55 protein-coding genes and 1 pseudogene are annotated in these 57,671 nt (G+C 36.1%); 16 read left to right on the forward strand and 40 right to left on the reverse strand.

The genetic code is table 11. From position 1 onward, the window contains the following. Positions 1–68: 68 nt before the first annotated feature. The 3 genes from O3598_RS05605 to O3598_RS05615 all read right to left on the reverse strand — a co-directional run bounded on the left by O3598_RS05605 (position 69) and on the right by O3598_RS05615 (position 2,644). On the reverse strand, positions 69–950 hold the full coding sequence (locus O3598_RS05605) for a sirohydrochlorin cobaltochelatase (RefSeq protein ID WP_119982755.1): 882 nt from the start codon (positions 948–950) through the stop codon (positions 69–71). A 122-nt stretch (positions 951–1,072) separates the two neighbouring features. After that, positions 1,073–2,020 (reverse strand): DUF805 domain-containing protein, encoded by a 948-nt coding sequence (locus O3598_RS05610; RefSeq protein WP_119982756.1) that lies wholly within the window; start codon positions 2,018–2,020, stop codon positions 1,073–1,075. A gap of 171 nt (positions 2,021–2,191) precedes the next feature. After that, positions 2,192–2,644 (reverse strand): hypothetical protein, encoded by a 453-nt coding sequence (locus tag O3598_RS05615; RefSeq protein ID WP_119982757.1) that lies wholly within the window; start codon positions 2,642–2,644, stop codon positions 2,192–2,194. 309 nt (positions 2,645–2,953) lie between these two features. On the opposite strand from O3598_RS05615, the gene O3598_RS05620 reads away from it, so the two are divergent. Together O3598_RS05620 and O3598_RS05625 are read left to right on the forward strand one after the other, a co-directional pair. Beyond that, positions 2,954–3,955, forward strand: a complete 1,002-nt coding sequence (locus tag O3598_RS05620) for a sirohydrochlorin cobaltochelatase (RefSeq protein WP_371452100.1) — start codon at positions 2,954–2,956, stop codon at positions 3,953–3,955. A 51-nt stretch (positions 3,956–4,006) separates the two neighbouring features. Beyond that, a complete protein-coding gene (locus tag O3598_RS05625; RefSeq protein ID WP_119982759.1) occupies positions 4,007–4,948 on the forward strand; it encodes an ABC transporter substrate-binding protein in 942 nt (313 codons plus the stop codon). 70 nt (positions 4,949–5,018) lie between these two features. On the opposite strand, the gene O3598_RS05630 is transcribed toward O3598_RS05625, so the two are convergent. The 12 genes from O3598_RS05630 to O3598_RS05685 form a co-directional block, all read right to left on the reverse strand. Continuing rightward, positions 5,019–5,801 carry an ABC transporter ATP-binding protein gene (locus O3598_RS05630; protein WP_016475724.1) on the reverse strand — a complete coding sequence of 261 codons (783 nt, stop codon included), beginning with the start codon at positions 5,799–5,801 and terminating at the stop codon, positions 5,019–5,021. Next, positions 5,801–6,796, reverse strand: a complete 996-nt coding sequence (locus O3598_RS05635) for a FecCD family ABC transporter permease (RefSeq protein ID WP_005379268.1) — start codon at positions 6,794–6,796, stop codon at positions 5,801–5,803. Before O3598_RS05635 ends, O3598_RS05630 begins: the two co-directional genes overlap by 1 nt. A 119-nt stretch (positions 6,797–6,915) precedes the next feature. Then, entirely contained in the window at positions 6,916–7,581 is a 666-nt protein-coding gene (locus O3598_RS05640) for a precorrin-8X methylmutase (protein ID WP_005376263.1), read from the reverse strand. Beyond that, positions 7,568–8,356: a precorrin-6A reductase gene (gene cobK, locus O3598_RS05645; RefSeq protein WP_005379186.1), complete on the reverse strand. Its 789-nt coding sequence runs from the start codon at positions 8,354–8,356 to the stop codon at positions 7,568–7,570. The genes O3598_RS05640 and cobK overlap by 14 nt, the downstream gene beginning before the upstream one ends. Then, the gene (cobJ, locus tag O3598_RS05650) at positions 8,353–9,042 is read right to left on the reverse strand and encodes a precorrin-3B C(17)-methyltransferase (protein ID WP_016475726.1); all 690 of its coding nucleotides are present in this window, start codon (positions 9,040–9,042) and stop codon (positions 8,353–8,355) included. Before cobJ ends, cobK begins: the two co-directional genes overlap by 4 nt. Positions 9,043–9,071: 29 nt before the next feature. Then, a complete protein-coding gene (locus O3598_RS05655) occupies positions 9,072–10,193 on the reverse strand; it encodes a cobalt-precorrin 5A hydrolase (RefSeq protein WP_371452102.1) in 1,122 nt (373 codons plus the stop codon). 4 nt (positions 10,194–10,197) lie between these two features. Then, a complete protein-coding gene (cobM, locus tag O3598_RS05660) occupies positions 10,198–10,959 on the reverse strand; it encodes a precorrin-4 C(11)-methyltransferase (RefSeq protein ID WP_005376252.1) in 762 nt (253 codons plus the stop codon). 1 nt (position 10,960) lies between these two features. Continuing rightward, entirely contained in the window at positions 10,961–11,548 is a 588-nt protein-coding gene (cbiT, locus tag O3598_RS05665) for a precorrin-6Y C5,15-methyltransferase (decarboxylating) subunit CbiT (protein WP_371452103.1), read from the reverse strand. After that, positions 11,545–12,171 (reverse strand): precorrin-6y C5,15-methyltransferase (decarboxylating) subunit CbiE, encoded by a 627-nt coding sequence (gene cbiE, locus O3598_RS05670; RefSeq protein ID WP_119982762.1) that lies wholly within the window; start codon positions 12,169–12,171, stop codon positions 11,545–11,547. Before cbiE ends, cbiT begins: the two co-directional genes overlap by 4 nt. Continuing rightward, positions 12,147–13,265, reverse strand: coding sequence for a cobalt-precorrin-5B (C(1))-methyltransferase CbiD (cbiD, locus tag O3598_RS05675; RefSeq protein WP_005379239.1), 1,119 nt, complete (start codon positions 13,263–13,265; stop codon positions 12,147–12,149). Before cbiD ends, cbiE begins: the two co-directional genes overlap by 25 nt. A gap of 71 nt (positions 13,266–13,336) precedes the next feature. Next, complete coding sequence (locus O3598_RS05680; protein WP_005376039.1) at positions 13,337–13,831, reverse strand: YajQ family cyclic di-GMP-binding protein; 495 nt, start codon at positions 13,829–13,831, stop codon at positions 13,337–13,339. Between the two features lie 295 nt (positions 13,832–14,126). After that, positions 14,127–15,722: a WG repeat-containing protein gene (locus O3598_RS05685; RefSeq protein ID WP_119982763.1), complete on the reverse strand. Its 1,596-nt coding sequence runs from the start codon at positions 15,720–15,722 to the stop codon at positions 14,127–14,129. A gap of 146 nt (positions 15,723–15,868) precedes the next feature. On the opposite strand from O3598_RS05685, the gene O3598_RS05690 reads away from it, so the two are divergent. From O3598_RS05690 to tnpA, 4 genes are all read left to right on the forward strand, one after another. Further along, the gene (locus O3598_RS05690) at positions 15,869–16,789 is read left to right on the forward strand and encodes an RluA family pseudouridine synthase (protein ID WP_119982764.1); all 921 of its coding nucleotides are present in this window, start codon (positions 15,869–15,871) and stop codon (positions 16,787–16,789) included. Positions 16,790–16,933: 144 nt separating this feature from the next. Next, entirely contained in the window at positions 16,934–17,863 is a 930-nt protein-coding gene (fba, locus tag O3598_RS05695; protein ID WP_005379166.1) for a class II fructose-1,6-bisphosphate aldolase, read from the forward strand. Between the two features lie 3 nt (positions 17,864–17,866). After that, positions 17,867–19,423 (forward strand): putative polysaccharide biosynthesis protein, encoded by a 1,557-nt coding sequence (locus tag O3598_RS05700; protein ID WP_119982765.1) that lies wholly within the window; start codon positions 17,867–17,869, stop codon positions 19,421–19,423. 188 nt (positions 19,424–19,611) lie between these two features. Then, positions 19,612–20,076, forward strand: a complete 465-nt coding sequence (tnpA, locus tag O3598_RS05705) for an IS200/IS605 family transposase (protein WP_005375295.1) — start codon at positions 19,612–19,614, stop codon at positions 20,074–20,076. 161 nt (positions 20,077–20,237) lie between these two features. Here the strand turns inward: tnpA and O3598_RS05710 are convergent, their stop codons facing one another. Together O3598_RS05710 and O3598_RS05715 are read right to left on the reverse strand one after the other, a co-directional pair. Then, positions 20,238–21,623, reverse strand: a complete 1,386-nt coding sequence (locus O3598_RS05710) for a hypothetical protein (RefSeq protein WP_119982122.1) — start codon at positions 21,621–21,623, stop codon at positions 20,238–20,240. A gap of 137 nt (positions 21,624–21,760) precedes the next feature. Next, positions 21,761–23,089, reverse strand: coding sequence for a hypothetical protein (locus O3598_RS05715; RefSeq protein ID WP_371452107.1), 1,329 nt, complete (start codon positions 23,087–23,089; stop codon positions 21,761–21,763). A gap of 221 nt (positions 23,090–23,310) precedes the next feature. Here O3598_RS05715 and O3598_RS05720 point away from each other — a divergent pair, with 221 nt between their 5' ends. Together O3598_RS05720 and O3598_RS05725 are read left to right on the forward strand one after the other, a co-directional pair. Further along, complete coding sequence (locus tag O3598_RS05720) at positions 23,311–24,045, forward strand: gamma-glutamyl-gamma-aminobutyrate hydrolase family protein (protein ID WP_316063361.1); 735 nt, start codon at positions 23,311–23,313, stop codon at positions 24,043–24,045. Further along, complete coding sequence (locus O3598_RS05725; protein ID WP_371452108.1) at positions 24,045–25,352, forward strand: APC family permease; 1,308 nt, start codon at positions 24,045–24,047, stop codon at positions 25,350–25,352. The genes O3598_RS05720 and O3598_RS05725 overlap by 1 nt, the downstream gene beginning before the upstream one ends. Positions 25,353–25,714: 362 nt before the next feature. Here the strand turns inward: O3598_RS05725 and O3598_RS05730 are convergent, their stop codons facing one another. After that, positions 25,715–26,557, reverse strand: a complete 843-nt coding sequence (locus tag O3598_RS05730) for a hypothetical protein (protein ID WP_371452110.1) — start codon at positions 26,555–26,557, stop codon at positions 25,715–25,717. Between the two features lie 112 nt (positions 26,558–26,669). Here O3598_RS05730 and O3598_RS05735 point away from each other — a divergent pair, with 112 nt between their 5' ends. Beyond that, on the forward strand, positions 26,670–27,329 hold the full coding sequence (locus O3598_RS05735) for an HAD family hydrolase (protein WP_371452112.1): 660 nt from the start codon (positions 26,670–26,672) through the stop codon (positions 27,327–27,329). Positions 27,330–27,422: 93 nt separating this feature from the next. On the opposite strand, the gene O3598_RS05740 is transcribed toward O3598_RS05735, so the two are convergent. Beyond that, positions 27,423–28,421, reverse strand: coding sequence for an AEC family transporter (locus O3598_RS05740; protein ID WP_005376233.1), 999 nt, complete (start codon positions 28,419–28,421; stop codon positions 27,423–27,425). A 335-nt stretch (positions 28,422–28,756) separates the two neighbouring features. Here O3598_RS05740 and O3598_RS05745 point away from each other — a divergent pair, with 335 nt between their 5' ends. Next, on the forward strand, positions 28,757–29,368 hold the full coding sequence (locus tag O3598_RS05745; RefSeq protein ID WP_287523693.1) for an acetate uptake transporter: 612 nt from the start codon (positions 28,757–28,759) through the stop codon (positions 29,366–29,368). Between the two features lie 90 nt (positions 29,369–29,458). Here O3598_RS05745 and O3598_RS05750 read toward each other — a convergent pair whose 3' ends face one another. Then, on the reverse strand, positions 29,459–30,058 hold the full coding sequence (locus O3598_RS05750) for a hypothetical protein (RefSeq protein WP_119982116.1): 600 nt from the start codon (positions 30,056–30,058) through the stop codon (positions 29,459–29,461). Between the two features lie 238 nt (positions 30,059–30,296). Between O3598_RS05750 and O3598_RS05755 the strand changes: the two genes are divergently transcribed. Then, entirely contained in the window at positions 30,297–30,347 is a 51-nt protein-coding gene (locus O3598_RS05755) for a hypothetical protein (RefSeq protein WP_353511575.1), read from the forward strand. 281 nt (positions 30,348–30,628) lie between these two features. Here O3598_RS05755 and O3598_RS05760 read toward each other — a convergent pair whose 3' ends face one another. Beyond that, positions 30,629–30,940, reverse strand: coding sequence for a hypothetical protein (locus tag O3598_RS05760; RefSeq protein ID WP_371452115.1), 312 nt, complete (start codon positions 30,938–30,940; stop codon positions 30,629–30,631). A 245-nt stretch (positions 30,941–31,185) separates the two neighbouring features. Between O3598_RS05760 and O3598_RS05765 the strand changes: the two genes are divergently transcribed. Beyond that, entirely contained in the window at positions 31,186–31,236 is a 51-nt protein-coding gene (locus tag O3598_RS05765) for a hypothetical protein (RefSeq protein WP_353511575.1), read from the forward strand. A gap of 227 nt (positions 31,237–31,463) precedes the next feature. Here O3598_RS05765 and O3598_RS05770 read toward each other — a convergent pair whose 3' ends face one another. The 3 genes and pseudogenes from O3598_RS05770 to O3598_RS05780 form a co-directional block, all read right to left on the reverse strand. After that, positions 31,464–32,393 (reverse strand): IS481 family transposase, encoded by a 930-nt coding sequence (locus O3598_RS05770; RefSeq protein ID WP_005379765.1) that lies wholly within the window; start codon positions 32,391–32,393, stop codon positions 31,464–31,466. 136 nt (positions 32,394–32,529) lie between these two features. Next, a pseudogene (locus O3598_RS05775) lies at positions 32,530–32,760 on the reverse strand (SF0329 family protein); the annotation flags it as partial. A gap of 210 nt (positions 32,761–32,970) precedes the next feature. Further along, a complete protein-coding gene (locus O3598_RS05780; protein WP_119982114.1) occupies positions 32,971–33,186 on the reverse strand; it encodes a hypothetical protein in 216 nt (71 codons plus the stop codon). A gap of 214 nt (positions 33,187–33,400) precedes the next feature. Between O3598_RS05780 and O3598_RS05785 the strand changes: the two genes are divergently transcribed. Both O3598_RS05785 and O3598_RS05790 read left to right on the forward strand, forming a co-directional pair. Beyond that, complete coding sequence (locus O3598_RS05785; protein WP_287504508.1) at positions 33,401–34,804, forward strand: YkvI family membrane protein; 1,404 nt, start codon at positions 33,401–33,403, stop codon at positions 34,802–34,804. A 14-nt stretch (positions 34,805–34,818) separates the two neighbouring features. After that, complete coding sequence (locus tag O3598_RS05790; protein WP_005379999.1) at positions 34,819–36,051, forward strand: threonine/serine exporter family protein; 1,233 nt, start codon at positions 34,819–34,821, stop codon at positions 36,049–36,051. Positions 36,052–36,558: 507 nt separating this feature from the next. Here the strand turns inward: O3598_RS05790 and O3598_RS05795 are convergent. Together O3598_RS05795 and O3598_RS05800 are read right to left on the reverse strand one after the other, a co-directional pair. Beyond that, positions 36,559–37,329 (reverse strand): hypothetical protein, encoded by a 771-nt coding sequence (locus O3598_RS05795; protein ID WP_270523598.1) that lies wholly within the window; start codon positions 37,327–37,329, stop codon positions 36,559–36,561. Between the two features lie 196 nt (positions 37,330–37,525). Continuing rightward, a complete protein-coding gene (locus O3598_RS05800) occupies positions 37,526–38,743 on the reverse strand; it encodes a hypothetical protein (protein ID WP_005376304.1) in 1,218 nt (405 codons plus the stop codon). Between the two features lie 249 nt (positions 38,744–38,992). On the opposite strand from O3598_RS05800, the gene O3598_RS05805 reads away from it, so the two are divergent. Continuing rightward, positions 38,993–39,043 (forward strand): hypothetical protein, encoded by a 51-nt coding sequence (locus tag O3598_RS05805; protein ID WP_353511575.1) that lies wholly within the window; start codon positions 38,993–38,995, stop codon positions 39,041–39,043. 192 nt (positions 39,044–39,235) lie between these two features. On the opposite strand, the gene O3598_RS05810 is transcribed toward O3598_RS05805, so the two are convergent. From O3598_RS05810 to O3598_RS05845, 8 genes are all read right to left on the reverse strand, one after another. Further along, positions 39,236–39,724, reverse strand: coding sequence for an SF0329 family protein (locus O3598_RS05810; protein ID WP_005376140.1), 489 nt, complete (start codon positions 39,722–39,724; stop codon positions 39,236–39,238). 129 nt (positions 39,725–39,853) lie between these two features. After that, positions 39,854–41,149 (reverse strand): hypothetical protein, encoded by a 1,296-nt coding sequence (locus tag O3598_RS05815; RefSeq protein WP_371452117.1) that lies wholly within the window; start codon positions 41,147–41,149, stop codon positions 39,854–39,856. A gap of 351 nt (positions 41,150–41,500) precedes the next feature. Further along, entirely contained in the window at positions 41,501–41,989 is a 489-nt protein-coding gene (locus O3598_RS05820; protein WP_371452119.1) for an SF0329 family protein, read from the reverse strand. 65 nt (positions 41,990–42,054) lie between these two features. Beyond that, complete coding sequence (locus O3598_RS05825; protein ID WP_156931399.1) at positions 42,055–42,303, reverse strand: hypothetical protein; 249 nt, start codon at positions 42,301–42,303, stop codon at positions 42,055–42,057. Between the two features lie 341 nt (positions 42,304–42,644). Further along, positions 42,645–43,928, reverse strand: a complete 1,284-nt coding sequence (locus O3598_RS05830) for a PD-(D/E)XK nuclease family protein (RefSeq protein ID WP_371452120.1) — start codon at positions 43,926–43,928, stop codon at positions 42,645–42,647. A 65-nt stretch (positions 43,929–43,993) separates the two neighbouring features. Beyond that, positions 43,994–44,839 (reverse strand): hypothetical protein, encoded by an 846-nt coding sequence (locus O3598_RS05835; RefSeq protein WP_371452122.1) that lies wholly within the window; start codon positions 44,837–44,839, stop codon positions 43,994–43,996. A 99-nt stretch (positions 44,840–44,938) separates the two neighbouring features. Then, a complete protein-coding gene (locus O3598_RS05840; RefSeq protein WP_371452124.1) occupies positions 44,939–47,881 on the reverse strand; it encodes an AAA family ATPase in 2,943 nt (980 codons plus the stop codon). A 291-nt stretch (positions 47,882–48,172) separates the two neighbouring features. Beyond that, entirely contained in the window at positions 48,173–48,883 is a 711-nt protein-coding gene (locus O3598_RS05845) for a hypothetical protein (RefSeq protein WP_371452126.1), read from the reverse strand. Between the two features lie 87 nt (positions 48,884–48,970). On the opposite strand from O3598_RS05845, the gene O3598_RS05850 reads away from it, so the two are divergent. After that, complete coding sequence (locus O3598_RS05850) at positions 48,971–49,456, forward strand: restriction endonuclease subunit S domain-containing protein (RefSeq protein ID WP_371452127.1); 486 nt, start codon at positions 48,971–48,973, stop codon at positions 49,454–49,456. 23 nt (positions 49,457–49,479) lie between these two features. On the opposite strand, the gene O3598_RS05855 is transcribed toward O3598_RS05850, so the two are convergent. The 6 genes from O3598_RS05855 to O3598_RS05880 are packed head-to-tail and all read right to left on the reverse strand — an operon-like array spanning position 49,480 to position 57,628. Then, positions 49,480–50,439, reverse strand: coding sequence for a site-specific integrase (locus tag O3598_RS05855; protein WP_442759097.1), 960 nt, complete (start codon positions 50,437–50,439; stop codon positions 49,480–49,482). Then, on the reverse strand, positions 50,400–50,966 hold the full coding sequence (locus tag O3598_RS05860; protein ID WP_371452249.1) for a restriction endonuclease subunit S: 567 nt from the start codon (positions 50,964–50,966) through the stop codon (positions 50,400–50,402). The genes O3598_RS05855 and O3598_RS05860 overlap by 40 nt, the downstream gene beginning before the upstream one ends. Continuing rightward, a complete protein-coding gene (locus O3598_RS05865) occupies positions 50,939–52,540 on the reverse strand; it encodes a type I restriction-modification system subunit M (RefSeq protein WP_371452129.1) in 1,602 nt (533 codons plus the stop codon). The genes O3598_RS05860 and O3598_RS05865 overlap by 28 nt, the downstream gene beginning before the upstream one ends. Positions 52,541–52,556: 16 nt before the next feature. Beyond that, positions 52,557–53,795, reverse strand: coding sequence for a restriction endonuclease subunit S (locus O3598_RS05870; protein ID WP_371452131.1), 1,239 nt, complete (start codon positions 53,793–53,795; stop codon positions 52,557–52,559). A 32-nt stretch (positions 53,796–53,827) separates the two neighbouring features. Further along, positions 53,828–57,052, reverse strand: coding sequence for a type I restriction endonuclease subunit R (locus O3598_RS05875; RefSeq protein WP_302065130.1), 3,225 nt, complete (start codon positions 57,050–57,052; stop codon positions 53,828–53,830). Then, complete coding sequence (locus O3598_RS05880) at positions 57,053–57,628, reverse strand: restriction endonuclease subunit S (RefSeq protein WP_302065131.1); 576 nt, start codon at positions 57,626–57,628, stop codon at positions 57,053–57,055. Positions 57,629–57,671: the final 43 nt, after the last annotated feature.

Below are 57,671 nucleotides of genomic sequence, written 5' to 3' on the forward strand. Positions count from 1 at the left end.
AAGGTGGATGCTTTTTGAAGATAGTGTGTATTTATGAGAGAGTTTATATACAACCTTACCAGAAGTAATTAAGAAATCATTCCTTGTGCTTCTATACGGGAAGGTCGAATAACAGTTTGATATGATTCGCGTTGAGAGCTACGTTTTCTATCAGACATACGAATCGCTTGACCTAAATGTTTCAAGAATAAATCTTGTACATATGGATTTTCACCTAGTCCTTCATTCCAAATATCTACGTTGTACCCTTGTTCTGTCAAAAGTGCATAAATAGAATCGGAACGATCACCGCCAAGATAATCCATTAAATGAGTAGAACCAATCAAAGCCAATGGTACAACGAGTACATCTTTATGACCCATTCTATCTACCAATGTTAAGGCCTGCTTAAATGTAGGGAAACCATTTGTGGTAAATACAGCTACATTAGGAGCAGAACCATACATAGCTTTCAATTGTAATGTGGAGAATTCCAATTGATTTTGACCATTTGCCATCAATAAAACGGATTTATTAAGAGACTTAGTATTTATATGACGCATGATGCCATCTAATGTAGCTTCATAATCATCAGCGTAATTTTTAACACCTAACGATGTTAATAAGGGTTTACCGATATTAACTTGAGAGAAATTATATTCACTGCTATGTAAGAACTTAAGTGCTTGCTTACGCATTTGTTGATAGCATTGATCCGCTACGAGAGTAATCGGTTGTATATATACCTCATCAATTCCCTTGCGACTAAATTCTTGCATGACGTCGGTGAAAGAAGCAATCGTATCATCATATTTTTCATTCCACTTTTCCACTAATGCATCAGACAAAAATACACGTCGTACCTCTACATCTCTGTATAAGGAACGAACTTTAGACTCTATAGTGCCAATGGATGATTCCACTGCTTCTTTATAAATTGATCCAAAGGATGCAATGATTATACCTTTCATATGTGACCTCCATATACCCATATATATGAAACAATTTTCATAAATGAAAATTGTTATCAACTACCATGTACTAATCATACAAGATTGATGCATGAAAGTCAATTAGAAATATTATCATATAATTATTTTGAAGATTCTATATATTGCCAGGATCCTTTTACTAGTAATAAATATATTACATAAACATTTACATAAGGTATAAATAAACCAAATACCCAAAATGCACTACTATAAGAATCATGTAATCGCTGAATTAATACTCTTAATACGTATATAAAGCACCAAATCAAAAAAATAGACACAATAAAAATCAAAAATATATGTTCTAATGATATTTTAGATAAAATAGTCCCTATTGAATAAATTAATATTACAAGTAACAGAACCATAATTTGATATACCATATAATAATATACCAATTCACCTCTTGATATACGCCCCCGCCAGTTAAATAAGTCCAACGACAAAACCTTTTTAAAAATCGGTACGATTTTATATAAGGAAAACTCATCTAAAAATTGTTCAAATCCGCCAAACTCAATTCTTATAAGATTAGAGCCAACCTTTTCAATACAATTTGATAAGCCATAGTCATTATCGCATTCATTACTAGGAAACAAAGATAATATTAATAACCCTACTACCCATATGTTTAAATTAACTGACATACTTGTAATCAATGAATCCTCAGTATATGATACCGCTAATATAGGTGGTGAATAATTTAAATAATTAGTATACAACGTATATATACCGGCTACTATAACAAATCCTGAAATCCATTTTTGATTAACATCTAGAATTCGTCTAATTGCTAATACAGAAAAAATTAGTAATGATATTCCTAAATTAGCATATCCAATCAAAGACACTACACTCTCTTCATATTCTGGTAAGGAGTTAAATGTTAGTCCTGGCATAGCAATATAAGAAAAATATACTAATATTATAGAAAGCAAGTAAGGAATACGAGTAATTCGCCATGATAAAATTAAAGATTTAATGTTAGTTTTTAACAAAAACAACTCATCATTTATTGTCTTTCTGCTTATAATATCTTTCAAGATCATATTTTGTAATATCCTTCCAGCCTTAATCAATAGTAACTTTAATAATCTTAGGATTGAAAGTATTTAGAGTAAATAGCCTCATTAGTAAAATTACTCTTTATCATTATTTACGACTCCTTATGATCAGAAAGGTGCAAATATCTCACTATGCTCCAACAGACTTCTTTCTCTTTACGAGTTTATAGCAACCACAAATCTATATGTCGCTATAAGTATAACTAGTAATTTTAAAACAAATGGCATCTCACTTTGTATCGACCACCCCACAAAAATAATATAAGCAAATATGATGACTGCCCATTTGAACTTATTTTTATGGGCTATATTGATTCCCAGTAATTTACCATGCAGTCCTAATAGAATATATAAAAATACTTTTCTTTTTGATCCACATATTCTTAATGCTCGATTATATATAAGCTTATACAGTTTTCTTCTTCTATATACAGGTATTAAGAAAATACAAGCATATAAAAATGCAGGAAACATACCTTCTAAAACTGCTATAGAGAACTCATAATTAACATCTTGCAAACTACCTATAAAGAATCCGAGCAGTAAAATTAACGATGAAACCCATCGAAAACGTTGGTCATTTAAAAATCTTAATAATTGTCTCTCCACAGAAAATAAAATCCTCTCTATTAATTTAAAATCTTATACAATTAATCATTTTAACAAAACAGAATGATAAATCCTATCATAAATATTGAATTACTTATAATTATACCGTCATAACCAATAAGAATATTTCTATAAAACATAAGATTATTCCTCATTTATTATGATTTTTTATAAAAAACAGTCGTATTATTTATACGTGTACAGGTATGGGGTTTATTGACATCCATCCCCTAGGTTGCTACGATTGATTTATAGATTATAGTTATGTCTGCATAGTCAGATGATGTTGTTTAATGAGGTGATTCACTTATGTTTAGTGTAAAAAAACAAGCATTAACGGTTTCTGCTGCATTAGCGGCTTTCGCATTAACATTTGGCGCTCCTGTGCTTGGTCACGCTGCATACCAATTAAATTCTGAAGTAAAAGACGCTACTCCAGCATTAAAAGAAGCTTCTGCAATCGGTGTTCGTACACACAATACTGAAGCTTTACAAAACTTGCCAAACAAAGATGCTATGGTTGTTATGAGCTTTGGTACAACTTATAAAGATACTCGTGCGAAAACAATCGATGCAACTGTAGATGCTATTAAAGCAGCTCATCCAAACACAAAAGTAATTACAGCTTTCACAAGCCATATTATTCGTGATCGTATCCAACAAAAAGAAGGTATTACTTACCCAACTCCTGAAGAAGCATTGGCTGAACTTAAAAAAGACGGTTACACTCGCGTTGCATTAGCATCCCTTGATGTAATTCCTGGTATGGAATACAACTACGATGCAGCAGTATATAATTTGTACAAAGATAATTTCAAAAAAATGACACTTGGTACATCTCTTATGTACTGGATGGGTCAAGAAAACCAAACTGACCAAGTTATTGAAACATTAAGAGCTGTTCAATCTCAATTCCCTAAATTAGGCAAAGAAGACGGTCTTCTTATCATGGCTCATGGTACTCCAGATCCTTCCAATGCTTACTATTCTGTAATTCAAGACCGTATCCATACTCTTGGTATGAAAAATGTATTTATTTACACTGTAGAAGGTACTCCAAATCTTGAACAAGTTATCCCTCAATTGAAATTACATGGTATTAAACACGTTACATTGATGCCATTCATGATGGTAGCTGGCGACCATGCAAATAATGACATGGCTGGTGCAGAACCAGAATCCCATAAATCCATTCTTGAAAAAGAAGGTTTCAAAGTTGACACTTACATCCATGGCTTAGGTGAAAATCCTAACATCCGTAACTTATTCGTTGAACGTGCTAACGAATCTTGGGACGCATTACAAAAATAATCAATCTACAATTTAACTAGTATCGTTATATAACGTACATAGGAGTACATCATGAAAAAACTACTACTCTGTAGTCTTGCTTTGGTCATGATCGTACTAGCAATAGCTGGGTGTGGTAAGTCCACATCCAGCTCTTCTGCTACTACGAAGGAACTTACCTTTAATGGTGAAACCTATACTGTACCAAAGGATCCACAACGCATCGCCGTTCTTTCAAATTCTGTATTGTCCATGCTATACGCAGTAGATGGAAAGGCAATTTCCCGAGCTAGCACGACAGATAAACTAGCGCCAGAATTAGAAGCATTACCTGCATTAGGTCAAACGGCTAACATCAATATGGAACAATTGTTAGGTTTAAAACCAGATGTGGTATTGGGTTTGGAAAACCAACATAAAAAATATGAATCCCAATTACAATCTAACAATATTCCAGCCGTACTTTTCAATTACGATGGTATCAAGGATAATGTGCCAATGCTAACATTCCTTGGAGAGTTAACAAACCATCAAGATAAGGCTAAATCCGTTATTGCCACCTATGAAAGTAATATTCAAAAGGTTAAGGATGCCATTAAAAACCAACAACCTGCACGTATTGCCGTATTGCGTGCTACCGGTAAAGGTGTGACAGCCGAAACCGACGAAGCGGTAACTGCATCTATGGTCAAAGAATTAGGTATGACAAATGTTGTAACATCTCACCTAGATGGTACAACCAAAGATAAAACGGTACCGTATTCTCTTGAAACATTAACCGCTGATAACCCTGACATTATCTTCGTCGTTACCATGGGTAAAGAAGAAGAAATTACAAAGGCCATGAAGAAAGCTATGACAGATAATCCTGCATGGGCTAATCTTAAGGCTGTACAAAACAACCGTGTCATCTACTTACCATCTAAACTATTCCTACTTAACCCAGGTCTACAAACACCTGAGGCTATGGCTCATTTAGTGAAAGAAGCATATGGCATTGATGTTACATTTTAACATATCCTAACATACTAAAGAGGGCATTCCCCATTTCGGGAATGCCCTCTTTCACTATTAGTCTAGCTATCTACTCAACTAAACCTTTTACGCGTACATATTGTTTATCATCAAAGGTATCGATTTGTACATCTACAGAGAATACATCTCTAAATAGTTCATCCGATACGATTTCTTTCGTGTCTCCAGCTGTCACTAAATGACCATCTTTTATAATAGCCATATAATGAGAATATTGTACGGCTTGCGTCAATTCATGGAGTACCATCAATACGGTTAACCCTTGTTCATCGTTTAATCGTTTTAACAATTCCATGATTTCTAGTTGATGGTTAATATCTAAGTATGTTGTTGGTTCGTCTAACACTAATAATTTGGGTTGTTGTGCTAAGGCCATAGCAATCCATACCCGTTGCCGTTCACCACCAGATAAAGATGGAATTAATTGATTCCGTAAATGATTCGTTTTTGTAATTCCTAATGCATAGTCAACGATTTCTCGGTCCTCTTTGGCCGTATTCTTCCACCACATTTGGTATGGATAGCGTCCACAATATACCAATTCTTCTACGGTCATATCCTTTGGCATATTAGGCACCTGTGGCAGAAACGCCATTTGACGTGCCAATTCATTTTGTGAATACGACTGTAATGGTTTACCTAAAATAGTCACACATTCACGAGGACTATGAATATATCCAATCATAGACCGTAAGAGTGTACTTTTACCACAACCATTAGGCCCGATTAAAGTCGTTATTTTACCAGTAGGGACAGATACATTAATATCATGTAAAATATGACGATTTCCGAGAGTGACGGATAACTGATTTACATCAATAGCCGTATTCATTAGTTATCCCTCCTCAATAGATATAAGAAGAATGGCGCCCCAAAGAATGCCATGATAATGCCAACCGGTACCTCAATTGGACTCCACATAACACGCCCTACCGTATCACTAACAACGAGGACGAGTGCCCCTAATAATGCAGAGCCGGGAAGTAAATACGCATAATCATTACCGATGATAAGTCGTAACATATGCGGTATAACGAGGCCTACGAAACCGATTAAGCCCGCAATACTAACGGCACCTGCTGCTAATAGAGCCGCAACAGCAGTCATAATAAACCGCGTTTGTTCTACCTTAAGGCCTAGCCCCTTTGCTGTTTCATCACCTAAACTTAAAATAGTAAGACGTTTGGCACCTAAACAGGCAAAAATAAGACCGACTAACGCGTATGGGAACAGAACCTCTACTTGAGGCCAACTGCGTGCAGCCAAGCCCCCTACCATCCAAAGTAAGGCTCCTTGCACACGATCTCCATAGAATACAAGTAGTGCAGAAATACCAGAGCCTAAAAAAGCAGCCACCGCAACACCAGCCAAGATGATACGGCTTGGGCGTACACCATTCTTCCAAGCAAGAGCATATACCATCAACGCCGCAGCCATAGCACCTATAAAGGCGACGAGAGGCACAATATGATCATAGCCAGGGAAAAGAATAAATATAATAACACCGGCAAGTCCAGCACCGGAGGAAACGCCAACGATTTGAGGATCTGCCAAAGGGTTCTTCATAACCGCCTGTAAAATGGCACCCGATACAGCTAAACAAGCACCAACTAATGCAGCAACAATATTACGAGGCAACCTAATATTCCAAATGATTTGCGATGCTGTATCTGTTAGCTCACTAGCCCACAATGTGTGCCAAATCTCCGATAGTGACACCGGTGTGGAGCCCCAAATCAGTGAGATAATCATGCTAGCTATGACAGCAATAACCAAGACAATAATAACTGATATACGAAATAGTTTTCGTTCATTCAGAGAGTCCACAGTAACCTCTCCTTTCACCAATACATGGTACTATCAGCACCCGTATTATACATATAAACCTCATAATAGATACAGTAAAACCCGAATCGCCAGCAGTATGCAACGATTCGGGTTACTTATTATTTAGATTCTTTGCCTTCTACGAAGAGCATATCGTTGCGTTTTACATCTGTGTAAAGCAATGCATTACATACGGATGCTGCAATTGGGCTACCGCCCTTGTTACCTTTTACAGTGATATAAGGAACTGGGGATACTTCCATCAAATAATCTTTAGATTCAGCAGCGCCAACAAAGCCTACAGGAATACCGATGATAAGAGCTGGTTTAATACCTTCTTCAAGAGCAAGGCGCAATACTTCGTACAATGCAGTTGGTGCATTACCGATAGCAACGATTTGGCCTTCTAATTGTTTGCCAAATGTGCGCATAGCAGCGATAGAACGTGTTACGCCCAATTCTTTAGCCATTTTAGCTACATTTTCATCTTTGATTAAGCAATGTACTTCATTACCACGAAGTTTAAGAGCCGGTTTAGAAATACCTGTGCGAACCATTTCTACGTCAGTGTAAATATCTGCACCATTGTCTAATGCTTCTATACCTTTTTGAACAGCATCAGGGCTCATTTTTACGAGTTGAGCATATTCAACGTCACCAGATGCGTGAACTGTACGAGATACAACGCGTACTTCATCATCGGTTAAACCTAAATCCTTTACATAATCGTAAATGATTTCCATACTTTTATCTTCAATGGCTTTAGGATTTTTAACGTAATCCATTAGTGTCCTCCCATAATTTGAAAAATTCATCATTCGATGATACCACAGGGCATTCTAGTTTCACCCGTGGACGATCGATAACAATAACGTGGATGCCAAGGTCGATGGCAGCCTGTAATTTCGTATCAGCACCACCTACGAGGCCAGAGTTTTTCATAACCACAACGCTCGCCTTTGTATCGTGGAACATAATACGATTCATATCGTAAGAAAATGGACCTTGTACGGCAACGATACGTTTAGGACTCACATTGAGGTCTTCCATCATTTGCAACACCTCAGCAGTTGGCAAAATACGTGTCCACACTTCACAGTCTTGTAACGCTTCAGATTTAGCAAAGATGTGCATCGTCTTACTACCAGTAGTCAAATATACATGATTGTTATTTTCCTTTGCCAATTTGCCGGCTAAATTAGCTGCTTCTGTTTCATCCACTACGATATGCAACTTATCATAGTCTGGCAATGGTACCTCTTTTCGTTCAAACCGAACAAAAGGGATACCCACCGCCTTAGCTGCATCTTGAGCCGTTGCGGTCACAATAGCCGCATACGGATGGCTTGCATCGATGAGTAGGCGCACATTATGCTCCTTAATCAACTGTTGCATAGCCTCTTGGTCAAGACGGCCTGTATGAACTGTAATGCCTTCATGAGCTGCCAATTCCGCCCCATATTGGCTCACTACCGTCACGAGAACCTCTTCACCGGTTCGTTCTTGGATATCTACCGCTAAGGTTCGACCATCCAAGGTACCAGCAATGACCCAAATCATAATTTATAGCCTCGAGGTGTAATCATGCGACCATTTTCAACATAAGTTTGGCTGTTACCAATGATAACAAGTGTTTGCATATCTACTTCTTCTTTTGTGAAGTTTTCAAGATCAGAAATTACCATATGTTGACCTGGACGACCTGCTTTTTGCACGATGCCAACAGGTGTTTTAGGGTCGCGGTATTTAAGAACGATTTCTCGCACTTCATCTAAATGAGTTACGCGTTTTTTACTGCGTGGATTATACAAGGAAATAACCATATCCCCTTGTGCGCAGAGGTCAGCACGTTTTTTAATTAGATCCCAAGGTGTCATCAAATCGCTAAGGGAAATAACGGCAAAGTCATGCATCAAAGGTGCACCCAATACAGATGCTGCTACGTTGACAGCACTAAGACCTGGAACGATATCCACGGAAGGGCGTTTGTCTGCTGATACTTTATTAGCCAATTCCAATACAAGGCCAGCCATGCCGTACACGCCGGAGTCACCAGAGGATACAACTACTACTTGGTGACCTTCTACAGCCAAATCAACGGCTTGTTGGCAACGATCCACTTCTTGCATCATCGCTGTACCTACCGTTTGTTTACCTGCGATAAGGTCTTTAATCAAATCAAGATATGTTAAATAACCGACTACACGATCTGCCGCTAAAATCGCTTCCCGTGCTTGCGGTGTCATAAATTCAGCGTCCCCAGGTCCAATGCCGATTACTTTGATGTTACCTGTGCAATGGCTACCGTTGTTTTGGGATACACCGTTTTGTGCTGTATTAATGTTTGGCTCTTGGCCGCTAGTAATGCTGTTGTCTCGCATACGTTTCCTACTCCTATTGTTCCTTTTACAAATGTGGATTCTTTTAAATCCTGTTCTTCTATAACAGGTGCTATCTCTTCTTGTGTGTAGAAATGGATAGACCACCCTAATTCGTTTACGGCCTCTAATAGGCCCACTTCATCTTGTTTCACGATAACCGATGCAGCTGTGACTATGCTTTTTGGTGAAAGCTTATGCGTCTGTAGAGATTGTGTAATGGCATCCAGTATGAGCTCCTTTGGCGTATCTCGGCGACAACCAATCCCCATCGTATACGTACGAGGGCGTAAGATGAGTTGCTCTGGATACTCACAAATCATCTTATCTGTTATCACTACGCGACGAACACCATCAGTCTCAGGCAATGTAAATACATCTACCACCTGAACAGTGCCATGCGTACCGATATGTAATGCAGCAGCATCGCGTAACCGATTAGCATCGACTAAGGTTTCATCGATGTAGTAGTTGACGCTTTCACCAGCCACAACAGCAGAATTAACATCCACTAATGTGTGAAAATCGTCGACCAACAGATGCTCGTGGCGCGCCAACACGTCAGGCGCTGGCAATCCATTAACATCCGTCGCCGTTGTAATAACTGGGTCCGCATCGATGGCCAGCGAAATGGACTGCGTCCATTCGTTGGCGCCCCCAAGGTGACCGGATAATAAACTGATGACATGATGACCGGCCTCATCCATTACAACGATGGCAGGATCCTTGGATTTATGTTCAATATACGGTGCAATCATGCGTACTACAATACCGAGTGCCATAATGCATAACACTTGATCGTAATCTTTGAAAATCTGTCCTATGTGATGTTTGAGAGAATCAAAATAGATAGCCTCACCACCAGAGGGACGGTTTTCCTTTTCATAACAATCCGCATGAGGGGCCACCAAAGATTTGATGCGTTGCCCCAGCCTAGCACCACGCTCAGACACAGAAAGAATAGCGGTTCTATTCTTCTTTGCTCCTGTCATAGGTGAATCAGATTCTAGTTCTTTCATCACACTAGTCCTTAGCACTACGATACATATGGGCAAAGCCCTTATCGTAAAGCTTAGATAATTCGTATTCGCTGTCTAGTACATGACTAACAACGATCATAGCTTGGCGTAATACGCCTTCTTCAGCTACGATATCCGCAATGGTTTCCAATGTACCGCGGATAATGCGTTGGTCTGGCCAAGAAGCTTTCACTACGATAGCTACAGGTGTTGTTTTATCATAACCGCCTTCGATGAGTTCAGCTACTACCTTATCTAGCATTTGAACGCTAAGGAAGATACACATGGTCGCTTCATGAGCCGCCAACATGCGCAATTTTTCCTTTGGAGGCATTGGTGTACGGCCTTCCATGCGCGTAATAATGACGGTTTGAGATACATTTGGCAATGTATACTCTTGTTTTAATGCTGCTGCAGTAGCAAGGAACGAACTTACGCCAGGCACCACTTCATAGGTAATACCCATGCCAGCCAAGGCATCCATTTGTTCTTGAATAGCACCATAAATAGCGGGGTCACCGGTATGTAAACGGACAACCTTTTTGCCATCTGCCACGGCAGCTTTCATAACAGCCAATACCTCATCAAGGTTCATAGTGGCACTGTTATGAATTTCACAACCTGGTTTACAAGCCTCTAAAATAGCAGGGTTTACCAAGGAACCGGCATAGATGACAACGTCGGCCTCTTGCACTAAACGATACCCTTTTCGCGTAATAAGCTCTGGATCCCCAGGGCCTGCGCCTACAATATGTACGTCAACCATATTACTCTCCTTCTGCGATACGCGTTGCAGATACAATAAAAATTGGACTCAATGGGTCCAACAAATGATATGGACCAGCCTTACGATAGCGGCTAATGGACATTTGGTACCCTTCGTATGTGAAAGGACGACCTTTCAACTCTTTTAAAATGGTATAACCCGTTTCCATCGTTACCGCCGTTACAACAAGGCGACCGCCTACCTTTAACAACCGTTGTACTTCATCCATAATGCCCGTCATACCACCAGCACTACCGCCGATAATAACCACATCAAGCTCAGGTAAATCTTCCATACCCTCCGGAGCTTTGGATTTTATAACAGTCATATTATTTACATTGAATTTCTTCATATTTTCATGAATCAACTCAATGCCTTTATCAAAACGTTCGATAGCATATACATGACCTTTAGGTGCCGCTAAGGCAGCTTCAATAGAAATCGAACCCGTACCAGCCCCCACATCAAGAACGATGCTATCTTCTTCGATACGTGCCTCATTCATAACGGCTTTACGAATCTCGCATTTCGTCATCGGCACGTCACCGCGTATAAATTCCTCATCAGGAATTCCAAAAAAATGTCTCATCCTAGTACCACCATTACAGAATGACCAAATCCTTTGAGTTCTGTAAGAACCTCTAGCGTGGAGTCTACGATTTTCTCATCGTCATAACTCAATCGCTCAAGGGCTGCAGCTCTCGTTTCTTTTGGCCAACCTGCATCTATTAAAATACGCGCAATATGCGCTGGATTATATTCAGGATCCGTTAAGAACCCCATCTTTTTTCCCGCTTCATATACGAGTCTTTCAGACGCTGGTTGGCGTCCGTGAAAGCTCATTAAATCCGCATCATGCCACACTTCGTTAAGGCGTGCAAAGGCAAATGTCATGGAACTAATGCCTGGCACCACTTCAATGCGTGTGGTAGGAAATTTCTTTTTCAAATACGGTAACAAGCTATAGTAGCCCGTATCACCGCTGACCATAACCACAACATCATGGTCGTGAAGTTCACGCTCGATTTGTTCGGATAACCAACTTAGTTTCCCCGTTACAGGATACGTAATCTGTCCGGGTTCCTTAAAATCCTCCAAGGAGCGTTCACTACCTACCAAAACGGTAGCATGTTTAATTAAATTAAGGCCTTTAGGCACCACATACTCAGGATTGCCCGGGCCAATGCCTACGATATACAAGGTATGTGCCAATGTTCTAGCTCTCCTATTTCTTTTGCATGCTTATCCATAGCCAAAATCTCACCCTTTAATGTGGTAATAATAATACCTACCTCAGCCTCATTGGCAATATATCGTTCACTGCGCATAGATGCGCGGTCTACTACACGTTGATATACACCAGTTAGGCCTTCTCGCTCTAAGATAGGGAAGGTAGATTCTGTAGTTTGGCAATTAAATAACTCTTCACACACCGCTTGGGATGCTCCTTCAAGAGCTGCATAGGCCACAATACTTTCCATGCGACCATCGCTCATGCGATTATGGGTATGGAAACTTCCGCTAGCAAGCTTAATGAGCTTACCGATATGACCGATGATCAAGATTCGTTTAAAGCCAATATGAACAGCTTGTTCAAGCATAAATCCGATAAAGTTACTCGTTTCAGCCATTTGGTTCTTATGGATACCGAGCACTTGTTCCGCTAAATCTTGACCGATACGCCCCGGTACGAGAACCGCTGTTTCGCAGCCATTGGCTTTCATTACCTTTAACTGAGGCACAAGAGAATTCTTAAACCCTTCTTCACTCATCGGCTTAACGATACCCGTTGTACCGATAATGGAAATACCACCTTCGATACCCAGCGTATGGTTCAACGTCTTCTTAGCCAACACCTTACCATTAGGAACGCTTACTGTTACCGTCACACCTTGACCTTGCGTACAAAACTCTTCAAATACGAGTTTCATCATCGCTCTAGGGCCCGGATTAATGGCCGGTTGTCCAGGGGGCATGGCAAGACCGGGTTTTGTAACCGTACCGACACCAAAGCCAGCTCGAAAACGTAGCTTGCCTGTGTCATCAAGGGTTACCGTCGTTTCCACATCATTGCCATGGGTCACATCTGGATCGTCACCGCCATCCTTCATCACAGTCGCCTTTGCCTCTGTTTCGGATATGATTTCCACAGATTTAATAGGTACCTCAATGAATTGACCTTGCGGATTCTCAATGACAACCTTGTCCACAATATCGTGTTCTAAGAGGGCCAATAAACCTGCTTTCATGCCTGCCGTAGCACATGAACCGGTCGTATAACCACCCTTCATGTCCTCTACTCTCATAGCGCCTCCTACACCGATAGGGTTAGCGATTCTCTGGAATCAATCTAACCCTATCTCTTATGCTTATATAATTAGGAACGGAAGTTAACGAATTGCAATTCAACCGGTACATCCAATTGTTTTAACATCTGAATAACCGCTTGCAAATCATCTTTATCCTTGCCAGATACGCGCACTTGATCCTCTTGGATAGACGCTTGTACCTTAAGCTTCATATTTTTGATTGCCTTTACTACTTCTTTAGCATTTTCTTTTGTAATGCCTTTTTTAATAGTAATCACTTGGCGTACAGTGGCACCAGCAGCAGGCTCAATCTTACCAAAATCAAGGTTCTTAACCGCTACATTACGTTTAACCATTTTGCCTTTTAATACATCGATAATAGCGTTCAATTTATATTCGTCATCACCGATGATTTTAATGGTATCACCGTCAAGGCTAATTTCAGCTTTAGAACCGCGGAAATCATAACGCGTACCAATCTCTTTCTTCGCTTGGTTTACCGCATTATCTACCTCTTGCATATCCACTTCGGATACAACGTCAAAGGAACAATCTTTAGCCATTTTATACCTCCTACACCTGAACCCGTTGGGCATGGGGTTCACGCATTATTTTCATCATCATCCACGTATTCATTGAATGGAATACATCTATATAATTATATCGTAAATTATCAATATTTACTAGGAATTTCAGAATTTAGATTATAACTATTCATTATATAAAAATAGCAATGTACGATACATTCATACATTGCTATTTACTCCTTGATTTATTTTTTATATGTAATCAATATAAACGGTCCTCTGTCCTACAAGCTGTAGAATAAGTAATCCGCTTATTAAGCAAAAGTTCGGGTTATAGGATATTTACAGCCTCATAAGTAGGTTGTACAACCCATTCACCTTTAGCATTCATAACGCCCCATTTTCCTTTGGACTTAACAGAGCTAAAGCCATGATTAAAAGACTTCACATCTTCTATACTATTATTAGTATCTCTAAATAATACATGACCATCATTATCGATAATAGTATATGCGTCTTTACCTGTATGAACCCATGTTACAGTATCACTGTTAAATGGCTCAATAGTCGCTTCTGTTTGAGCAGAATATAATGATTTCCCCGTAGACATATTGATAAGATTTTTAACATGATCTTTCACTACTACTAAACGATCTGTACCAGCAAAGGAGATGGAATCATATTTGAAGGATACCACTTGTTTACCAGTTGAAACATCAAAGACACCCCATTTATCACTGCTATTATCTTTTAATGCCAACAAACCGTTAAACTTATCCATTTCACCTGCATCGTAATCACCAGGTTGAATAACGATTTCGCCTTTACGATTAACAAAGCATAATTTACCAGAGTCTTTGATTACAGTTCCATAAGATGTCATAGGCCATACTTTATCTTTTTTACTGTCAATCACAATATTGCCATTACGGTCAATATAACCACGTTTTGCACCATCATATACAAAGCCGCCTACATGATAATGATGACCGCCCAAGAGAGCACCACCTACAATGCCACCAACGATAAAGCCACCTACTAGACCACCTAGGTTAAAACCACTTACGGAACGACGATATTCAGCAAGGCCATTACGATAGCCATATATCTCTTTAGAAGGTGCAACGAATAACTCTTTACCAGTACCATCAATAGCTACAATTTTACCTTTTGCATTTTTAACAAATGCACGATCTTCACTAAAACCAGTTAACACTTGACGGAATTGCGGTTCAATTACAACCTTATCATCTGCTGTTTTAAAACCGTATTTTCCTTTTTGTTTAAATTCTACAAAGCCATCACTTGCATACTCTTGTGTAACTTCTTGTTTAATACGGTCTTTTAAAGCTTCTTCTTCGGAAATTTCCACACCTTTAGGTGTTACCCAAGTTTCTGTTTTCTTATCTACTTGAGCTAATACATTACCAGTCTTATAGTCAACATCGCGAATTTCTTTATATTTAGGTTCGATTGCTACGGTTCCATCTGGACGAATAATCCCCCATTTACCGCCTTGTTTCATAGATGCTAGCAAACCATGTTCAAGAACTTCATCATTTTTGAAAGTCATCCCTTTACCAGACTTCAAAGATTTTGGTACATCGCGATATGGGTTTAATACATCAGATACATCGGCAGCAATGTATCCTGCCATGGCACTACGTTCTTCTAGTTTTTGAGGTGTCATTACACCTACGCTAGTACTTGTCGATGTAGTTCTATGAGTTTCCTCCGATTTCCACGTAGTAGAAGATGCGGATGTACTATGTTGCTCACGTGTTACACGCGTACTAGTAGATGTTGGTGTATCTGTATTTGTTACAGTTGTGGTACTAGTAGATGTTGTAGTGGATGCTGCAAAAGCACTCGTAGACATAGCCACCAACACACATGCGACTAATAAAGATTTCTTGTTGAGTTTCATAAATCTCTCCTCTTATTACTCAAAGGTCTATACATATAAAAAATATATAAATAATTATTAATATAAATTATACTATATAGCCCTTTATATATACAATAAATTATGAAAAATTCTTCATCCATTATTTTTTTGCTATAATAGGACCTATGAAAACAGCAACCATAATCGACTTGATTGTAGATGCTAATATACACACGCAATCAATGAATCATATCATAAAACAACAGCATATTTCACAACGCATGCGACGACGTCTAAAAAATAATGGAATCATCACCATTAACGGACAATCGGCTACATGGGATACCCTTGTTCATGGCGGAGATCATCTACTTATGAAATTAGCACCTGAACAAGAATTTTCACACACTCCAATGAATCTGGAAATCGTATACGAAGACGAACACATCCTCGCTGTAAATAAAGCCGCCGGTGTTCTTATGCACCCTACGTCAACGATGCGAGATGGAACATTGGCAAACGGCGTTCTCTATTATTATGACGAAACCGAACAAGCTCATGACTTTCACCCCGTCCATCGCCTCGATAAGGATACATCGGGCATCGTCATCATCGCAAAAACATCGATAGTACAACACGCCTTTGATAAGCAACGTACAAAATTTAAAAAGGTTTATGACGCCATCGTTGAAGGCACTCTGCCAAGCCAATCGCTAACAATTAAATGGCCCATCGGGCGTAAAGCAGGTAGCATCATTGAACGATGTTGCACATCAATTGGCAAACCGGCTCGTACTGATGTGACGGTATTGGCACGCCACATTGTTTCCCAACCGGTACAAATGGATAAAAATTTGAGCACGCAACAGGTTCTGACTCATGTGCAATGTGTATTGCATACGGGCCGAACCCATCAAATTCGTGTACACCTATCCCATTTAGGTTTTCCTTTAGCTGGTGATGATTTATATGGCGGTCATTTAGATCATATCCATCGTCAAGCATTGCACGCTGGCTACCTAGCTTTCACCCATCCTATGACACAGGAGTATATAGAACTACGGGCCCCTATGCCAACGGATATGAAAGATTTGCTATATCTCTAACAGATTCATCTAGAAAACCTTATAAAATTGTGGTGCTTTATATCGTTTCTTGATATACTAACAATGAATAGATATGTATCATCATAAGTTGATGACAATACTTTCAAAATACATACAATCGGCTATAAAGCCAAGGAGGACAACATGCCATTAGTAACGACTACGGAAATGTTCAAAAAAGCTTATGAAGGCGGCTACGCAGTAGGTGCTTTTAACGTTAACAATATGGAAATCGTACAAGGTATCGTCGATGCAGCAAAAGAGGAACAATCCCCTCTTATTTTGCAAGTATCTGCAGGTGCTCGCAAATATGCTAAACATATTTATCTTGTAAAACTAGTAGAAGCAGCATTGGAAGATAGCAATTTACCAATCGCTCTTCACCTTGACCACGGTGATTCTTTTGAAATCTGTAAAGATTGCGTAGACGGCGGCTTCACATCCGTTATGATCGACGCTTCTCATCACGATTTTGACGAAAACGTAAAAATTACAAAACAAGTTGTTGAATACGCTCATGCGCACGGTGTTGTAGTAGAAGCAGAACTTGGTCGTTTAGCTGGTGTCGAAGATGACGTTAACGTATCCGATGCAGACGCTCGCTTCACAGACCCTGAACAAGCTGCTGAATTCGTAGCATTAACAGGTGTTGATTCCTTGGCTATCGCTATCGGTACAAGCCATGGTGCTTACAAATTCAAAGGCACACCATACCTCGACTTTGAACGTTTGGAAAAGGTTGGTAAATTATTGCCTAACTTCCCTATCGTACTGCATGGTGCTTCCTCCGTATTGCCTGAATTCGTAGCAAAATGTAACGAATTTGGTGGCAATATCCCTGGCGCACAAGGCGTACCTGAAGAAATGCTTCGCAAAGCAGCGCAAATGGCGGTTTGCAAAATCAACATCGATACAGACCTTCGCCTTGCTATGACTGCATCTGTACGCGAATACTTGGCACAAAATCCATCCGAATTTGACCCTCGTAAATATTTAGGACCTGCTCGTGACGCTATTAAAGGCATGGTAGCTCACAAAATTAAAGATGTATTAGGTTCTTCTCACAAACTATAATCTATGGCTAGTGGATTTGTAAAAGGAACCTTAATCTTAACCATTGCCGGTTTCGTAGTGAAAGCCATCGGTAGTATCAACTGGATTCTTCTCTCCCGTATCTTGGGCGGGGAAGGCATCGGGATCTACCAGATGGCCTTTCCTATCTATTTGTTACTATTACAAATTTCGAGCGCAGGTGTGCCGATTGCCATCTCTATTTTGACGGCAGAACGATTAGCATTACACGACTTTGGTGGTGCTAAACGAGTATTTAATATTTCTTTCACAATGCTGACCATTACGGGCTTTATCGCCAGCTTGGCCATGTACTTTGGCGCAGATTGGCTTATCTCTAGCGGTCTCATTGCTGAAAGCCGTGCCTACTACTCAATCATCGCACTTGCTCCGGCAGTATTCTTTGTAACGTGGATTTCCTGTTTCCGCGGCTACATCCAAGGTTATGAAATGATGACCCCAACGGCGGTCAGCCAAATCGTAGAACAACTATTGCGCGTTATCGTCATGCTCGGTGCAGCGGCCATCTTATTGCCATATGGCTTACCTGCTGCAGCTGGCGGTGCCAGCCTAGGTGCTGGTGTCGGAGCCTTTGGTGCCTTCCTCGTGCTCTTGTACTATTACTACAAATTGCCTAAGACTAGTAGTACTGGTGAAAGCTACGATGGTCCACGCGAATCGGCCAAGGAAATTTTATCGCGACTGTTATCGTTGTCCATTCCGATTTCCTTAGCCAGCATCATGTTACCATTAACGGCCAATCTTGATTTGCTCATCGTACCACGTCGCCTATTAGACGCTAATTTCCCGATGAATGAAGTAACAGAACTGTTCGGTTATCTTACAGGTATGGCAGTGCCGCTCATCAACTTGGCTACCATTATTACAGCGGCCCTTGCTACGAGCATCGTACCAGCCATCTCTCATGCTTTTGCTAAGCGAGATCATGAAGGTATTTACGAACGCACTGCTGGTTCTATGCGCTTAACATTTATGGCAACCGTACCATTTACGGTACTATTATATGTACTTGCGGCACCAACTGTTACGTTAATTTACAATGCACCTAAGGCAGAACTGGCAACACAAATCACAGCGTTCTCTATCTTCTTCCTCGGTGTACACCAAGTTACAACAGGGATTTTACAAGGCCTTAATAAGCCACGCATTCCAGTTATCAACATGGGTATTTCCCTTATCATCAAGGTTATCCTTAACTGGACATTGACTGCCATCCCTTGGCTCGGCATCGGTGGTGCTGCCTGGGCAACCGTTGCTGATATTGGCTTTGCAGCGTTACTCAATTTGATTTACATCAAAAAATACACTGGCTACTTCCTCGATATTTCCCTTCTATGGAAAAACGTGGTCAGTGCCGGTGTCATGGGTATACTCATCTTTATGAGTTACCACTACTTAACAGATATCTTACCAATGTGGGTTAACTTCATACTCACAGGTATCGAAGGCTTATTACTCTACGTCATTATCATGGTTCTTTTAAAAGGACTTAATAAAAATGATGGGGCTAGCATGCCACTTATTGGTAGATTTTTTAGATAAGCATAACAAAAGAGGTTTAACGCATACGTGTTAAACCTCTTTTATTTGTACGCCGAATAGGCATGACTAAACCCCCAGTTAAACTGGGGGTCGGTAAAAAATTCTTAGAGAAAAGGAAAGAACCTCCTAGTGGTAAAATGAAGTTGGTCTGGCAACCACAACATTTCAACATAGGAGGTTCAATGTCAATGAATGACGTAAAAAGCTTATCACATAGTAAATGGAGATGTAAATATCATATTGTTTTTGCACCAAAGTATAGAAGACAAATAATTTATGGTCGGATAAAAGCTGATGTAGGTAAAATTTTAAGAGATTTATGTAATAGAAAAAATGTAGAGATTATAGAGGCAGAATGCTGTCCGGATCATATTCATATGTTAGTAACTATTCCACCACATTTAAGTGTATCAAGTTTTATGGGATATTTAAAAAGCAAAAGTAGCCTCATGATATTCGATAAACACGCAAATTTAAAATATAAGTATGGAAATAGACATTTCTGGTGTAGAGGATATTATGTGGATACAGTGGGAAGATACGAAGGAGCGATAAAAGAGTATATTCGCAATCAATTACAAGAAGATATAGCACAAGATACATTAAACTTTAAAGAATATACCGACCCGTTTACGGGTGAGCCGGTAAAATAGGCAAAATAAAAGCCCCCGAGTAGGGGGCCGCCAGTGGTAATAGAGTGGTTGTCAGATCATTCAAAGCCCTCTTTAGAGGGCCACCACTAGAGAAAGACCCTTATAGGGTCAGAGCAAACCACCCGTTCTACGGGTGGTTATGATTTACATCAACTATTACATTACTCTTTACTGGTACTTAATGTTTTATCATTACCAACATTTTTATTATTCTGACGTATTTCCATAAATTGTAATCTAGATGGCGAAAAACCAACCCCTGCAAAAGCCTTATCATTCCAAGATTTACTATATTTAGCAGCTACATATTGAATCACATCTCGCAACTTATAGTTACTTACATGAACATCATCAGGTTTGTATAAATAATATGTATAGACATATTGATTATCATACAATACCATTCCAAATAGTGTTGTATTTTCTTTATTAGCTTCAAAGTATAAAGCTGGAACACCATTGTTCCAAACTGTGGCATACTGTAATCGTTTATGACCTTGTAAACCATGATTATTAACAACCATACTTAAGTAACTATATAAAATATTTTGTTTTTCAACACTAACACCTTTGATCAATGGTTGCTTACCTAGTACGGCTTTGATACGTCCTGAAAGATACACATCATATTCAGCTTGACCTATGACCTCATGTTCCTTGAATTTACTATTTTTTAATACCCTAAAGGTATAAGGTCCCATTTTAACTGGATCAGTATATGTTAATACATCGCTAGCAGGCTTAATAGAAGGCAACACAAAATTGGCCAATGGCCCCATTGTATAAGAGATCGATTGTTGTGTATCATCTTTAATATGATTTTTTATAATATCTTTATTTAGAGATTGACCAATATGATAAGAAATAGTAGGTGTTTTTGGTAATGTAAAATTGATTGTCCCCACTACATAATGATCATCAAGGCCTATTACATCCCACGTTGCTTTTTCAATACCAGGATATGTGAATACACCGCCATCAATAAAGCGAGGTACAGTCTTTTCTTTTTCTAAACTCTTTTTTACAATATCCTGTATAATAGATTGATTTACATCTGCATACTCTATATTTGTATCTTCCCACTTAGATCCACTTGGTTGAGGTCTCGTTTCATAACCAAAATCAGCTACTCCCGATATAGTTATGCCACCATTCTTAATAGGATACTGAGAGAAATATTTAGGATCAATAGACCACCCAATTATACTTTCTTTAGGCCCTGTAAACTTAACATCTGCTCCATTATCTGTAATAATATATACACTTCTAGAATGATGAATCGCTCTAGTCAATTCTTGTGACAAATAAATATCATCAGCTAATTTTTCATTATTATAATTTGGTAGACGTTGCACCATTTTTTTTACTTGCATTTCCTGATAGGCATCAATTCGTTTAGCAACGTCCTCAGGAAGGCGGTATTCTTGATATGCTTCCTTCGCAATATCTGGGCGAGCTCCAGGGATGTTAACCTCAATGGCCTGAGATGCTCCTATAGTCCCAATAAATCCAATACAACTCAGTATTAACAAACGTCTTAACTTCATATCTCCCTCCTTAAATACATACGTTTATTTATCATTTTAACACTCATTTTATATTTCATCAATTTTACTTGTATAGGTAAACAAAGGGGCTGCAACTAGAATGCGGTAAAACCGCATTCTGTTACAGCCTCTTTTTATTAATGCACACGATTATTTGAAAATGCACGACTAGGCATGCCTAATCCAAGTTTCGTTTTTTTATATCCATCTTTTGTATTTTTATATGTTACATATTGTACAATATCTCTTAATTTATAATTGCTAACGTGTACATCATGTGGTTTTGACATATAGTACGTATATCGATGTGTATCATCATATACAGTCATGACAAATAAGCTATATTTATCTCCTTTAATTTCAAAATATGCCCCTGGTAGCGTATCATTCCACACAGTAGCATATTGCGCTGGTTTACCCTGAGATAATTTAGGTGAACCAATAAAAGCTAACAAATAATTATAAAGAATATTTTGTTTTTTTACATCATCATACTTTGATAGAGGGCTCACACTAATAATTTCTCTTATCTTTCCCGATTTATAAAAATCCATAGTTAAACCACCTTCGAGAGATTTTGACTTTACTAATTTGCTGTCCTTCAATACTCTAAACGCAAATGGACCTTTATGTACTTCGGATGTATATGGCATGATATCACTAGCAGCCTTAACAGAAGGCAATACTATATTAGCTAATGGTGACATTGTATCTCGAATAATTGTTTCTTGGTTAAGTTTCTGTATTTTGTTTTTTGGCATTGCATATATGAGATGATATGAAACAGTCGGCTGATTAGGCATTGTAAAATTAATAGTGCCTCTAATATTTTTTGAATCGTAGGAGGCTATATCCCATGTCCCTTTTTCTACTGTCGGGTAAGTAAATAGCCCTGCACCAAGAATACTATAATTATTTTTATGTAGAGTCATTTTTTTATTTTCTAACAATGACTTTAACTGATCTGCAGTTAGTTGCTTATAAGGAATACCGGAATTTTCCCATGTATCGCCATTGGGCTGAGGTCGTAATTCATAACTCATTTCACCATCAAAGCCCAATGCACCACCATGTCGCGTCACTTCCTTATGTGGACCAGCACTCTCATATGCAATTCCCATAATACTAGCATAAGGCATAGTAAACTTAATATCCGCCCCGTGATCTCGCAAAATAAATACCGTACTAGAATACTTGATAGCATGATTTAATTCTGTTGTATTATGAATATCCCTTGGTAAATTAGATATATCATAACCAGGTTTATTTTGATTATCTTCTGTAACTTTTTTAATAATTTTGGATTCCAATATTTTTGTATCTGCCGTATCTACACGATAATTTTGATATTTATCAGCAGATATAGATGCATCAGCGCCAGGAATATTTACGTCTATCGCATAGGACTGCCCCATGCCAAATGTTAATCCAAGTAAACCTAATGCTATTACACGTTTCCAGTTCATACATTCTCTCCTCAATTTATACTCTACAAGCTAAGACTCATTATACCTAATTATTAATTTTTTATCAATTTTCTATAAATTCATTTTAGAATCATCTGGTATTAGCTATATTTACATAAACGCAATTCCTACTTGCATAATATGTTATAGTATATTATAGGAAAATGAATTATAATTATACTGTACTTGATGTACAGTATTTTACACATTGAGGTGATAGTATGAAAAAACCATTAATCGGAATCTCCGGCAATACGCTACGCGATACCAGCGGCGCTTATGTCGATTTAATCCGTTCTTATGTGAATCAGGATTATGTCCGCTCCATCGAAGAAGCGGGCGGTATTCCTATTATTATTCCTTTTACAGAAAATTTAGAGCAAGCAAAGGAAACCATCGATATCGTTGATGGCCTACTCCTTACAGGTGGTCATGATGTGTATCCGCTCAATTATGGCGAAGAACCATTGCGAGGCATCGGTGATGTATTCCCTGAGCGCGATCAATTTGATTTCGCGTTGCTTGCAGCAGCAGAGGCACGAAATATTCCCGTATTCGCCATCTGTCGCGGTTGCCAAATCGTAAATGTATATCGTGGTGGTTCTTTGTACCAAGATTTGCCATATGATGAAAATTGCACGATTAAGCACAGCCAAAATCAAACGCCATCATTACCTACGCATACGGTAGACATTGAACCTGATTCTAAATTAGCTCAAATCATCGGCACAACCACATGGATTACAAATTCTCATCATCATCAAACGTGCCGGAATATTGGTGAAAGCCTAGTTGTTACAGGCCGTGCCAAGGACGGTACAGTAGAGGCATTAGAAGATACGAATCGTCCATGGTTCGTAGCAACTCAATTCCATCCAGAAATGATGCATGTGAAAGATGTACATGCAAAAACATTATTTAAAGCCTTCGTAGATGCGACTAAGGAGGTCAACTAATGGATAAGAAAAGTAAATTTGGATTTTGGAGTATTGTACTCCTTGGAATCAATGGTATCGTTGGTACTGGGATTTTCTTGTTACCTAATAAGGCCTATGCCATTATTGGGTCAGCCAGTTTAGGGGTCCTTTTATTTGATGCGGTCATTGCAGGATGTATTGCCTTGTGCTTTGCAGAGGCGGCTAGCCTTTTCACACGTAATGGTGGCCCTTATCTATATGCCAAACATGCATTAGGTGACTTTTGGGGATTTGAGGTAGGCGTCCTTAAATGGATTGTAACCGTTATTGCTTGGGCCGCCATGGCCGTTGGCTTTGCCACAGCATTAGGTGCAGCAGTGCCAGCCTTAAGTGGTGATTTTGCAAAGGATGTCATTTCCTTTATATTAATCGTAGGCTTAACAATCGTAAACATATTTGGTGTTAACGTGTCTAAGTTTGTTAATAACTTGATTACAATCTCTAAATTAGTCCCTCTCGCCCTATTTATCGCTATCGGTATATTCTTTATTAATGGTGCTAACTTTACACCTGTATTCCCACACGATACCTATGTAGAAGGATCCTTTGCACAAGCAGCCGTGCTTCTCTTCTTTGCCTATACAGGGTTTGAAGTTATTGCCATTGCCGCAGAGGATATGAAGAGTCCTAAAAAGAATTTACCGCGTGCCATTATCATGTGTATGCTACTCGTATCAGTCCTATATATGGCCATACTTGCCGTATCTATTGGTGTTCTAGGATCTGACCTTGCTAACACAAAAGCACCGGTACAAGATGCTTTCAACGTAATCCTAGGCCCAATTGGCATGTACATTGTATTGGCAGGCACATTGATTTCCATGGGCGGCATTAACTTTGCCGAAGCCTATTACGCCCCTCGTATCGCAACATCCATGGCCGAAGACGGCATGCTTCCAAGTGCCTTAGCTAAACGCAATCGCTACAATGCACCATATGTAGCAGCGATCGTCACCGCTATTGCCAGCGTACTACTCGCCTGGTCCGGTTCATTTACAACCCTTGCTGCTATTAGTGCGGTATCCCGTTTCACACAGTACCTACCAACATGTTTAGCAGTCATTATATTCCGTCGTAAATGGGCAGATAAAGAACGGTCCTACACAATCCCTGGTGGTTACACAGTTCCAATCATCGCCATTGCTACATCCCTTTGGATGCTAGGCCAAGCCCAAACAAACCAATTACTTTGGGGTCTAGGTGGCTGTATCGTCATTCTTCCGCTCTACATTTGGTACTGGCGCAAGAAAAAAGCTGGTATAATCAAAGAAAAAGAAGATATCTAATTACATTTTTGTACACAAAAGAGGCAGGAGCTCGCTCCTGCCTCTTTAAAATTAGAACAGGCCTGTTCTATCTCTAAGCACACCTATATAGGGTTCCATAAAATTAGTACAGGCCTGTTCTATTTCTCAACATACCTATATAGGGGCTCCGTAAAATTAGTACAGGCCTGTTCTATTTCTCAACATACCTATATAAGGTCCCCGAAAAATTAGTACAGGCCTGTTCTATTTCTGAACATACCTATATAGGGGATCCGTAAAATTAGTACAGGCCTGTTCTATTTCTCAACACACCTATATAAGGTCACCCCAAAATTAGTACAGGCCTGTTCTAATTTTTATGGACATGTATGATGTACCGATCAATAATCCGTAAAAAGTTCTTCTTCTACAGGTTCGGTCAAATCTTCTTCGATATAACCGTATTCATCAATGGATTCTTCTTCGTCGCGCGTATCAATGTATATACTAATAACAGCTAATGCGCCATGTTCGTTAAGGCTCACGATAAGGCTCATAGGGCCATAGACCAAAATAAGATTATCCTCTTCATCACGAATGATATGTGGTACGGCAGCAAAGTGTTGATTCATGAGTTGATCAAAGTAGTCCTCTACATCGAGGCCATTTTCTAGTGTAATAGACTCTGCATCGCCTTTTTGGAACACTACCTTGGTATCTTCATCAATGAATTGGTAGAAATCATCAATATCAAAATTATCAGTTTCAAGCCATATGCTTAGGGCCGCAATCCAGTCTTTCACAGTGTGTGGCACAATTGGGAAACGATATGGTGTTTCATCTAAGGATAAACGAAGATCATCGTATTCAAACGCATAATTTTCTTGGCTAGAAACGATACGGTCAATACGGCCATCTTCATTGATATCAACAAACAACATATACGCATATTGGTCGCCTTCTTCATAAGCAACGGTCAAACCGTGACGGCCCTCATGAAATAAGGCGTCTTCTTCGTAAACCTCTGTAATATGCATCACACGACATATAACAGGTACATGGTCAGATTGGATGGAATCAACCATGGCCGTTAAGAATTCTAAGCTTTCACGTTTATTACGAGCAATGATACCACGACCCGTAGAAACATATTCGCAATCATCGTCGAGCATGGCTTCAACACCATGAAGATTTGCGGATTCTAACGTGGCTTTCATCAATAATAAAGATTGTATTTCAGTCATACTAATCCTCCAAATATTTTCAACTAGTATACTAATTGTATCATAGACTAATTTAAAATTCTCGGTTCATGTCATATAATGGAATAAGATTATACAGATTTTGGAGGTCCCCATGAAATATACAACTATCGTATTCGATTGTGACGGCACATTGCTAGATACGTTAACAGATTTACGCAATGCGGTGAATTATGTATTGCGCGCTCATGATTTGCCAGAACGGTCGGTTCCTGAGGTGAAAGTAGCCCTTGGCAACGGCGTAGCTCATTTGATGCATCAATCACTGCCAGATTCCATTTCGGAGGCTGAATTCAACACCTATCTCGACGAATTTAAAGCATACTACGGCGAACATTTACAGGATTACACAGCCCCATATCCTGGCATGCTTGACGTATTAGATACATTACGTGCCAAAGGATATAAACTCGCCATTGTTTCTAATAAAATCCAAGAAGGTATTACTCCATTAAATAAGGAATACTTTGGTGATCGTTTACCGGTAGCTATTGGCGAACGCCCTGGATTACAGCGTAAACCAGCACCAGACATGGTATTACAAGCATTAAAAGAATTAGGTTCCACACAAAGTGAATCCATCTACATCGGCGACTCGGAAGTAGATGTAGCGACAGCTAAAAACTCTGGCCTACTATGTATCGGCGTTACGTGGGGCTTTAGAGATGAACAATTACATAAAGAATTAGGCGTCAAACACATTGCTCGAAAGGCAGAAGATATCGTAACGATTATCGAAGCGCTTAATGCATAAATATCATAATGATTATCGAATAGTTTAATGCGTAAAAACGACTAGCACCATATACGTATGTATATAATGCTAGTCGTTTTATATTGTATAGATTTACATTCCTATTCCAAATATCGTTAATATTTCCATAATAACGGGTATAACGAATACGAATAATACGGAGCTAATGGTTACGAGTCCTGTGGCAAATGGCAAATCAGAACCTGCTTCATTCGCTACGATTGGCAATACGGCGATAACCGGTCCTGCAGATTGAACGATGAATGTAACGACCGCAACGGGATCCAATGTAATGCCCATGAGGTATTTGGTAGCATAGATAACGCAGAACATAATAAATGGGGCTACAGCAAAACGGCCAATGATACCACCGATGGAATCCTTATTTAAACGCATGCTTTTAAGGCCCGCATCATGTAATACGATACCAATATATAGCAAGGATAATGGTGTTACCATATTCCCTATATAGTTTAACGTATTATGTAATACCGTCGGCAATGGAATTTGAGCATATAGGAATACTAATGCCAAGAAAAAGCCCAATAATGGCGGTGGCAATAATTTTTTCCAAGAAAACTTGCGTACCAAGGTGCGGAAGCTTTCACCATGGCTAGCACCATTCGTAGGCAACGGATCAGCCTCAATAAGGAATACACCAAACATCCATACAGATATGGTATTACCAATATAATACAGCAAGAAAAACGGTAATGCATCAGGCCCAAACAATGCAATCTGTACAGGTAGTCCAATAAATAAACAATTATCGTTAACTACCATATTGATAAAAATACCGCGGCGTCCCCGTGGGACATGTACAATTTTCATCATAATAAACGCAATGATGTATGACACTACATAGGTCATCATCACGACGAGTAATCCATACCGCAAGTCCCACAAATCCGATGTTTGCACATTGTGAAGCACGGACATAAATACGCCGACCGGCAAAATGACGGACATGATGAGCCTCGATAGATTTGAGCTAAATGTATCATTAAACATGCCCCGCCCTTTTAAGAAATATCCAAGAGATATGAGCAAGACGATAGGCATGATACTTTGTAATGAAGTAAGAAAAACCATATAACCTCCTACATACTTTATATGTAGTATATCACAAAAGAAGACCCCCGAGTTTCGTAACTGAACCAAAATCTACTGTGCCCATACATTTCTCCAATGGTCAAGAATTATGTTAAATCCATATGCAATACCCAATTTTTAGAGGAATTAAACCAATAAAATCGGCTACGATTTGTAACTATCCTTGTAAATACTCACTTATTTAATTATGCATTTTAGGCATTGTTACTATTACCTATAGTATTGATTCAAAAGTGTGATGTATGTTACATTTATGAGGCAGTGCTTTCATGGCACCTATAGTTGTAGTTAGTTGATTGAGAAATGAGGAACACATGGAAAAGGAAATTAAACGAGTTGAAATGAGCGAAAATGTTGCGGACCCGACAGGTCTTGGTTTACTTGGTCTCGCGATTGTATGTTTTGTAGTATCTACATCCCGCGTTGGCTGGTCTGGTCCAACAACATCTGTTATTGTCCCTTGGGCTGTTTTATTAGGCTCTTTAGCACAATTAATAGCGAGTTATTTTGATTTCAAGAAAAATAATCCTTTCGGATCTGTTGTATTCGGTGCATACGGTTTATTCTGGTCTGCCATGGCTGGCGTTTGGTTAATCCAAATGGGCTCCTTCGGTCCTGAAATCCAAAAAGGTTTCGATGTAACACAATTAGCATTCGCCTTTGTGGGCTTCTTAATCTTCTCTATCTTTGGCACCATCGCAGCTTTAAAAACAAACAAGGTTGTATTCGCTATTATGCTATTAATCTGCTTCCTATTTTTCGGTCTTGCAACAGACCTATTCTTAGGTGGCAAAACAGGCTTCTTCGCCCTTGCAGCATGGTCCGAATTATTCATCTCCCTCTTGGGCTTCTACGGTTCTGGTGCCGTACTTGTAAATAAAGTGTTTGGCAAAACTGTATTCCCTATGGGTAAAAGCATCCTATAATTGATTGAAAACTAGATAATACACTTAAAGGTCTATATATTACTGAGCTGTAGTATATAGACCTTTTTTCATTACATATGTACCTTTAATTTATTTATAGCTAAATTGCGCATCCATAATCATTTGTCGCAATTGCTCAATGCGAACACCGTTTGGCAATCTATCTCTATAGAACTGCAATTTATAATAGTATCTAGTTCCTTCATAATCAGTAACGAATACCATGTCCGTCCTATTCTTTAATGGCCAGCCATACATAAATTCAGCGAGTAAACTGCGCACACCATCATTATTAACCTCTATTACACTATCCTTAATGGGCAATACCATCTTAACAGTAGGTTCAGGAATCGTTCTCTCTTTAACAAGATTTTTAATCTCATTATCTAAAGACATACTATTACCATCAATAGATCTTGCCTTAACATGCATAAATACCCCATCAGAGGTTCTAAACACTCTACCATCAATATCCTTGGTTTCGCCTTTCGTTTCAATAGCATCCTTTAATACGCGGAATTGATATGGTCCGAAGAATTTTGTTTCTGTAAAAGTATCTAACGCAGCATCATGTTGACCACTATGCTCATTCGTAACACGTATCATTGATGTTGTATCAATTGCTTGTGAAAGCACTGGTGTCGCAAAACATAATCCTAAGCTGAACAAGATAATATAACGTTTTAACATATATTTCTCTCCATAACACACTAATATTAACTGTATTGTAACACAATTCAATAAATTTTATAAAAACAAAAAAGGTTCCTATTGGTCACCTAGGTGACTATTAGGAACCTCTAATCTATTTACTTTTACACTTGACATCGTTATATTGAACTTGAGGCCTCTAAATGGGTCCAGTCTTTGCTAATCAACTCGAGGATTGGCGGTGATCAATATGAGTACATACAAAGTGCTATCATTAATGATTTCCTTTGGCATACTTGTAGCGACCATTATCATGGCTGCAAAGTGATTGACCTCTAGGTAAAAGCTAGCTTTCTAATCGTGGCATGAAAAAAGGCCCGACAAAGAAGTCAGACCGTTTCTTCAATTTCAATTATTAGAAGCGAAGTCTGGCGTCGAAACCATTTATGCCTCACTTTGATATAAATTATATCATATCTAAGCACGGAAAGGAATCAAACAATTTCTTTCCGTGTTTTCATTTATAACCATTTATAGTATATACAAACAACATAAAATTCTTGCGTTTAGTAAAAGTTTACTCCAAATCATAATAATACATACATACTGCTACTTTAAAGGATAATCCTGTTCAATATCCTCTCTATAATCATCTTTATACCGGATTTCATCAATCTCTGCTGGAGTCAACACACGACCTTCAGCATCGACATATTCACGAAATTCATTAAAATATATTCCCTCTATATCTGAAGGTTCTAATTGTAGTTCATATGATTCAATATTTCCGTATGTACGATTAATTTCGTCTAATATGCAATTCTGTTTCTCTATATCTGCATCACTATCTGTTTGATTATTCAATGATCTAGATTTTGCAATAAGTGCAATGACGATGACGGCAATGACTAAATACAACATAGGTCTCTCCTACAACACGACTACTATATTAATAATTGTAACATATTGAGGTATACAAATTAAAAAAGTCAAGTAAAAAAGGTTCCTATTAGTCACCTAGGTGACTATTAGGAACCTCTAATCTATTTACTTCTATGATTGACAGCACTATATTGAACTTGAGGCCTCTAAATGGGTCCAGCCTTTGCTAATCAACTCGAGGATTGGCGGTGATCAATATGAGTACATACAAAGTGTTATCATTAATGATTTCCTTTGGCATACTTGTAGCGACCATTATCATGGCAGCAAAATGATTGACCTCTAGCTAAAAGCTAGCTTTCTAATCGTGGCATGAAAAAAGGCCCGACAGAGAAGTCAGACCGTTTCTTCAATTTTTTACTTTAGAAGCGAAGTCTGGCGTCGAAACCATTTATGCCTCACTTTGATATAAATTATATCATATCTAAGCACGGAAGGGAATTGAACAATTTCCTTCCGTGTTTCATTTATTCTAGAGTAATCAAACATTTGTGACAAATACCTATGCCTTTTGATTCATAAAGTACTCTGTTATAACTTGGTTTGGTGATTTAAAGTTTAAGACTTTTTGTGCAATGTTATTATATCTATTAGCATATCGACTATGTGCTTTTAGAAAACTCTCCATACTATTAAACTTACGAGAATAAAATCTCTCACTATCAATTCGATGACTGCGCTCTACCTTTCCATTCTGCCACGGAGAAAATGGTCTTGTCGTTTTATGCTCTATTTCTAATCTTTTTAATACAATATCAAATAAACACTCTCGATCTTTTACTCCATAGTTTGTAAATTCACGACCATTATCTGTTTGTATTGTATGAATAGGAAATCCCATTTTGGCTTCTAAATTTAATAAGAACCGACTTGTATTAGTAACACTTTTTTCATCTATAATTTTTAGAATTCTCTTTCTAGAAAACTCATCAATAGCTGTAAGTTGATAGTAAGATTTTCCTTGTGTTGAAAAGGCTAAACTCTCGCGAGGTACGTATTTTATATCAATCTGAACCTTTTCTCCTGGATATGTTACTAGATCTGGTTTCCACTTGCTTTTTGGAACAGATTTAACAACCTTTTTCTCTTTAATGTGACACCTTATTTGTCGGCACATAGAGCCATATGAGCGTTTATAACCACGCTTTTTTGCCTCAACATATACTTGAGACAGCCCTTCATGTTTAAACTTAGAATGCATACGCTTGATAAGTGCTAGTTCTTCCTCAGTGTGTTGATTAGGATGAGAATGTGGTTTACGACTATACAATCGAAGTGAATCGATAGTCCCGTCGAAACGCTTCACCCAACGTTGTACTTGTTGTCTACTAGTATGATAACGGCGTGCAGCTTCAGCATTATTTCCATACTTTATAGCATATTCACATACTCGTTTACGAAATCTTAATTCTTCAGTTATAATAGAATGCATGAGAAGGAACTCCTTTTGTTGTAATGTTTGGATTAAGCAACTTCATTATAACAGAGTTCCTTCTCATTTTTTATTCACTTGTCACAAATGTATTATACTCTTACAACAATTTCCTTCCGTGTTTCATTTATAAACCTTCATGCATTCTTCGTTCATAGGTATCATCTTTAGGAAACAGATGGGCCTTCACATATTGATTCCAATAATTGCCTTTTATAATTTCCTTACCATTATATCGTATAGCAGCCCGCCCCTCATGATCAGGCGATTTACTATAAGTGGTAACAAAATATTGAATATGTCCTCGCAAGCTGATAGCAAGATATTCTGTTTCTAACTTATGCCGTATTCCAGACCACGTAGCCATAGGATTCACACCTCAACACACGAAACAAATATACACATTACTTAAAAGAATAATCCTACTCATAGTCCTCTTAATAATCTAGTTTAGGACGAACCGCATCAACTTCATTGGGACTTAGTACATTTCATATTACTATTATTGTATCATAGTAAATCTACTTCACCCTTATAGGTATCTCCTAAGTTTGCAATCTTAGCATCTGAAATAATACTATGCAATAATCCCTCGTTCACCATCTTCTCTAACCAATAACGTAATTACATATTGTGTATTAGGCTCATTCGGCAAAGCAAAAGAAATATCATTGGCCACAAAACTTGGTTTTTCCTTTGTTTTCATAGTGCTCCAACGACCATTTGTAATATTCTCTCTTTTGAAAGCTGTAAATGGCAATGTATAAAACAGCCCCCCTTCAGGAGTATGCATATGTACCTCGGTTACAGCATTATATTGAGCTCTAGATATAGAATAGTTTAAATTTCTACGTTTGACATCGCTATATTGAACTTAAGGCCTATAAATGGGTCCAGTCTTAGCTAATCTTATAGAGATTGGCAGTGAGGTATCCATCAACTGAATCATTAGTATGATATAATATTAAATATTTACTAAGTTATGTATTTGAAAGGAAGAAAATATAATGCAACAATCATGGAAAATTGCATTTGCCTACATAGGTGTTATTGTAGGTGCAGGACTCTCAAGTGGACAAGATCTTCTACAATATTTTATAAGTTTTGGCCAAATAGGTCTTATTGGTGTTCTATTACTAGGTCTATTAAATGCCGCATTTGGTAAAATCATGCTTTCTTTGGGGAGCTACTATCGTGCAGACAATCATGAAGAAGTTTTTACACAGATTTCCCATCCTATTATTACAAGAATACTTGATTTTGTACTAATCTCTGGTAGCTTTATTATGGGATTTGTTATGATTGCTGGCGCAGGCTCAAACTTAGAACAACAATTTGGATTCCCTTTTTGGCTTGGTGGATTAATTTGCTCACTTTTAATCATAACCGTATCATTTATGAACTTTGACAAAATAACCAGTGTTCTAGGTGTTTTTACTCCTATCATGATTGTTATGATATTCATCATTACAGCCTACTCTTTTATTGGTAAAAGTCATGATTGGACTACATTAGAGGCTATAGCCCACACAATCAAACCAGCCACAAGCAATGTATGGTTTTCTGTCATTAATTATTATTCTCTATGTGCTATGACAGCTGTTTCTATGGCCTTTATTTTAGGTGGTTCTGTTGTTCGTATTGGTATTGCTGAAAAAGGTGGCACTCGTGGCGGCCTATTAGTCGGATTAGTTGTTTTTATAGCTGCTATCTCTATTTTTGCAAATCTAGATACAGTAAAAGATGCAGATTTGCCGATTCTTGCTATTGCCAATCAAATTCATCCTTGGCTAGCATATATATATGCAATCACAGTCTTTTCACTTATTTTTAATACAGCATTCTCTCTTTTTTATTCTATTGCTAGACGTTTTGCCAACGGCAGTACAAAAAGAATGAGAATTGTTATTATTTCTGTAGTAATCATAGGATATATATGTAGTTTCTTTGGTTTTAAAGATTTGATTAGTATCCTCTACCCAATTCTCGGTTATATGGGACTATTACTCCTAATTATTCTTATTTATGGCTGGCTCCGTGATCGTAAAGATATCATTATGGAAAAATTCTTCCGAAGAAAGATGCTCCATTTATCATTAAAAAAACATAGTCCTCACAAAAATCTTTCAGAAAAAGAACGTGAACTATTCCATACATTAGGTGATATTAGTCAAGCAGATACAAAATCTCTTAAAGAAGATATTCATAATGAAGCAAAAGAAATACTTTCAAATACGGAAACAGTTCAAGAGCTAAAAGACTATGTAGAAGAGCATCTCTCAATAGACGAAGAAGTTATACATCAAAATATCAATATTCTACAAGAACAACAGGAAGAATCAAAATCAACTGAATCTCCTAAAGATAGACCTATCAAAAAGTCCAATATAAATAACAATGAAGTAAAATGAACAACGAGGAAATAATGACAGGTGTGGAATTAGAAATTATACTAAAAGCTGGAAAAATACTACTTAGCAGTGGCGCCGAAATCAGTCGTACAGAGGATACTATGAACTACATAGCACGAGCTATGAATTTTAAAGATTTAGAAGCCTACGTATCCAATAGAGGTATTTTTGCAACTGCTAAGAAAGCTGATGGAACTGAAATTACTCGTATTTGTAACGTTCCTGAAGTCGATATTAACCTCAGCAAAATTGAATCTGTTAATGCTCTCTCCCGACGTATCACACAAAAAAATATTACTATTGAGGAGATTGAAAGTGAGCTTAATCAAATTGATACCATGTCAGACTATTCTTTTTTTTGGAGATTAGTAGCTTATACGTTAGGAGCTTCGGGCTTTAGCTATGCAATTGGTAGTTCTATAACAGACTCTATAATTGCAGGTATTATAGGCTTAATATTAGGCGTCTATATGTGTACGATTAAACGCATACTTAGCTCTGATGTATTGATTACCATTTTAGGTAGTATTCTAATAGCCTTATTGGGTAATCTCTTTATCCACTTTGAATTAGGCTCCAACCTATCAGTTATATTACTAGGAGCCATGATTGACATTGTTCCCGGAGTTCCTTTCGTCAATGCTATTAGAGAGTATAGCCAGAATAACTATAATACAGGAATAACCCTTATGATGGGCGCGTTACTTACCTGTATTTCAATGGCTGTAGGGGTCGCAGTAGTACAATCACTACTCTTCAACACACAAATGATTCCTCTTTATACCTCTAATTTAGATACTAATTCCTTAACATCTATGTTTATGCGTAGTATAATGGCTGGTATTGGTACAACAGCATTTGCAATCTTATTCCGTGTAGCTAAACAACATTTTATCGATTGTACAATATTAGGATTCATCTCATGGTTCTTGTTCTTAACATTATCTTCACTACAATCTAATGTTATGCTTTCAATATTTATCAGTGGTTTTATCATCGCCATAGCATCAAGAATATTGGCTGTTAAACGAAAATGCCCTGCTATAGTTTTCCTAATGACTAGCTTATTCCCTTTACTACCAGGGCTCAGCTTTTATCGATCCATTTATTATATGCTAATGGGACAAGAAACTATTGCCATTAGCTTCGCAAAAGAATCCTTTTTGATAGCTTTTACAATTGCTATATCTATCGTAATTGTAAAACATATAAAACCACCACGAATCCAAAAAAACACTTATAAATAATATAACCTTATAACAAATTCATGTAAATGAAAGCATTTACAACGTAATTTCCAAATCTATTACCTGTAAAAATATGATATATGTCACGTTTATGAAGCGGTACTTTCACGTAGATGCGCCATCAAAACTGTATTTCCTTTGGGTAAAAGCATTCTGTAATAGTTTACTAACTATATAATTTACTTGCACAATAAAAGAGGTTCCTATAAGTCACTACTGTGACCATTAGGAACCTCTAATCTATTTACTTTTATAATTGACGGCATTATATTGAACTTGAGGCCTCTAAATGGGTCCAGCCTTTGCTATTCGTGGCGTGAAAAACGGCCCGACTGTGAAGTCAGACCGTTTCTTCAAATTTTTACTTTAGAAGCGAAGTCTGGCGTCGAAACCATTTATGCCTCACTTTGATATAAATTATATCATATCTAAATAGGGAAAGGAGTCTCATACGATTTCTTTTTTGTTTTTAAGCATAATGAACCTAAGCAAAAAATAATATGCAAACTAATCTTCACTGTCGTCAATATAAATATGTACAGAATTTGCTGGCCCCGCTAAACTACGGCCGATTTCTATCGTCATAGGTCCATACTTTATAAAGGATTTATTATTCTTATCACGAATTATATGTGGCATAGTATAGAAAAATAAATTCATCATCTTATCAAAGTCATTTATAATTTCTTCCTTACCTAACAACAAAATAGGTTCTTGATTTTTTCTTTGAAAATGTACACAGCACTCATCAGCAAGTGAATCATAAAAAGAATGCTCATCTACATATCCAGTTTCTAACCAAATACTAATGGCTGTAAGCCAATCCAAAAAATCAACAGGCTTCTTATAAAAAATGTAATCTATAGGAGGAGAATTATTTTCAGCACGATGTTTATCAAGTCTAAAACTCGGAATATTATTACTAACAATAATTTTGTTAATAAAATTATTTGAATCTAACTCAATAAACATACCTATAGCATAATTGTCTATTTCATTGTATGCAATAGCGAGCCCTCTTTCACCTTCATAAAAAAACTCTTTTTCGTTGGTTCCCTCACTAAGTGTCATCATATGTGCATACACAGCTAAATTATCATCTCTGGTCCTTTTTGCCATTGAATTTAGAAAATCATATACTTCTATCTTTCCATTTTTTAATATATTCCTCTCAACATTAATATACTGACAATTATCTGCCAACAAATTATTAATCCCCTTAAAATCAGCATATTCTAATGCAGATTTAAATATTAATAACACATGATTTACATTCATCTAGGACACCGCTTTCAATAAAAGAAAAACTGATTATTAGCGCCTTAATTACTGAATTGGATACAATAAAATAAATCATACCACTTGCATCTCATAATAATTTCATTATATAGTAAGAATTTATTAAAATAAATCTATAAAATCCAAAATTCAGAAAGATAGATAGGGCTTTTTTACTATAAGATAAAAATAAGGATTAGATAAACCAAACATCCTCTTGATACATATTACCAGTGTCAGATAATGTTGCATCTGTAATTAATTTTCGTAACTGCACCTTGGTATATGCACCATTATCTAAGGGATAGTGGATTGAATTTTGGTACTTAAAACTGTCATCATAAGTAATAAACATCAATATACCCTGTCGATTATCTAATTCAAGATCTAGTAATAAACCTGGCATACCATCATTCCAAACAAAGGAATGGCTACCTTTGGTAATCTTTGGGGATCCAGGAAATCCAAAGAACTCAGCAGTCTTATTATCTAGTTTATGTAACAGATCAATTTCGTCAAATGAACTAAATATACCCTTTTCCAAATTATTCGCAGGGTCAATCAAAATTTGTTGCCTTATATCTTTATCAACTGTGAAAGTCACACCATCTATTTTAACATTAGGGTTATTTTCTTTAACGGCTGTTTTAGGAACTCTAAAAGAATATTTCTTATAGTTTTCTACTCGGCTATAGTCATCTAAATCTTGAAGAGAATGAATTGAAGGCAATACATAATTAGCCATTATTTTATTAATATCATTTGATGTGACACTCTCCGTTACACGAGGATACAGAATAACATTATATGCTTGCTTAGGATGCTTACTCAACTCAAAATTTAAAGCAATAATGTCCATATCTACAGCACCAGTAAGAGTTATTTTTCTCCAGTAACTTTTACTAAGACCATCATATTTAAAAACCATATCTGTTTTATCAGGAGAATATGGCATTTTATTTTCAATAATAGCAGTAACAATCATTGGGGACTGAAATAAATAACCAGCCGCTGCATCTGGAAAATCACTTAATGCCTCTTTTTGTACTACACTAAATGGTAATGTTACTGATAGGCCGCCCTTTTTATTATGTAAATTCACTACTGTGTTACCATCATACTTACGGCGCTCAATAGTATAAATCTCATTCTTTAAGGCTTCTACTGCATCGTCATCTACAACAACACCAAACTCTTGATTAAAGCGCTCTTTAGAATAAGCGGAAAATGAATCTGCCTTCTTTTTTAATCTCTCATCATATGTAGACTCAATTTTATCAGTCGTATATACCGCTTGTACATATGCATCACGCGAAATACTTGGATCCGCACCAGGAAGTTTCACATCAACAGCATAACTAGAACCACTAATAGCGCTCAATACAATAGCACTTAATAATAATCGTTTTAACATATACATCTCTCCACAAAATAGTAATTTTAACAGTATTGTAACATAATAAAAAGATATTGATAAAATTAATTACAAAACGAAAGAGGTTCCTATTGGTCACCTAGGTGACTATTAGGAACCTCTAATCTATTTACTTTTATTATTTACAACATTATATTGAACTTGAGGCCTCTAAATGGGTCCAGTCTTTGCTAATCAACTCGAGGATTGGCGGTGTTCAATATGAGTACATACAAAGTGTTATCTTTAATGATTTCCTTTGGCATACTTGTAGCGACCATTATCATGGCTGCAAAATGATTGCCTTCTAGTTTCAAACTAGCTTTCTAACCGTGGCATGAAAAAAGGCCCGACAGAGAAGTCAGACCGTTTCTTCAAATTCATTATCGAGAAGCGAGAGCTGGCGACCAAACCATTTATGCCTCACTTTGATATAAATTATATCATATCTAAGCACGGAAGGGAATTGAACAATTTCCTTCCGTGTTTTGTTTACAAACCTTCATGGTGCACACGAATAGCATAAAACTCTTGAAATACAGGTGGTTGATCCTCCATAAAATTTCTCATAGAAATGAGTCTACGTTTTCCCAAACGTCTATCTAAAACTGCAAAGATACGTACAATTAGATTATCACTAACCAAGCTCTTATCTATGTTTTGATTCTCAAATTCATCAAAAGCCTGATAAAAGCACCGCTGATCAAATACGCCTAATTCTAGTGCTGTATTGTCTATGAACGGAAAACCTTCATGCATTCTTCGTTCATAGGTATCATCTTTGGGAAACAGATGGGCCTTCACATATTGATTCCAATAATTGCCTTTTATAATTTCCTTACCATTATATCGTATAGCAGCCCGCCCCTCATGATCAGGAGATTTACTATAAGTGGTAACAAAATATTGAATATGGCCACGCAAACTAGGTGCTAAATATTCTGTTTCTAATTTGTGTCGTATTCCGGACCATGCAGGCATGTTTACTCCTTTAAATTACTGGTATGAAAAAAGGCCCGACAGTAGAGTCAGACCATTTCTTCAATTTTTCTTATTAGAAGCGAAGTCTGGCATCCGAACCATTTATGCCTCACTTTGATATCAATTATATCATAAAAAATCTACTTCGCCCTTATATGTATCACCCAAGTTTGAAATCTTCGCATCAGAGGCGATTCCTGCTAGTGCTGGCAAACTCTTTCGATTCGCATCGTATTTATAATGGATTGTATGTATATAAAGATTATGTGCATCTTGCGTGCTAAATCGCCATTCACTAATACCATCTTCATATTCAAATGTTACCAGCACGCCAGGAACGCCATCATTCCATATATACGTATGGCTACCACTACGCATATTCTTTCTAATTTTTAACTGTGCTTCAGAGATTGTGACAATGTCAACAAGATTAGCCCAGATTTCCCCCTTATGCTCAACAGGATATACTTCTATCATCTGCGAAATACCTGTAGGATCCTTATATATTTTAATATGATCATTACCGGATGCTTCCTCAACGGCATCATTTAATACCCGATAATTATAGTTATGAAAGCTTTCAAAATGACTATCCTTATTTAACCGTTCTAATGAAGTAATATTAGGCACAATGTAATTAGCGATAATATCTTCGATGCCCCGTTTACCAATACCTCGCTCGCCATCTTCTCTAACCATCAAGGTAAGTACATATTGCGTATCAGGCTCATTATTTAAGGCAAAAGAAATATCATTCGCCACAAAGATAGGATTGCCTTTAGTTTTCATGGTGCTCCAACGGCCATTAATAACCCTTTTCCCTTTGAAAGTGCTACCATCAATACTGGATATATCAAACTGATCTTGATTCATATGTGACCATTGTTCCTGCAATGCAGAACGTACATAGTCTTGCTTCAATTCATTATAGGGTTTGCCCAAATACTGAGCACTTTGCTCATACGGATGATTATCCACAACTAAACTAGTATAAATAAAAGGATGGTTAAATGTATACACAAGTGCATTAGTATCTTTCACATCCGGAATAGGGGCAGATTGTGTGCCACCTTTGAAAGCTGGAAAAGGTAGTGTATAGGAAAGCCCGCCCTTATCAGTATGCATATGGACTTCGGTTACAGCATTATATTGGGCACGCCACATAGAATAGTTTAAATTTCTACGCTGCTCAGCATTCATCTCATCAACACGATATAGCAATCTAGCCGCATCACTAACCTCCGCAACACTAGTAGCATTATAGATTCGTTCATTAAGAATACTATCCATCAAATCATTCTTATAAAAATCAGCACTAGAATGCTTAGATTTTGCATTATACCCAGGCAACTCATTAGCATTGCTGCAACCACTCAAACACAACACAGCAATCAGACCACCGAATAATAAAGATTTTCTAAACATAAGCTCTCCTCAATACACACTAACTATATTTTGTATATTGTAACGTACTTATGTAGTAATAAAATGATAACAAAAGAGGTTCCTAATAGTCACCTAGGTGACTATTAGGAACCTCTAATCTATTTACTTTTGTTATTAACAGGACTATATTGAGCTTGAAGCCTCTAAATGGGTCCAGTCTTTGCTAATCGTGGCATGAAAAAAGGCCCGACAGTGAAGTCAGACCGTTTCTTCAATATTAAAAATCAGAAGCGAAGTCTGGCGTCCAAACCATTTATGCCTCACTTTGATATAAATTATATCATATCTAAACACGGAAGGGAATTAGACAATTCTCTTCCGTGTTTTCATTTATAAACCTTCATGGTGCATACGAATAGCATAAAACTCTTGAAATACAGAAGGTTGATTCTCCATAAGTTCTCTCATAGAAAGGAGTCTACGTTTTCCTACACGTCTATCTAAAATGGCAAAAATACGTACAATTAGATTGTCACTAGGTAGGCTTTTATCAATACTTTGGTTATCAAATTCATCAAAAGCCTGATAAAAACACCGCTGATCAAAAACGCCTAATTCTAATGCTGTATTGTCTATAAACGGAAATCCTTCATGCATTCTCTGTTCATATGTATCATCTTTAGGAAATAGATGCACTTTCACATATTGATTCCAATAATTACCCTTTATAATTTCCTTCCCATTATATCTAATAGCCGCCCTGCCCTCATGATCAGGTGATTTACTATACGAGGTAGCAAAATATTGAATATGGCCTCGCAAACTAGGTGCTAAATATTCTGTTTCTAACTTATGTCGTATTCCGGACCATGTAGACATACTATTTACTCCTAATCACCCAAACATATAAATACATAATTACTTATTAAGCGTAACATATAGAGTTAATCCAATTCAACTTCTTCATATCTACAATTAATCAATTGGCCATCTTCATTAAAATCCTCTATATAAAGTTCATTTTTATTGTGTGTTCTAAACATCAAACTATAGCCTTCACCCACTGTTTCTCTCCATATATACATTTCTTGACCAAAGACATTTTCTGCTATATGAAAACCACGTGGTAAACTTAATAGATCATCTAACTCCAATGCATTATCTATTCTATTTTCTAATTCTTCTTGTTTCATATTTGACCCTTTCAAACATGTAATCAGATTTATATCATCATTTTTCTACATTCTTAGAATATCATTTGTAAATACTTTCATATAAACATGCTCCCATCTCTATAATCAGTATACCTTTTTATATGTGTATTAAATATCCCATAATATCTTGCTACAATCCTAAATAACACTAAACAAATATCTAAACCAATATCCAAATGCATCTTAAATGGCTTAACTTATGAATATTCTGTTTCTAACTTATATCGTATACGAGACTACGTAACCATTTAATTACCTCTAGCGATTCTATCCATACAACTATGTCATAATATAATTATCTATAAGAAAAAAATAATACTTTAATCCTCATATACAACTAAGCATTTAATAACAAAGCTTTCCCAATTAAAAGTACCAATAACCTTCCTTAACTTACTATCAATAGATTTAATTAAATTTATAAACGGTTGTCCATTATTTTTATCCCAAGAATCTAATACTGAATCAATTCCAATACGAATTAATGTATTTTCATAATAATTTCCATGATGAGGACGAGAAACACAGTTAGAATATGCATGATTTAATTCAGCTAACTCAACAGAAGCAGATTTATCAATCAAAGAGTTCAGTTGATTATATATTTCTTTACGTAAAAACTCTGCATCTTGCTTAAAATCTTTATTATAAAAACGTAATGACAAATATGCACCTTTAGAATCATGATTGACCCGCCAAAACAACCAAGGCTTAAAACTTCTAGGAAGATCAGAGTTAATAGTTTCTGCTTCTATGCGAGTCCAAAAACAACGATTAGTCCAAGGGCTCCCACCTTGATTTGTACCTGTATTATATTGATTCGGATAAACACTCATATCTTTCCATAGCCAAGAACCATCTATATTTTCGTTATCAAATACAATCTGCAATAGTCCATGCTGGGTAATACGTTCCCACTTAATATAATGACATTCTTCATCATCATATTTCCCATCAATCTTAGATACAGCTTGATACCAATCTAGTTGATTTTTTAAGTGCTCACAATAGCCTCTTAAAATATCACTTTCACAGTCATGAAAATGCTTCAAAATATCCCAAAACATAGGCCCAGTTAAATAGTTATCTACCGAATTGCTATGAGCTACTTGCCAATCATAATCAAAATAATATCCTGTCTTAAAATAGACCGTATGAATATGATAATTTGCAATATCAGCGTACTCTATATTAAGATTCGCTAATTTAAAAGCATTTTTCAATTTATTATAAGCATTCCAAGGTTTCTCATTTTTAAATACACCATCAAGAGACTCTCTATAAGATTTAATTTGATCCCCATGCTCACTAGTACTTGTTTTATCTTCTATGATAATAGCTAAATTATATTGAGGAATTATAGCTAATATATCAATATTTAACACTTGTTGAACTAAAATAATTTTATCTATTGAATGGATATCGACATCTAGTAATTGATTTCTTTCTGACAAGTTATCTATTAGCTTAGCTAGTAAATCTAAACCAAGTTGACGATATCTATGTGTAGTTATATTATCTGGTTCATTAATCCAATTAAGACACCAGCAAATAAAAGCATCTTGAGATAACTCGCCGGTAGCAAAAGAAAATATATTATTCATAATAACCTCTAACATGTATAGCCAAAGATCATTTAATACCCTTGGCTATACTGTTATAGAAATAACTAAAATGGATTTTTAACAGCTAACAAACCATTAACATAATTAGTCAAAATTGGACTATCAACATTTTGTACAATTTGCTCTACAGACGATTTAAGATTAGGAATGATATATTCATCTGCAAAATCAAACCCACTCAATTTATCAAATTCAAAATATTGCTCTAATGCAGTATCTAACATAGTATTTTCAACTAATAATTGTTTATGTAAAGATAAAACAGCTTCAATTGAAAGGTCTAATATTTTTAGTGCATTATCTACTTCATTATAGGAAAAGCCTTCGTCTACTTCATTTTCAATATTATCCTCATCATCGTCAGATTCACCAGGATTAATGGCCTCCTCTACAGTTGTTATCATATTTTCTAGACATTCAACAACCCTATTTGTATCTCCTAGATTTTGATTAATTTTTAATGCTTCATACTGGAATTTAAGTTGCAATACAAGCTGACTTAATTCTGGAATCTCATAAATAGATTCTTCTCCAAAAATATCTACGAGTACTGATAAGTCAACAGCTTCAAGTCTAGCAATATAATCTGCAATTTCCTCACATATATCATCTATTAACGTTTCTGCATATTCATTATTTTTCACTAACTTATATGCATTTACATATAAATTTAACGCTTCTAAAATTTTTGAGTCCTCAATTTGCTCATTATCATCATAATCAGAAAAAAGAGTTATTGCGCGATTAATCATTTTCTCAGCAGTAATAAATCTAGAAAATTGATCCTCTCCATTATATGAAAATAGTTCAAGATTACTCTTATCTAAACACTTTTCATATTCTTTATTTTCTAAATCATCTATCTTAAGAAGTAGTTCATCAGATAACAAGTTAGTTGCATGTCTTGAAAGATTTCTAGCCTTATGATACTCACTATATTCTAAACAAATATCTACTGCTAATTTAATATATTTATTACAATCTACAAGTTACTTAAAATCATTAATTTCTAATAATATATCATCAACTAATTTCACTACAAGCAGATTATTCCCTAAGGCCTTAATTGCTTCTTCTAATGAGTGGACAACTAAGTCTGCTAACCCATGACTAGGTTTTATCAAATAATAGTCACGCCAAGCAGCTATATTATTTTCATACCGACTTATATTAGATAATACTTCAGTTGAATTCATAGACTCTATAAATAAATATTCTATATGTTTACTGTCAATATACTCCGGCCAGCTAGTTAAAAAGTATCTCAATATGGAGTCTCTTTCTTCAATATATAGTCCACTTTTAATCTGATCATAAAACCAATCATAAATAGCCTGCAAATCAATATTATGCTTATTAACCTCCAAAATATTAATTGCTTGTGATTGTAACTCTAGAACACGATCTTTATAAACCGATTGAATATATTCGTCGTCAGTATAGTCTTCAATTGCAATATCAGGATTTAATCTTAATAAACTATAAAGCCAAGATAAAAGTGTCAACGTCTCCTCTACAGTTGTAGACAATGAGTCTTCATCCAGCACTTTAATTTCCTTTAACAAGATTGATAAAAATAAGTTACATACATTCAAGCCCCATTGATAATCTTTTTTTACTTTATAATTATATTGAGCATTCCAATCATCAGCTAAAAGCTCTAACTGTTCATCAACATCTTTTGGAATCTTATATAAACTTAATGTACTTAATTGATCACCTAAATAATGAGCCCAGTTTATATCTGAATGTATGCTTTCTATTTGTATTATTAATTCTTTGGCTCTCTCAAGATCATTATGACGCAAATAAAATTCAAGCTCTGCAAACTGTGCATCAATAATACATTCAGACTTTAGTGTAATAGCAACTGAAGTCACTTTAGATATATATTTAGCCTGTAAGAAGGAGTCAATACTAATTAATAATAATAGATTCTCAATTATATCATCATATTGTGAGGACTCCCAAGAATTCCCATCCTCCTCTAAATAGTCTAAAAGCTTTCCTATTATCTGTCCTGCTTTTGTAAAATTTCCACTATCAATGTTAATCTCTGCAACAGCTACCATTAACTTTGCGTCATCTATCTCTGACTCAGTAAAGCTAGTTAACATAAGAGCCGTATTTAAATATTGACTAGCCTTAGAATATTGACCAAAACAGCCATAAAATTGAGCATAAATTTTTAATGCACGTATTTTAAGATGTTGAATTAATTCATTATCGTTATGTTTAACTAAAATTAATTCATCAATTACCTTATCAAAAAGAGTATCATATAAAGAAATCTGAGACTCAATCGTCTTATATAATCCATCCAACTCTAAAGGTGACGGTGTTTGTTCTTTAGTTTCTTTATATCGTTCTACGAGTCGTTCAATGCCAAACAAACCATGTTCTATCGCTTTTAGTGAGTTTTTACCTTTCATATAATGATAAGAAGCCATTTTATGATAGAAATCTCTAACTTTATTAATCTTACTATACTTATCAGAGATAACTGGTTTAGCAACTAAATCAGATAAGTCTAAGCTATCAACAGTCTCTTCCATATAGTCAATAGCTTTTATTTTAGAGGAATAATACTCACCTAGAGAATTCTCATAATAAGTGATTTGATGAACAGACATATCATTTCGCAGAGCTTCAATTAGAGCTTTAGATTTAATTTGGTAGCGATTTTGAACTTCTAGTCCATTATCTACTTCTCCTTGTTCAACAATAAAGCCCATTTTAATTAATCTATTAATTGGCCAATATAAATCTGATTCAATAATTTTACAAACATGAGCCAAGCTTTCAATAGTAAAATATTCCTTAAAAATAGAGGCTACATATAGAATCTTTAATTCTGAATCTGTTAGATTACGTAATGCTTCAAGAGCAACTACAGACTTACTTCTAAAAGCCCCTTGCTTTTCAAGACGTAGCATTCTACCTTTTAATACAGGACTATCAGATATATAACTAACTTCATTAAAATCGACCCATCCAGTGGATGTGCTTTCAACCGCACTATTCTCACGTAATACATCTATAAGATTGGACAGTAATAACGGGTTTCCATTACTGGACTCACATAACCAACGCTTTAATCCGTCAGAAAGTTTTTCATCATTATCAAAATTGTAGGTAATAAGAGCTTGAACTGATGCAGCATCTAGTTCTTGAACCTCATGTTGAATCATCAACTTTTGAGTTCGGCCAAAATTGTAACGATCCATAAAGCTAAACATTTCATTAATACCATTATGAAGTGAATCAGCCTTAGCTTCTGAACCTCGTAATGATCCAATTAATAACAAATTAAATTTTTTATCATTTAATCCTTGTCGAGCCTCCAACATAATTTGAAAGATATGTTTAAACACATTGATAGTTCCTCGATCAGCCCAATGAAGATCATCAAAAACTACAACTAACGGTTTCTCCATACTAAGGCCCAATATAATATCTGAATAAAGCTTAACTTTATCATTTTTATACGTTTCAGCTAAAACCTCCGGATTAGTATCTCCTGCATAAGCAGAAATTGCTAAATCAATAATTGCACTCGGTAATTCCAATCCAGGAATAAATCCAAGAATCTTACCACCTACATCAAAAACCTTTTCCATATTAAAAGAGCCAAAGAACTTTTTCACTTTAGATTGTTCTTGCCATTTAATCGACTCTATACTATTCAAAAGATCAGAACAAGGCTTATACAAATCATCTGCATCAGTCAAAGCAGAACATTGTACATACAAGGTTTGTACTTCTGGATGTAGGGTAGCAAACTTATTTATTATTGCACTTTTACCAATTCCAGCATCCCCATGTAATAAATCAATACAACCTTTTCCTTTTACGGCAACCTCAAGACGGTTTGATAAAGAATCTAATATACTCTCTCTACCAAATAATTCCCCTACATAACTAACACTCATAATAAATCCCCTTTCAGGAAAACTATATATAATGATATTTATATTATACTTCTTCACCATAATAAATGAAAACAAAATGAAGTCAAAATTTATATAAAATAGAGATAACTACAGGAGTAAAACATTCCCTTGGTTATCTCTATTAATCATAAATTTGAATTGTAAAATTTAATACGATACTAAAAAACTCATATGGGGTTTAGTGTTCATTATTAGTTAAAATCAAAATATTTAAGAAAACAATATGAACTATAGATATCTTATCTTTAAATAAGAAAATATTATAAAGTATCATTTACGGTCTATTGTGTTTGTCAAAATTAATTCATCCTTCATGATATTGATGATTGATTTAATATCACTATTAACCTTTTGACTAAGAGAACTCTTTTCTCTATGCAATTTTGCATACTGATCACCAACTTGGTTGTAATGCGTAATTTGTAAATTACTTTCTTCTACTAAATCTATTAGGTCAAACAAATTAATTGCATAAGAATCAATTATGAAGAAATGCTCTTCAGATATATATAATCTTACATTTAATATACATTGTCTAAATTTTGATACCATTTCCTTTGCTTTAACACACCTAATTCTATCTTCCCAATAATACATTCTCTTAATAGCAGCATCTCTATCATTATGGAGCAAAGATAGTAAAGATTGTTTTTCATCATCATTTAGATTAAATCTAGATACATATTTTTCTAGTTGGCATACACTATATTTTGAATAATCTATTTTTTCTTGTAAGTCGCATGTAATATCATTAACGTATCCTAATGCATTTATTAAGCTATCATTTACTTCTATGAGGCGTTGGTGTTTATTTTCAATATATATCGAATAATTCTTTAAAGATTGCTCATTAATATACTTTATATCTTCATATTTTTTATTAATATCATCTTGTTTTGAAAATTTATACATAGAAAATAATAATGTAATAACCGATATAAATATCCCAGTAATATTATTATCTAATACTTTTAAGTCCATATAAACTCCTTCTACTATCATCATTTTAAAACCGTACAACACCTGCAATTAATACTAATTATTAATGATACTTGGGAACAGCGTAAGTTGGGTGATTTTACCAATCAAATTAATACTTTTGTAAATCCTGAAGATGCAAAGTTACCTTTATGGTCACTAACCGCTGAAGCAGGTTTAATAGAAAAGTCCGATAGATATGAACGGGATTTCTTGGTAAAGAAAAAAGATCAGTTTAAGCGCATTGAAACTAATACACTTGTTTATAATCCAATGAATATAACTATAGGTTCTATAGATATTTATACTGGACTTTATCCTATAGCTGTTTCTGGGTACTATGTATCAATAGTTTATGATAAAAATATTGATACAGATTTTCTTAAAGAAGTGTTATTATTACCTTCAAGTTTGAAAATGTATAAAAATTATGCTACAGGGTCATTGATTGAACGACAACGTGTTCAATATCCTACATTTTCAAAGCTACAACTATTACTTCCTAATCTCGATGAACAAAAAGCAATCGGTCAATTTTTTAAATCACTTAATTTAGATATTACCCTTCATCAGTAAAAGCCATTTCTATAAAATAAATTTCATGCTAATCCAGCCATCGACCGCATCACCAGATCAATATCTCTATTTTCCATTTCCTGAATTATATGTATATAGGTTTTCTGTGTTGTTGTCATACTTGCATGTCCAAGTCTTCTTGCTACACTTGCAATTGATACACCCGCAAAGAGTAATAACGAAGCATGCGTATGTCGTAATCCGTGAATCGATATAACAGGTATTCCCAACTTTTTACAATACCGTTCTAATACACCATTTATTGTCGAATTGAATACTCGACCTTTCACAAATATAGGTTTATCATCTGGTAAGCCTTTAATTAGTTCTGAAAACTTTATAATTGTCTGCCAGTCAAGCTGTATCTTTCTCACAGATGAGCGATTCTTAGTTGGTAAAAACCCTCCTGTGCCTTTATAGTCCCATGTTTTATCTACAATTAATGATTGATGTGAAAAATCAAAATCCTTCGGTGTTAATGCTAAAGCTTCAGAAAATCGCATACCTGTTTTTGCAATTATCAATATTAACCAATCCCAATTAATTTCTGATGTCAGCTTCAAGTTTACTAATAATGTATGTAATTCAAACTGATTCAGATATTTAATCTTCTTAACTCTCGGTGACCTACCTTTTATAATCGCCTTTCGTGTTGGATCCCTATCGATTAAGCCTTCATCTACGGCATCTAGTATGGCAGCTTTTATTTGATGATGAAAGTCCATTGTTGTTTGTCGCTCATGGAACTCAGCATAATCATTTAATAGTTGTTGATATGATATTCTATTTAATTGTGAAAGCCTAAGATTAGGCACTAATCGCTTTAACCATACTAGAGTTATCTCATATTTTCGCATTGTTACATCACGGATAGCACCTTCTTTATATATATGTATCCATTTTCCATAATAAATATAAAATAGTTCGGACTTTTCCTCTATTGTTAACATAATTCTACCCCACCATTTACGCTGTTCCCACATAGAAATGGCTCTTGCTGATGAAGGGTAATAATATTATCTATCTTGTTAAATATTTCTCCTATTTTCTCCTGTTCAGATTTACTCACTGGTACACATAGCTCTAATTTTTGTAATTCACTTGATTTAACAAGTGGTTGTCCCGTCCCAAATGAAAGGCGTCTTAAATCAAAATGAGTCAAAGTATAATATATAAACTGACTACTATCTGACATAATAAATACTGTATTATCAGTTATTTTAACTTTTCCAGAATATCGATAAAGCTGCCCTGCATTAGCTCCTACTCGTGCAGTTAATATAAAATTACCATCGTAATCATAAGCATCATCATAACCAATAACATTCGTCGAACCTAATATTGCATACTCACCAAATTCATTAATTACAAATCGACTTTTTCCTGTACCAATATATTCTGTTAAACTTGATAACTTACGCTGTTCCCAAGAACACCAAAAGAGGTAGAAAAGTCCTATTCGGTCTTTTCTACCTCTTTTCCTTACATTTTGACGCCTAATAGGGCTAATTGTTCGGCTATTTCTTTTTCTAGTTTTGCAATTTCTTTGTTATCTTGTTCAATCATACGATTAATTTCATCAAGATTAAGTTCTTCTTCTTCCTCAAATGTATCGACATAGCGAGGAATATTTAAGTTATAGTCGTTTTCTTTGACTTCTTCAATAGATGCAACGTGTGCATATTTATCAACGTCTTGTCTATTACGATATGTTTCAATAATTTTGGTGATATTTTCATCGCTTAAATTATTTTGGTTTTTACCTTTTTCGAATTCGTTACTAGCATCGATAAATAGTATATCCCGAGTTGTACGATTTTTCTTAAATACAAGAATAGTTGTAGGGATACTCGTACCATAGAATAAGTTAGCAGGTAAACCTATCACCGCATCAAGGTAATTTTTTTCTATAATAGTTTGGCGGATTTTACCTTCTGCTGCACCGCGGAATAAAACACCATGAGGTAGAACGATTGCCATCGTACCCTCATTATTTAGATGATACAAACTATGTAATATAAAAGCGTAGTCTGCTTTAGATGCTGGTGCTAATTTACCATATTCACTAAAGCGTGGATCTTTAAGTTTACTTTCATTATTATCCCATTTAGCAGAGTACGGTGGATTTGCAACAACCGCATCAAAAGATCGTGGTCTATCAATACCATCACGGTCTGGACCATCTGGCCAATCGCTTTCAAGAGTATCCGCATTATTTAATGTCATATTATTATAAGTGACACCATGCATCATCAAGTTCATCCGTGCCAAGTTATATGTAACTGTATTTAATTCTTGACCGTAAAAGCTAACCGCACCTTGACGAGAACCATCAGGAATTTCATTTCGAACTGTTAATAATAATGAACCAGATCCCATTGTAGGGTCATAGACTGTGAAAGTATCATGTTGAGTTTTTATATTACCAGTCACGATTTTAGCCAATATTTGACTAACTTCATGAGGAGTATAGAATTCGCCGCCTTTTTTACCGGCATTAGCTGCAAATTTACCGATTAAGTATTCATAGATTTCACCAAGAATATCCCTACCACTTTCATCTTTATACTCGATTTCATCTATTTTAGTTACAACTGCATTTAGAGTTTTAGTTCTACCAGTTATAGTTGAACCTAGCCCAGAATCACCAAGATTAATATAGTTAAAAATATCTCTAAAATCTGCGGCAGCTTCTTTATTAATTTCAGCATTTTTGTTAAAATTTTCAAATAATCGTTGATAATCGCTTGGAATAACAGATCCATTATGAATACTTTCAGTTAAAGAGGCCCATGTATCCTCAGGATTAATAGCATAGCCTAGTGTACCCGCAATATCAATTAAACAAGCCTCTAAACCTTCATTTTCGACAAGTTCTTTATATGCGTCATTAACAGATTTACCATCAGAAATATCAACTAATTCATTATTAACCAAGTATTCTTCTTGATGAATAGAAAGATATTTATAGAATAAAAACGGAAGAATATAATCTTTAAAAGAACTTGCATCCATTGTGCCACGTAAATCATTGGCAATAGCCCATAATTGGCTAGAAATATTCTGTGCTTTTGATTCTGCCATACAAAATCTCCTTTATTTATACAAACATTTGTTGAAGTAATGCTTTTTTCTGTAATTGTAAGTGCTCTAACTTACGCTGATGAAGGGTAATAATCAAATCAATATGCTGTAAGAAGGTCCCTAATAACTTTTGTTCCTCATTGTTCGGCATACTTATCTCAAGTTCCATAACTTTATTTTTTGAAATATTATACCGTGATATACCTTGAGCAAGAATCTTAATCTTATCTCTCATATATGGCGCACGTAATGAATATCCTAAAAAATATGGATCAATTTTTTGATTAGGCCTAAAACCAAAACAAAAGCTATTTAAATAAATATTAGGTGTATCACTAAGCCATACCGATGACATACCGACTTCTTCTGGAGTTTCAGATGAGGTAGTAAATAATACATCCCCATATTTCACCTCGTTTTGTGTAGTATCTATTTCTACCTTATCAGTCATGGTTGTATCGGAGATTGTATTTTGAAACACATTTAAATATGTAATATATTGTGCTTCACCATGCCCAAAATCTTCTTTTGTTTTACCTGATAATCCAGTATATGTTGAGCCAATACTGCCTAACTTACACTGTTCCCAAGCATCAGTAAATCCTGGAAAACGAAGTTCTGGATAACGCTCTCCATTTTTCGGAAAAAGTTTCTGAAGTAACGCTTTTTTCTTCAAATTTAAGTGCTCAAGCTTACGCTGATGAAGGGTAATAATTTTATCAAGAGATTCTAAAAATGAACTAATTTTTTCTTGTTCTTTTTCGTTTGGTATATTAATAACTTGATTTTTCACTAAATCAGAATTTAAATTTACTTGGCTACCCGGTTGACCATACTTATTCCATTTTTCTCGGAACATTTCTAACCACCAGAATGCATATAAAATATTAAATTTGGGATTTAGAAAAATTAAAAATCCATCATGAACACCAGTTGGAACGTAATTAATTACTGGCTTCCCTACAGTTGCGGCAATGCTCAGTAATAAATGCGGAGTTTTTATAACTCGCGTTTTCTCTTGACCTAATTCAGATATTTTTTGTTCTAAATATCGAATTCTACCATCTTGGGCTGTAACATCTGCGATTCTTAACCAACCCACGTTTGAATCATTATCAAACCATTTGGGATCACTTATCGGTCTTGGAGATGCGCCACGTACAATTTCAGCTAAATCCCCTAACTTACACTGTTCCCAATCTTCCGTAAATCCAGGGAAACGTAACTTAGGTACTCTCCGTTTTTCCTTATTCATCGCAACCCCTCTTTCTTTTTACCATACCAACACTACCTTTCATTAACATAAGAATCCGCAAATTTATATAATGCAGCAACTAATTCATTGCCATATGTAATCTTATTAAGTGCTGCCACTTCTTTATCTTGTGCTTTAACTTGGTATTCTTTACGTGCATCTTTCTTTAGTTGACTAATTCGTCCTGTACTATCAAGATCTTGTTTTCCTGCAGTATGGCGTCCAAATAGTTCTAAAATTTCATCATTACTAATAACATCAATAATGCCCCATTTTAAACGGAAATCAAAGATATTATCCTTCACAATCATAGTATTAGCATCATGTATAATATCCAAACTAGATTTTAATTGAACTGGATACGTTACTTCATGCCCTTCAGGAGGATAATTACCATTATAAATGGCCTCAGCAGCATTATTAATTTGTTTTGCATATTGACGGTCTTCCAAGGCCATAGCAAAATCACTAATCTTATCTCGATAGTCAGCGGCTGCATCCATACGATCCTCATGCACTGCATTCATCAATGCTTCTACCAATTCAGTTAAATAATCATAATTGACACTAACATCTTTCACGTGAATCATGCGTAATTCAATTTGTGCGACAGGTACATCATGTATTTCTGCAATCCGTTCTTTTAAATCGTTATATAAAGATGTCGTTAGTATTTCCTCCTGTTCAGGTGTCATACCAAGTAATGTAACAAGTTCATCCGGATTATCATAGTCAAAACCAATATCCTCACCATTAACCGTTTCTGGGTCATATTGTTTTAATTTAGACATTCCCGAACTATAGTTACGCATGAGATTAAACATTTCTTCTTGTTTCGCTTCACTCGCTGGTACTTCTGTGAAAGTATCTGTAATATCCGCTAATTGATCTACTACATGTTTGACCTCTTCAAATTGCTCTTTGAAAGATTTTGCTAAAACACCAGCATCTACTAATTTTTTTGTATCTATCAATGTTTCTTGTACATCAGCGGAAGCTTTATTAGCATAGATACTTAACGCACGATTCATGAGTTCTTCGTTCTTAGCTGGCCATCTATAATTAACAATACGCCCCCAAGGCTTACCTTGATTATCAGCAATACGGTTCGTTCTAGAATAAGCCTGAATCAATAATGCATCTTTCAATGTACGGTCAACATATAGTGTATTCATTTTAGGAGCATCAAAACCAGTTAATAGTTGGTCCACAACAATAACAATATCTAAATATTGCCCATCTTCTGCGGTTCGATTTAATCGTGTGGTCAAATCTTGTGTATACCCCGATACATCATCTAACCCAAAGTTTGTGCCAAACATCTTATTATAATGATTCATTGCTCGTAATAAACCATCATTTGTCGTTAATTGGTTATCACTATTATTCGTACTCATGCTGAACGTAACGCCAACTTTTAGCGTAGGCAAACCTTGTGCTGCTCGTTCTTGATTAACACGTTCAAATTCATCAAAGTACATCAATGCCATCGGCGTACTTGGACGGTTACCACCTACATGTGTCGTAAGCATAGCATTATAGGCACCATCATTAGAGCGATTACGCCAATTTTTGAAGATATCTTCTACAACTAATCGTACATGATTAGGATTATTATCATAGAAACTAGGTTCAATCATATCATCCATATCATTATCAGTAAGATTAGCGATTTTACGTTCAATATCTTGTTCGTTCCAATCAGGATGCTGCGCCTTATAGAATTTTGGTAAGTACTCTTGCTTCATTTGGTCTTCTGCAATAGTAGTTTCAAAATCCACCTTGAACCCTAATACATTTTTATCGGCAATAGCTTCGCGAATCGTATAAGCATGAAGTAATTTACCAAATACTTCATGAGTCTTAGTGCCTTTTTTACCAACTACTTCATCAAACATAGGTGTTCCTGTATAACCTACCCATGCAGCGCCTTTAAAGATTTTTTGCAATTCTTCAAAGCTTTCACCACCCGTGGAGCGATGAGCCTCATCGACGATGAATACAAATCTTTTCTTAGGTACCACAAAATTTTTACGTTTAATAAGAGTATTTAACTTTTGTACAGATGTAACAATAATACCATAACCATTTTTATTCAATTTACTCGCTAAAGCATCTGTATTTTGTGTGCCACTAACATTGTTATACTCTTTACCGCCATCATCTATGGAGCCTTCCGGATCATATGCTTTATAATTGTCTTCAGTTTGCTTGGTCAAAGCAATACGGTCTACTACGAAGATAACCTTATCTACATTAGGCATACGGCTAGCTAACCATGCTGTTTTAAAGCTAGTGATAGTCTTACCAGATCCAGTGGTATGCCATACATAACCTAATTTATTAATTGGTAAATCAAAGTCTGCACGTTTCAGCTCATTCAAAACGGCCTTTGTAGCATATACCTGATAAGGGCGCATAACCTTAAGCATTTGTTTATTCTTAGTTCCGTCAAGAATAGTAAACAATGTAGACATTTGGTGCGCCATGGGAATACTTAGGAACATATCAGCAAAAGTAGTCCAATTACGAACTACCTTATTATCATTAGGATTTTGCCATTCAAATGCAAAGTCCTTATTGAATAACTCCGCCGTTGTATTCGCCATATATTTAATTCGATTAGGCGTCATAGCTACTAGAATTTGAACTGTTGAGAAAATATCACTGTACTGTTTCTCTTGAATATATTGATGCATTTGGTTCAATGCCTCATCAACAGAATGTTTAACAGATTTCTCCTCAATTTGAATGATTGGTAAACCATTAATAAGTAGTGTAGTATCAAAACGACGTTCTGGACGACCCGCAATTTGTGATTCTCGCTTAATTTGACTTACCACTTGATATACTGTATTACCTGCTCCAATTTGTTTTTGATCAAATACCGTCAAGAATACATGACGTCCATCATCAAGATCTACTTCTACTTGAGATACGCCATTAATACCATATAAAAATTGACCCGCTTGATATGGTGTATAAAGTTCATTAATAACCTTTTGAACCTGTTTAAACTCTGTATCACTTAATGGTTGTGTCAATTGATTTTGATTCAATTGATACAAAATAGACCGAAAGTTTTCCCACAAATCTTCAGTCGTTTTAATTGTTGGCTCATACTTCCATAATTTGCTTTTAAACACCTTCATATTACCGTATGGAACTGTAGTATCTCCCATTTGGTTAGCTGTACTACTAATAATCCCTGACGATAATTGTTCAATTAGCTGACGTTCAAATTCTAGTTCTGTCATTTACTCCACTCCCTGTAACATAACAATTGATAAACGATACGTATTCTCGGCTACCCGTTGTCTTAACGAACGCAATAGTAATTGCTTAAAATATATATCCCCTATCACCCGTTGAATCTCTATTGGTGGTAATTCTGGTAACGCAATTTCTTTCAATAACTTTAAACTGTATCGTATTACCTGACTACCTTGTAGATTTTGTTTAAACTGACGCTTGATTGATGAATTTTCATTAATCAAATAAGCCATATACTTTCTATCTACTGACCTGCTCATAGGCTCCATACGAGCATAATTTTGTGTGAATACATAACCATCATGTTCAGCACTTACGATTGTAGCCTCACCAGAAATTGTGCTAAATAATAAATCACCTTCTTTAGCAATAGCACCAGGCCCCATTCCATCTACTTTTATCTGTTTCCGATCACTCATAGCCCCAGGTACACCATATAAATCCTCATATAATTCATTCTGCCCATACAAGGTATATACTTTCGCATCAGGACTATTGCTTTCTTCAATGCGATACTGTGATATACCCGTATTACTATGAAATACATTTTGAATATACATTATGTCACCTCTTTCTTTGTTTTTTCATTTTACCTTTATTTTT

The sequence above is a fragment of the Veillonella atypica genome, from assembly GCF_041431435.1.
In the GTDB taxonomy this organism is placed as follows: domain Bacteria; phylum Bacillota; class Negativicutes; order Veillonellales; family Veillonellaceae; genus Veillonella; species Veillonella atypica.

Bases quoted from the DNA above. Each gene is read 5' to 3' on its own strand.
- O3598_RS05830 (WP_371452120.1), bottom strand. From the start codon at position 43,928: ATGAATAATATATTTTCTTTTGCTACCGGCGAGTTATCTCAAGATGCT.
- O3598_RS05815 (WP_371452117.1), bottom strand. From the start codon at position 41,149: ATGTTTAGAAAATCTTTATTATTCGGTGGTCTGATTGCTGTGTTGTGT.
- O3598_RS05800 (WP_005376304.1), bottom strand. From the start codon at position 38,743: ATGTTAAAACGATTATTATTAAGTGCTATTGTATTGAGCGCTATTAGT.
- cbiT (WP_371452103.1), bottom strand. From the start codon at position 11,548: ATGAGACATTTTTTTGGAATTCCTGATGAGGAATTTATACGCGGTGAC.
- cobJ (WP_016475726.1), bottom strand. From the start codon at position 9,042: ATGACACCGCAAGCACGGGAAGCGATTTTAGCGGCAGATCGTGTAGTC.
- O3598_RS05870 (WP_371452131.1), bottom strand. From the start codon at position 53,795: ATGAATAAGGAAAAACGGAGAGTACCTAAGTTACGTTTCCCTGGATTT.
- O3598_RS05770 (WP_005379765.1), bottom strand. From the start codon at position 32,393: ATGCATTCTATTATAACTGAAGAATTAAGATTTCGTAAACGAGTATGT.
- O3598_RS05690 (WP_119982764.1), top strand. From the start codon at position 15,869: ATGAAAACAGCAACCATAATCGACTTGATTGTAGATGCTAATATACAC.
- O3598_RS05620 (WP_371452100.1), top strand. From the start codon at position 2,954: ATGTTTAGTGTAAAAAAACAAGCATTAACGGTTTCTGCTGCATTAGCG.
- O3598_RS05750 (WP_119982116.1), bottom strand. From the start codon at position 30,058: ATGTTAAAACGTTATATTATCTTGTTCAGCTTAGGATTATGTTTTGCG.
- O3598_RS05840 (WP_371452124.1), bottom strand. From the start codon at position 47,881: ATGAGTGTTAGTTATGTAGGGGAATTATTTGGTAGAGAGAGTATATTA.
- O3598_RS05605 (WP_119982755.1), bottom strand. From the start codon at position 950: ATGAAAGGTATAATCATTGCATCCTTTGGATCAATTTATAAAGAAGCA.
- O3598_RS05625 (WP_119982759.1), top strand. From the start codon at position 4,007: ATGAAAAAACTACTACTCTGTAGTCTTGCTTTGGTCATGATCGTACTA.
- O3598_RS05745 (WP_287523693.1), top strand. From the start codon at position 28,757: ATGGAAAAGGAAATTAAACGAGTTGAAATGAGCGAAAATGTTGCGGAC.
- O3598_RS05825 (WP_156931399.1), bottom strand. From the start codon at position 42,303: ATGAAACAAGAAGAATTAGAAAATAGAATAGATAATGCATTGGAGTTA.
- O3598_RS05725 (WP_371452108.1), top strand. From the start codon at position 24,045: ATGGATAAGAAAAGTAAATTTGGATTTTGGAGTATTGTACTCCTTGGA.
- O3598_RS05630 (WP_016475724.1), bottom strand. From the start codon at position 5,801: ATGAATACGGCTATTGATGTAAATCAGTTATCCGTCACTCTCGGAAAT.
- O3598_RS05785 (WP_287504508.1), top strand. From the start codon at position 33,401: ATGCAACAATCATGGAAAATTGCATTTGCCTACATAGGTGTTATTGTA.
- O3598_RS05730 (WP_371452110.1), bottom strand. From the start codon at position 26,557: ATGACTGAAATACAATCTTTATTATTGATGAAAGCCACGTTAGAATCC.
- O3598_RS05795 (WP_270523598.1), bottom strand. From the start codon at position 37,329: ATGAATGTAAATCATGTGTTATTAATATTTAAATCTGCATTAGAATAT.
- O3598_RS05720 (WP_316063361.1), top strand. From the start codon at position 23,311: ATGAAAAAACCATTAATCGGAATCTCCGGCAATACGCTACGCGATACC.
- O3598_RS05655 (WP_371452102.1), bottom strand. From the start codon at position 10,193: ATGAAAGAACTAGAATCTGATTCACCTATGACAGGAGCAAAGAAGAAT.
- O3598_RS05810 (WP_005376140.1), bottom strand. From the start codon at position 39,724: ATGCCTGCATGGTCCGGAATACGACACAAATTAGAAACAGAATATTTA.
- O3598_RS05865 (WP_371452129.1), bottom strand. From the start codon at position 52,540: ATGGCAGAATCAAAAGCACAGAATATTTCTAGCCAATTATGGGCTATT.
- O3598_RS05640 (WP_005376263.1), bottom strand. From the start codon at position 7,581: ATGGATTACGTTAAAAATCCTAAAGCCATTGAAGATAAAAGTATGGAA.
- O3598_RS05680 (WP_005376039.1), bottom strand. From the start codon at position 13,831: ATGGCTAAAGATTGTTCCTTTGACGTTGTATCCGAAGTGGATATGCAA.
- O3598_RS05875 (WP_302065130.1), bottom strand. From the start codon at position 57,052: ATGACAGAACTAGAATTTGAACGTCAGCTAATTGAACAATTATCGTCA.
- O3598_RS05685 (WP_119982763.1), bottom strand. From the start codon at position 15,722: ATGAAACTCAACAAGAAATCTTTATTAGTCGCATGTGTGTTGGTGGCT.
- O3598_RS05610 (WP_119982756.1), bottom strand. From the start codon at position 2,020: ATGATCTTGAAAGATATTATAAGCAGAAAGACAATAAATGATGAGTTG.
- O3598_RS05820 (WP_371452119.1), bottom strand. From the start codon at position 41,989: ATGTCTACATGGTCCGGAATACGACATAAGTTAGAAACAGAATATTTA.
- O3598_RS05855 (WP_442759097.1), bottom strand. From the start codon at position 50,439: ATGTGGGAACAGCGTAAATGGTGGGGTAGAATTATGTTAACAATAGAG.
- O3598_RS05710 (WP_119982122.1), bottom strand. From the start codon at position 21,623: ATGAAGTTAAGACGTTTGTTAATACTGAGTTGTATTGGATTTATTGGG.
- O3598_RS05790 (WP_005379999.1), top strand. From the start codon at position 34,819: ATGACAGGTGTGGAATTAGAAATTATACTAAAAGCTGGAAAAATACTA.
- cbiD (WP_005379239.1), bottom strand. From the start codon at position 13,265: ATGAGAGTAGAGGACATGAAGGGTGGTTATACGACCGGTTCATGTGCT.
- cobM (WP_005376252.1), bottom strand. From the start codon at position 10,959: ATGGTTGACGTACATATTGTAGGCGCAGGCCCTGGGGATCCAGAGCTT.
- O3598_RS05715 (WP_371452107.1), bottom strand. From the start codon at position 23,089: ATGAACTGGAAACGTGTAATAGCATTAGGTTTACTTGGATTAACATTT.
- O3598_RS05780 (WP_119982114.1), bottom strand. From the start codon at position 33,186: ATGCATACTCCTGAAGGGGGGCTGTTTTATACATTGCCATTTACAGCT.
- tnpA (WP_005375295.1), top strand. From the start codon at position 19,612: ATGAATGACGTAAAAAGCTTATCACATAGTAAATGGAGATGTAAATAT.
- fba (WP_005379166.1), top strand. From the start codon at position 16,934: ATGCCATTAGTAACGACTACGGAAATGTTCAAAAAAGCTTATGAAGGC.
- cobK (WP_005379186.1), bottom strand. From the start codon at position 8,356: ATGATTTGGGTCATTGCTGGTACCTTGGATGGTCGAACCTTAGCGGTA.
- O3598_RS05760 (WP_371452115.1), bottom strand. From the start codon at position 30,940: ATGTTGTATTTAGTCATTGCCGTCATCGTCATTGCACTTATTGCAAAA.
- O3598_RS05700 (WP_119982765.1), top strand. From the start codon at position 17,867: ATGGCTAGTGGATTTGTAAAAGGAACCTTAATCTTAACCATTGCCGGT.
- O3598_RS05845 (WP_371452126.1), bottom strand. From the start codon at position 48,883: ATGGACTTAAAAGTATTAGATAATAATATTACTGGGATATTTATATCG.
- O3598_RS05880 (WP_302065131.1), bottom strand. From the start codon at position 57,628: ATGTATATTCAAAATGTATTTCATAGTAATACGGGTATATCACAGTAT.
- O3598_RS05735 (WP_371452112.1), top strand. From the start codon at position 26,670: ATGAAATATACAACTATCGTATTCGATTGTGACGGCACATTGCTAGAT.
- O3598_RS05740 (WP_005376233.1), bottom strand. From the start codon at position 28,421: ATGGTTTTTCTTACTTCATTACAAAGTATCATGCCTATCGTCTTGCTC.